Source organism: Dyadobacter jejuensis, assembly GCF_003149085.1.
GTDB classification, from domain to species: Bacteria; Bacteroidota; Bacteroidia; order Cytophagales; family Spirosomataceae; genus Dyadobacter; species Dyadobacter jejuensis.
Genome location: NZ_QGDT01000006.1, coordinates 229,732 through 287,402 on the forward strand (window position 1 = coordinate 229,732; position 57,671 = coordinate 287,402).

General features: G+C 47.7%; 44 protein-coding genes (2 of these 44 only partly in view). 15 read left to right on the forward strand and 29 right to left on the reverse strand.

What is annotated here, in order from left to right:
- From rpsS to rpsL, 9 genes are all read right to left on the reverse strand, one after another.
- Nucleotides 1-267: the 5' portion of a 30S ribosomal protein S19 gene (gene rpsS / locus CLV98_RS13580; protein ID WP_025764315.1), read on the reverse strand. It extends 12 nt beyond the left edge of the window; the window shows 267 of its 279 coding nt (coding positions 1-267); the start codon lies at nucleotides 265-267; its stop codon lies off the left edge, out of view.
- Nucleotides 268-276: 9 nt separating this feature from the next.
- Nucleotides 277-1,101 carry a 50S ribosomal protein L2 gene (gene rplB / locus CLV98_RS13585; RefSeq protein WP_109674873.1) on the reverse strand — a complete coding sequence of 275 codons (825 nt, stop codon included), beginning with the start codon at nucleotides 1,099-1,101 and terminating at the stop codon, nucleotides 277-279.
- A gap of 40 nt (nucleotides 1,102-1,141) precedes the next feature.
- Nucleotides 1,142-1,429, reverse strand: a complete 288-nt coding sequence (rplW, locus tag CLV98_RS13590; protein WP_109674874.1) for a 50S ribosomal protein L23 — start codon at nucleotides 1,427-1,429, stop codon at nucleotides 1,142-1,144.
- Nucleotides 1,430-1,431: 2 nt separating this feature from the next.
- Nucleotides 1,432-2,061: a 50S ribosomal protein L4 gene (gene rplD / locus CLV98_RS13595; RefSeq protein ID WP_109674875.1), complete on the reverse strand. Its 630-nt coding sequence runs from the start codon at nucleotides 2,059-2,061 to the stop codon at nucleotides 1,432-1,434.
- A gap of 5 nt (nucleotides 2,062-2,066) precedes the next feature.
- On the reverse strand, nucleotides 2,067-2,687 hold the full coding sequence (rplC, locus tag CLV98_RS13600; RefSeq protein ID WP_109674876.1) for a 50S ribosomal protein L3: 621 nt from the start codon (nucleotides 2,685-2,687) through the stop codon (nucleotides 2,067-2,069).
- Nucleotides 2,688-3,031: 344 nt separating this feature from the next.
- Nucleotides 3,032-3,337 (reverse strand): 30S ribosomal protein S10, encoded by a 306-nt coding sequence (rpsJ, locus tag CLV98_RS13605; protein ID WP_025764310.1) that lies wholly within the window; start codon nucleotides 3,335-3,337, stop codon nucleotides 3,032-3,034.
- A 139-nt stretch (nucleotides 3,338-3,476) separates the two neighbouring features.
- Nucleotides 3,477-5,597, reverse strand: a complete 2,121-nt coding sequence (fusA, locus tag CLV98_RS13610; protein ID WP_109674877.1) for an elongation factor G — start codon at nucleotides 5,595-5,597, stop codon at nucleotides 3,477-3,479.
- A 231-nt stretch (nucleotides 5,598-5,828) separates the two neighbouring features.
- On the reverse strand, nucleotides 5,829-6,296 hold the full coding sequence (gene rpsG, locus CLV98_RS13615) for a 30S ribosomal protein S7 (RefSeq protein ID WP_109674878.1): 468 nt from the start codon (nucleotides 6,294-6,296) through the stop codon (nucleotides 5,829-5,831).
- A gap of 122 nt (nucleotides 6,297-6,418) precedes the next feature.
- On the reverse strand, nucleotides 6,419-6,832 hold the full coding sequence (rpsL, locus tag CLV98_RS13620) for a 30S ribosomal protein S12 (protein ID WP_025764307.1): 414 nt from the start codon (nucleotides 6,830-6,832) through the stop codon (nucleotides 6,419-6,421).
- Nucleotides 6,833-7,426: 594 nt separating this feature from the next.
- On the opposite strand from rpsL, the gene CLV98_RS13625 reads away from it, so the two are divergent.
- The 8 genes from CLV98_RS13625 to CLV98_RS13660 all read left to right on the forward strand — a co-directional run bounded on the left by CLV98_RS13625 (nucleotide 7,427) and on the right by CLV98_RS13660 (nucleotide 18,197).
- Nucleotides 7,427-9,451 carry a CHU_0125 family OmpA-like outer membrane integrity protein gene (locus CLV98_RS13625; protein ID WP_310588720.1) on the forward strand — a complete coding sequence of 675 codons (2,025 nt, stop codon included), beginning with the start codon at nucleotides 7,427-7,429 and terminating at the stop codon, nucleotides 9,449-9,451.
- A gap of 125 nt (nucleotides 9,452-9,576) precedes the next feature.
- A complete protein-coding gene (locus CLV98_RS13630) occupies nucleotides 9,577-10,767 on the forward strand; it encodes a deoxyribodipyrimidine photo-lyase (protein ID WP_158281258.1) in 1,191 nt (396 codons plus the stop codon).
- Between the two features lie 131 nt (nucleotides 10,768-10,898).
- Nucleotides 10,899-11,480 carry a LemA family protein gene (locus CLV98_RS13635; protein WP_109674881.1) on the forward strand — a complete coding sequence of 194 codons (582 nt, stop codon included), beginning with the start codon at nucleotides 10,899-10,901 and terminating at the stop codon, nucleotides 11,478-11,480.
- A 66-nt stretch (nucleotides 11,481-11,546) separates the two neighbouring features.
- Nucleotides 11,547-11,987 carry a TPM domain-containing protein gene (locus CLV98_RS13640; protein WP_109674882.1) on the forward strand — a complete coding sequence of 147 codons (441 nt, stop codon included), beginning with the start codon at nucleotides 11,547-11,549 and terminating at the stop codon, nucleotides 11,985-11,987.
- An 8-nt stretch (nucleotides 11,988-11,995) separates the two neighbouring features.
- Nucleotides 11,996-12,775 (forward strand): TPM domain-containing protein, encoded by a 780-nt coding sequence (locus tag CLV98_RS13645; protein WP_109674883.1) that lies wholly within the window; start codon nucleotides 11,996-11,998, stop codon nucleotides 12,773-12,775.
- A gap of 269 nt (nucleotides 12,776-13,044) precedes the next feature.
- Complete coding sequence (locus CLV98_RS13650) at nucleotides 13,045-14,535, forward strand: peptide MFS transporter (protein WP_109674884.1); 1,491 nt, start codon at nucleotides 13,045-13,047, stop codon at nucleotides 14,533-14,535.
- 113 nt (nucleotides 14,536-14,648) lie between these two features.
- Nucleotides 14,649-16,010, forward strand: a complete 1,362-nt coding sequence (locus CLV98_RS13655; RefSeq protein WP_109674885.1) for a hypothetical protein — start codon at nucleotides 14,649-14,651, stop codon at nucleotides 16,008-16,010.
- Nucleotides 16,011-16,154: 144 nt separating this feature from the next.
- Nucleotides 16,155-18,197: a M13 family metallopeptidase gene (locus tag CLV98_RS13660; protein WP_109674886.1), complete on the forward strand. Its 2,043-nt coding sequence runs from the start codon at nucleotides 16,155-16,157 to the stop codon at nucleotides 18,195-18,197.
- A gap of 51 nt (nucleotides 18,198-18,248) precedes the next feature.
- Here CLV98_RS13660 and CLV98_RS13665 read toward each other — a convergent pair whose 3' ends face one another.
- The 4 genes from CLV98_RS13665 to CLV98_RS13680 all read right to left on the reverse strand — a co-directional run bounded on the left by CLV98_RS13665 (nucleotide 18,249) and on the right by CLV98_RS13680 (nucleotide 24,405).
- Entirely contained in the window at nucleotides 18,249-19,415 is a 1,167-nt protein-coding gene (locus tag CLV98_RS13665; protein ID WP_109674887.1) for an AraC family transcriptional regulator, read from the reverse strand.
- A gap of 113 nt (nucleotides 19,416-19,528) precedes the next feature.
- Nucleotides 19,529-20,776 carry a sugar MFS transporter gene (locus CLV98_RS13670; protein WP_109674937.1) on the reverse strand — a complete coding sequence of 416 codons (1,248 nt, stop codon included), beginning with the start codon at nucleotides 20,774-20,776 and terminating at the stop codon, nucleotides 19,529-19,531.
- 91 nt (nucleotides 20,777-20,867) lie between these two features.
- Entirely contained in the window at nucleotides 20,868-21,731 is an 864-nt protein-coding gene (locus CLV98_RS13675; RefSeq protein ID WP_109674938.1) for an ROK family protein, read from the reverse strand.
- Between the two features lie 97 nt (nucleotides 21,732-21,828).
- The gene (locus CLV98_RS13680) at nucleotides 21,829-24,405 is read right to left on the reverse strand and encodes a family 20 glycosylhydrolase (protein ID WP_109674888.1); all 2,577 of its coding nucleotides are present in this window, start codon (nucleotides 24,403-24,405) and stop codon (nucleotides 21,829-21,831) included.
- A gap of 205 nt (nucleotides 24,406-24,610) precedes the next feature.
- Between CLV98_RS13680 and CLV98_RS24075 the strand changes: the two genes are divergently transcribed.
- Both CLV98_RS24075 and CLV98_RS13685 read left to right on the forward strand, forming a co-directional pair.
- Nucleotides 24,611-24,925, forward strand: a complete 315-nt coding sequence (locus tag CLV98_RS24075) for a heparan-alpha-glucosaminide N-acetyltransferase domain-containing protein (protein WP_310588721.1) — start codon at nucleotides 24,611-24,613, stop codon at nucleotides 24,923-24,925.
- On the forward strand, nucleotides 24,876-25,706 hold the full coding sequence (locus tag CLV98_RS13685; RefSeq protein ID WP_310588722.1) for an acyltransferase family protein: 831 nt from the start codon (nucleotides 24,876-24,878) through the stop codon (nucleotides 25,704-25,706). The genes CLV98_RS24075 and CLV98_RS13685 overlap by 50 nt, the downstream gene beginning before the upstream one ends.
- A gap of 24 nt (nucleotides 25,707-25,730) precedes the next feature.
- Here CLV98_RS13685 and CLV98_RS13690 read toward each other — a convergent pair whose 3' ends face one another.
- The 7 genes from CLV98_RS13690 to CLV98_RS13725 form a co-directional block, all read right to left on the reverse strand.
- Entirely contained in the window at nucleotides 25,731-27,134 is a 1,404-nt protein-coding gene (locus CLV98_RS13690; RefSeq protein WP_109674889.1) for an SGNH/GDSL hydrolase family protein, read from the reverse strand.
- A gap of 301 nt (nucleotides 27,135-27,435) precedes the next feature.
- Entirely contained in the window at nucleotides 27,436-28,380 is a 945-nt protein-coding gene (locus CLV98_RS13700) for a DUF5017 domain-containing protein (RefSeq protein WP_109674891.1), read from the reverse strand.
- A gap of 11 nt (nucleotides 28,381-28,391) precedes the next feature.
- A complete protein-coding gene (locus CLV98_RS13705; RefSeq protein WP_109674892.1) occupies nucleotides 28,392-29,924 on the reverse strand; it encodes a RagB/SusD family nutrient uptake outer membrane protein in 1,533 nt (510 codons plus the stop codon).
- A gap of 12 nt (nucleotides 29,925-29,936) precedes the next feature.
- Nucleotides 29,937-33,404: a TonB-dependent receptor gene (locus tag CLV98_RS13710; protein ID WP_158281259.1), complete on the reverse strand. Its 3,468-nt coding sequence runs from the start codon at nucleotides 33,402-33,404 to the stop codon at nucleotides 29,937-29,939.
- A 188-nt stretch (nucleotides 33,405-33,592) separates the two neighbouring features.
- The gene (locus tag CLV98_RS13715) at nucleotides 33,593-34,711 is read right to left on the reverse strand and encodes a FecR family protein (RefSeq protein WP_109674894.1); all 1,119 of its coding nucleotides are present in this window, start codon (nucleotides 34,709-34,711) and stop codon (nucleotides 33,593-33,595) included.
- 81 nt (nucleotides 34,712-34,792) lie between these two features.
- A complete protein-coding gene (locus tag CLV98_RS13720; protein ID WP_109674895.1) occupies nucleotides 34,793-35,404 on the reverse strand; it encodes an RNA polymerase sigma factor in 612 nt (203 codons plus the stop codon).
- Nucleotides 35,405-35,600: 196 nt separating this feature from the next.
- On the reverse strand, nucleotides 35,601-36,500 hold the full coding sequence (locus tag CLV98_RS13725; RefSeq protein ID WP_229203368.1) for a LamG-like jellyroll fold domain-containing protein: 900 nt from the start codon (nucleotides 36,498-36,500) through the stop codon (nucleotides 35,601-35,603).
- Between the two features lie 493 nt (nucleotides 36,501-36,993).
- Here CLV98_RS13725 and CLV98_RS13730 point away from each other — a divergent pair, with 493 nt between their 5' ends.
- Nucleotides 36,994-37,719 (forward strand): hypothetical protein, encoded by a 726-nt coding sequence (locus CLV98_RS13730; RefSeq protein ID WP_146202280.1) that lies wholly within the window; start codon nucleotides 36,994-36,996, stop codon nucleotides 37,717-37,719.
- A 137-nt stretch (nucleotides 37,720-37,856) separates the two neighbouring features.
- Here the strand turns inward: CLV98_RS13730 and CLV98_RS13735 are convergent, their stop codons facing one another.
- From CLV98_RS13735 to CLV98_RS13765, 7 genes are all read right to left on the reverse strand, one after another.
- Nucleotides 37,857-39,551 (reverse strand): RagB/SusD family nutrient uptake outer membrane protein, encoded by a 1,695-nt coding sequence (locus tag CLV98_RS13735; RefSeq protein ID WP_109674940.1) that lies wholly within the window; start codon nucleotides 39,549-39,551, stop codon nucleotides 37,857-37,859.
- Between the two features lie 21 nt (nucleotides 39,552-39,572).
- Entirely contained in the window at nucleotides 39,573-43,181 is a 3,609-nt protein-coding gene (locus CLV98_RS13740; protein WP_229203369.1) for a TonB-dependent receptor, read from the reverse strand.
- Nucleotides 43,182-43,307: 126 nt separating this feature from the next.
- The gene (locus CLV98_RS13745) at nucleotides 43,308-44,198 is read right to left on the reverse strand and encodes a FecR family protein (protein WP_109674897.1); all 891 of its coding nucleotides are present in this window, start codon (nucleotides 44,196-44,198) and stop codon (nucleotides 43,308-43,310) included.
- Between the two features lie 162 nt (nucleotides 44,199-44,360).
- Nucleotides 44,361-44,903, reverse strand: a complete 543-nt coding sequence (locus CLV98_RS13750; RefSeq protein WP_109674898.1) for an RNA polymerase sigma factor — start codon at nucleotides 44,901-44,903, stop codon at nucleotides 44,361-44,363.
- Nucleotides 44,904-45,122: 219 nt separating this feature from the next.
- Nucleotides 45,123-45,971 (reverse strand): CHRD domain-containing protein, encoded by an 849-nt coding sequence (locus tag CLV98_RS13755; protein ID WP_109674899.1) that lies wholly within the window; start codon nucleotides 45,969-45,971, stop codon nucleotides 45,123-45,125.
- Nucleotides 45,972-46,087: 116 nt separating this feature from the next.
- Nucleotides 46,088-47,080: a nucleoside hydrolase gene (locus CLV98_RS13760; RefSeq protein WP_229203370.1), complete on the reverse strand. Its 993-nt coding sequence runs from the start codon at nucleotides 47,078-47,080 to the stop codon at nucleotides 46,088-46,090.
- A gap of 96 nt (nucleotides 47,081-47,176) precedes the next feature.
- The gene (locus tag CLV98_RS13765; protein ID WP_158281260.1) at nucleotides 47,177-52,540 is read right to left on the reverse strand and encodes a S8 family serine peptidase; all 5,364 of its coding nucleotides are present in this window, start codon (nucleotides 52,538-52,540) and stop codon (nucleotides 47,177-47,179) included.
- A gap of 347 nt (nucleotides 52,541-52,887) precedes the next feature.
- On the opposite strand from CLV98_RS13765, the gene CLV98_RS13770 reads away from it, so the two are divergent.
- Entirely contained in the window at nucleotides 52,888-53,661 is a 774-nt protein-coding gene (locus tag CLV98_RS13770) for a shikimate dehydrogenase family protein (RefSeq protein ID WP_109674901.1), read from the forward strand.
- On the opposite strand, the gene ribD is transcribed toward CLV98_RS13770, so the two are convergent.
- Nucleotides 53,647-54,726, reverse strand: coding sequence for a bifunctional diaminohydroxyphosphoribosylaminopyrimidine deaminase/5-amino-6-(5-phosphoribosylamino)uracil reductase RibD (gene ribD, locus CLV98_RS13775; RefSeq protein WP_109674902.1), 1,080 nt, complete (start codon nucleotides 54,724-54,726; stop codon nucleotides 53,647-53,649). The genes CLV98_RS13770 and ribD overlap by 15 nt on opposite strands.
- A gap of 91 nt (nucleotides 54,727-54,817) precedes the next feature.
- Between ribD and prmC the strand changes: the two genes are divergently transcribed.
- Nucleotides 54,818-55,681, forward strand: coding sequence for a peptide chain release factor N(5)-glutamine methyltransferase (gene prmC / locus CLV98_RS13780; protein ID WP_109674903.1), 864 nt, complete (start codon nucleotides 54,818-54,820; stop codon nucleotides 55,679-55,681).
- Between the two features lie 168 nt (nucleotides 55,682-55,849).
- Complete coding sequence (locus CLV98_RS13785) at nucleotides 55,850-56,803, forward strand: AAA family ATPase (RefSeq protein ID WP_109674904.1); 954 nt, start codon at nucleotides 55,850-55,852, stop codon at nucleotides 56,801-56,803.
- A 9-nt stretch (nucleotides 56,804-56,812) separates the two neighbouring features.
- Here the strand turns inward: CLV98_RS13785 and yidD are convergent, their stop codons facing one another.
- The gene (gene yidD / locus CLV98_RS13790) at nucleotides 56,813-57,022 is read right to left on the reverse strand and encodes a membrane protein insertion efficiency factor YidD (RefSeq protein ID WP_211320038.1); all 210 of its coding nucleotides are present in this window, start codon (nucleotides 57,020-57,022) and stop codon (nucleotides 56,813-56,815) included.
- Nucleotides 57,023-57,078: 56 nt separating this feature from the next.
- On the opposite strand from yidD, the gene lgt reads away from it, so the two are divergent.
- Nucleotides 57,079-57,671: the 5' portion of a prolipoprotein diacylglyceryl transferase gene (lgt, locus tag CLV98_RS13795; protein WP_109674906.1), read on the forward strand. 238 nt of this gene lie beyond the right edge of the window; 593 of the gene's 831 nt are visible here — the first part of the coding sequence; the start codon lies at nucleotides 57,079-57,081; its stop codon lies off the right edge, out of view.

A 57,671-nucleotide genomic window follows, 5' to 3' on the forward strand; every position in this document is an offset into this window, starting at 1 on the left:
TTTATCTTTCTTTGCAGTGTGACCGCGGAAGTTACGAGTAGGTGAAAATTCACCCAACTTGTGTCCTACCATGTTCTCCGTAACATATACAGGGATAAACTTATTCCCGTTATGAACCGCAAAAGTGTGTCCTATGAAATCAGGAGAGATCATTGAACGGCGTGACCAGGTTTTGATAACTGATTTACGAGACGCGTTGTTCATAGCCTCCACTTTATTCTCCAGACGAAAATCTATGTATGGTCCTTTTTTTAATGAGCGTGCCATGTTTCTATGTTATTTTTTACGACGGCTTATAATCAATTTCTCAGAATGCTTGTTGCGGTCACGAGTCTTAAGACCTTTCGCAAACTGTCCGTTTCTTGAACGAGGCTGGCCTCCAGACGAGCGCCCTTCACCACCACCCATTGGGTGATCGACGGGGTTCATGGCTACACCACGAACGCGGGGACGACGTCCCAACCAGCGTCTACGACCTGCTTTACCCAAAGAAACATTCATATGGCTAGAGTTGGATACCGTTCCTACTGTAGCGATACAGGTAGAAAGGATCATTCTCATCTCGCCAGATGGCATCTTAAGAACGGCATATTTGCCTTCCCGAGCCACCAACTGAGCGTAAGCTCCTGCACTTCTAGCCAACTGACCTCCTTTACCAGGAGTAAGTTCGATATTGTGCACAATGGTACCAATCGGCATAGATCCCAAAGGTAAGGCATTGCCTACTTCAGGTGCGACTGAGTTACCCGATACGATCACCTGTCCTACTTTGAGGCCATTGGGGGCGATCACATATCTTTTTTCTTGGTCTTCATACTGAACCAAGGCGATACGAGCTGAACGGTTCGGATCGTATTCTATAGTAAGTACGGTGGCGGGAGCATCGAAGCGATTTCTCTTGAAGTCGATCACACGATACCTTCTTTTGTGCCCACCTCCTATATGGCGCATGGTACGATGTCCCTGGCTGTTACGACCACCCGTTCTCTTGATGGTTTCCAGTAGACTCTTCTCAGGCTTCGCCGCGGTAATCTCCTCAAAAGCAGGAGCCGAGCGGAAACGCTGACCAGCACTTGTCGGTTTTAATTTTTTAACTGCCATTTGCTTTTAACTCGTCAAAGATTTGAATCAATCAACTATTTTATGCTTCACCGTAGATATCGATGATTTCACCTTCTGCTACCGTTACGATAGCCTTCTTGATAGTTGACGTTTTTCCACTTACAAATTTACCTCCCGAAGTCCGGGATTTGCTTTTACCTATGCAACGCATAGTGTGAACGCTTTCTACAGTCACCCCGAACAGCTTCTCAATAGCCTTTTTAATTTCTACCTTATTAGTCGTAAGGGAAACTTCAAATGCATATTTTCCTTGACCACCCTGAGCCGTTACCTTTTCGGTTATGATCGGACGTTTCAGTACACTCATTGTTATTTGTTCGTTTGGGTTTCCAAAATAGATAGCGCAGATTCACTTATCAATAGACGGTCTGCATTCATCAGGTCATAAGTATTCACCGAATCAACAGTGGTAACTTTGGCCTTTGGTACGTTACGGCTCGATAGATAGATATTGCTATCGACAGCCGGAAGAATCAACAAAGTCTTGGTGTTAGACAAAGACAATGCGTTCAACACGTTCAAGTAAGTTTTGGTCTTCGGCGCATCAAAACTGAAGGCTTCCAACACTGAAATCGCATCGGCTTTCGCTTTCACTGCAAAGGCAGAGTTGCGGGCCAAGGACTTCACTTTCTTATTAATCTTGAAGCTGTAGTTGCGGGGTCTTGGTCCGAATATACGGCCACCACCTACAAATACTGGAGACTTAATACTCCCTGCACGTGCCCCACCAGTTCCTTTCTGGCGCTTGATCTTGCGGGTAGAGTGATTAATCTCTGCGCGCTCCTTAGACTTGTGCGTTCCTTGGCGCTGATTGGCCAAGTACAATTTTACATCGAGATAGATCGCATGCGTGTTAGGCTCTATACCAAAAATACTCTCTGGCATTACCACCTTCTTGCCGGTATCTTCTCCTTTTATATTTAATACGGACAGTTCCATTGGTCTTACTTCTCAATGATTAGAAATGAATTCTTTGCTCCCGGTACTGAGCCACTTACTACCAGTAAATTTTGCTCAGGTATCACTTTCAAAACACGAAGGTTTTGAATCTTTACACGATTGTTACCCATGCGTCCACCCATACGAATACCTTTAAATACACGTGAGGGGAATGAACAAGCACCAATCGAACCTGGGTGACGTGCACGGTTATGCTGACCGTGTGTTTGGCCTCCTACTCCGCCGAATCCATGACGCTTTACAACGCCTTGAAATCCACGACCCTTGGCAGAACCTACCACATCAACGAATTCACCTTCTTCAAATACATCTTGAACGGAAAGTGAAGTTCCAAGTTCATGTTCCACTTCAAAGTACTTAAACTCAACTACCTTTTGCTTAGGCGTTGTGTTTGCCTTTTTGAAGTGCCCGATTAACGGCTGAGTGGAGTTCTTCTCCTTTTTCTCGCCATAACCTAACTGGATAGCCTTATAGCCATCCTTCTCTTCGGACCTAACTTGTGTTACTACACAAGGACCAGCTTGAATTACAGTACATGCCAGAGCCTGCCCGTCAGCATTGTACAAACTAGTCATTCCGATTTTTTTACCAATTAAACCAGACATGTTGTGAAATTAAAAATTTAGCAGGTATAAACCTTATTCTTTAAAACGGACTGCAAAGGTAGAAAAATGAATTATACTTTCCAAGTAGCCCTTTATTATTTCTCACTGATAATCAGCAAAAAAGGTCAGATGTACTACACATCTGACCTCGTCTGTCGATCGTATAAAATGGCACTTTTGCATCGCAAAATCTGCCTTTTCTGATCTGAGTTCAGATGTGGTTTCCGTATGCCGGACCTTCATCCAATTATGTCTTCTGATTTAAACTCTGGACTTAAAAGCCCTAAATCAGTTTGCTAACCCACTTTTTGGTCCTCCAGGAGGCCTACTCGGTGGATCGTTAACTACACCTTAATCTCAACGTCAACTCCGCTAGGAAGTTCCAATTTCATAAGTGCATCTACCGTTTTGGCGCTCGTAGAGAAAATGTCTACCAGACGCTTATAGGTACAAAGCTGAAATTGTTCACGTGATTTTTTATTTACGTGTGGAGAGCGCAATACAGTGAATTTCTCCTTTTTTGTAGGTAGGGGGATAGGCCCACTCACTACGGCACCGGTAGCCTTTACGGCTTTCACAATCTTCTCTGCCGACTTGTCTACCAAGTTGTGATCGAAAGACCGGAGTTTGATACGAATTTTTTGATTCATTTTATTTTTTTGTTTCGGTTCTGAATATTAAGTCCAGCATGCTGCCGGACTACACTGACGAAAGAACCATTTACTTCGTCAACTTATCTTAAAATGATAGGGACGCCGGCCCGTTTACACCGGCGTCCTATTCATATGATTAGGCTTTTGCCAAACCTTTCGTCTTTTCAATTACCGCTTCGGCAATGTTGTTAGGCACGATCTCGTAGTGAGAGAAGGTCAATGACGCCGTAGCACGTCCCGAAGACATGGTACGTAGGTCGGTAACATAACCGAACAACTCAGAAAGAGGTACGTCGGCTTTGATCACCTGGGCGTTGTTTCTTGAGTCCATCCCTTTCATGATCCCACGACGACGGTTAAGGTCACCAGTGATAGGTCCAGTATACTCGTCAGGAGTCAATACTTCTACGGCCATGATAGGCTCCATCAACTTAGAACCGGCGGCTCTTGCTGACTCTCTGAAACCGATCTTAGCAGCCAATTCAAAGGATAGTGAATCTGAATCGACATCGTGGAAGGATCCGTGGAATAGACGAACTTTCATCGAATCCAAAGGATATCCTGCCAAGGCACCATTGGCCATGGCTGCTTCAAATCCTTTTTGAACGGGCTGGATAAATTCACGAGGAATGACTCCACCCACAATTTCGTTAACGAACTGAAGACCTGGTTGTGGCTCTTTGCCTGGCTCGGCGTCGTCGCGTGGTCCGATTTCGAATACGATATCGGCAAATTTACCACGACCACCCGTTTGTTTCTTATAGACCTCGCGGTGCTCGCAGCTCTTGGTAAGGATCTCCTTGTAAGCCACCTGTGGCGCTCCTTGGTTTACCTCTACCTTAAACTCCCGACGCATACGGTCGATAATAATATCTAAGTGAAGCTCTCCCATCCCTTTGATGATGGTCTGGCCTGTTTCTTCATTACTTTCTACCTGAAGGGTAGGATCTTCTTCGATAAGCTTAGTAATCGCTTTAGAGAAGTTATCGCTATCGGCAGCCTTCTTAGGCTCGATGGCGTACCCAATTACGGGCTCAGGGAATACCATAGATTCCAACACGATCGGCGATTTCTCTTCCGAAAGGGTATCTCCTGTTTTGATATCTTTGAAACCTACTACCGCACCAATATCTCCTGCTTCTAGTCGATCGATTTGGTTTTGCTTGTTGGCGTGCATTTGGAAGATACGAGAGATACGCTCCTTATTACCCGAACGGTTGTTGAGTACATAAGAACCCGAATCCAAAATACCTGAATAAGAACGGATAAAGCACAAACGACCTACATAAGGATCCGTTGCGATTTTAAAGGCAAGAGCGGCAAATGGCTCGTCTTCAGAAGGCTTGCGAGAGATCTCTTCGCCAGTGCGAGGATCGGTTCCTTTGATGCTTTCGCGGTCCATTGGAGAAGGCAAAATCGCCATCACATAGTCCAACATCGTCTGAACACCTTTGTTCTTAAAGGAAGAACCACATACCATCGGAACGATTTTCATGCTGATCGTTGCTGCACGCAAGGCGGCAAGAATCTCGTCTTCGGTGATGGACATTGGGTCCTCAAAGTATTTTTCCATCAAGGAATCATCGAATTCAGCTACGGCTTCGAGCAATTTCTCACGCCATTCAGTAGCTTCTTCTACCATATCCTCAGGAATTGGCACCTCTGTAAAGGTCATCCCTTTATCTTCGGTATTCCATTCGATTCCACGGAAGTTGATCAAGTCGACCACCCCTCTAAAGGTATCTTCCGAACCGATAGGCAACTGAAGAGGAACTGCGTAGCTACCCAGCATCTCTTTCACTTGCGCACATACTTTTAGGAAGTCGGCGCCAGAACGGTCCATTTTGTTGACGAAACCGATACGTGCTACTTTGTAGTTATCGGCCAGGCGCCAGTTAGTTTCTGACTGAGGCTCAACACCATCAACCGCACTAAAAAGGAAAACAAGACCATCCAAAACCCTTAGTGAGCGGTTTACCTCTACGGTAAAATCCACGTGGCCCGGGGTATCGATGATGTTGATATGGTATTTCTGATCGCGGTAAGTCCAGTTTACGGTAGTCGCGGCCGAAGTAATGGTGATACCACGCTCCTGCTCCTGCTCCATCCAGTCCATGGTAGCCGCACCATCGTGTACTTCTCCAATTTTGTGGCTAACCCCTGCGTAGTACAGAATACGCTCCGTTGTTGTCGTCTTACCGGCATCAATGTGCGCAGCAATACCAATGTTTCTTGTTAATCTTAGATCACGTGCCATGATAAATGGTGATGTGTTATATTATATTTCGATGTGCAAACAATTTGCAAATGTAAAAAGCTGATTTTCATCTTGCCTAACCAAGGACTTTCAAAAAATCAGAGCGCAAAAGTATAAATTGTTGAGTATAAAAACAATATTGAAAAGTTTTTTTTTGTACTCAGCCCAAAAAAAGAAAGGGGAAAGCATGAAATGCTCCCCCCTTCGTATAAGCTTCTGACTTCAACCGGATTAGAACCTGAAGTGTGAGAATGCCTTGTTCGCATCCGCCATACGGTGCGTATCGTCTTTCTTCTTAACAGCAGCACCTTCCCCCTTGGCAGCGGCGATAATCTCACCTGCCAAACGATCCATCATGGTTTTCTCACCACGCTTACGTGCATAACTGATCAACCATTTCATACCCAAGGATTGCTTACGCTCGGGACGAACTTCTGTAGGCACCTGGAAGGTAGCACCACCCACACGGCGGCTCTTTACCTCTACAGCAGGAGTAACATTGTTCAATGCTTTTTTCCAAGTCTCCAAGCCATTTTCGCTGGTTTTTTTCTCTACCAACTCCAAGGCATCGTAAAAAATAGTAAAAGCGATGCTTTTCTTGCCACCCAACATCAGGTTGTTTACAAATTTTGTAACCTGAACATCCCTAAACTTAGGATCAGGCAGGATATATCTTTTCTTTGGTTTTGACTTTCTCATTTCGATACTTAATGTTTAACGAGGTTTCGTTTTGCAACTTATTCACCCCGAAGGACTTCGGGATTACTTCCCTTTTATTTAGATTATAAATACTTAATAAAAGCAGAGAGAGTTACTTTATATTATTTTTTCTTTCCTTTTGCAGGTGCCGCTGCAGCTTGACCTGGCTTAGGACGCTTAGCACCATACTTAGAACGACGTTGCTTACGGCCGTTTACTCCGGCAGTATCCAAGGCTCCACGAATAATGTGATAACGAACCCCTGGCAAATCCTTCACACGACCACCACGAATCAAGACGATCGAGTGCTCTTGCAAGTTGTGACCCTCACCTGGGATGTATGCGTTAACCTCCTTGTTGTTAGAAAGGCGTACACGCGCTACTTTACGAAGTGCGGAGTTAGGTTTCTTTGGCGTTGTGGTGTACACACGGGTACACACACCCCTACGCTGAGGGCAGGAATCCAAAGCCGGCGACTTTGATTTCCAAGTAATGGTCTCTCTACCTTTACGTACTAATTGTGAAATAGTTGGCATTTAACAAATTGATTTTGATCTGGTTACTTTACCAGTCGTTTGTTTAAAAACACTTTTCCCGAAAAATCGGACTGCAAAATTATAACTTTACTTCTGATATACAAAGGGTCTGCTGCCTTTTTTGTTTTTTCCTAGCGCAAAATAGCCCAGGACGCCTAACCTACCCACAATCTTTAATTCCTTTCCCCTACTAGCTTTTTCTTGTTCAGCACCGTATATTACCAAATATTACAAAAGCCGCAGCTACCATGCCTAGGTATTAAGAGCCTGTTTAAAAATTAACCAATGGTTTGTTTATGCTATTTTGTGGCTACAACCGAGCATCGGCCGCTTCGTTAAATTTTTTGTGACGGTTCGTCGCAGGATAACTTATGCTATCCCTGCAAAATTTGCCTTGTTTCGCACAAAAAAATACGTGATAAACAATTCAATCATTAAAATTCAAACAGGCTCTAAGCAAAAAGAATTAAGTTTATAAAAAAAAAGGACTGCATATCCATTTTTTTATTTACAATCGTTGTTTATTAGTATTGTTGTGCCAAAGCGGGCATTAGAAGCCCGACTCCTAATACCACCAGACTATTTACTTTATCTATGAGATTATTGCGAAGTGCTCTATACCCACTCTCCTGCCTGATCCTGACGGCCCTACTGCTAGCCAGTTGCAACTCCCCCATGCAAGTCTATAAAGACAGCCTCAAGAAATTTGACAATGGGGAATATGACCTGGCCATTAAGGGGCTTCAGAAAGCCAAGGAAGCTGGCTACGAAGCCAACCAGTCCAACTACCTCATTGCCGAAGGCTACCGCCTCTCTAACCGACCGGCCGAGTCCATCCCCTATTACAAAGAGGCGGTAGGGACCGACTTGGAGCGACCCGAGGCCCAGTTTCACTATGCCTATGCCCTCAAAAGCACGGGTGCCTACGCCGAAGCTAAAGAACAGTTTCAAGCATTCGCCGCTAAGAAAGATGTTTCTAAGCCTCTACAAGAGCGCGCCCTTAGGGAGATTGAGATCCTTAAAATTATAGATCGACTCAAGACGACGGCCCCCGAGGTAGAAATCACCAATTTGCCCATTAACACGGCTGGTGCCGAATTCTCCGCTTTGGTTCGTGGGCAGGAACTGGTGTTTTCGTCCTCCAAAAAGGAAAAAGTATATAAAAACAATGGCCAAGCCATGCTAGGCCTATACAAGGCTGCTCTCACCAGCGACCCCGAAAACATACAAGGGCCCGCCACGCTTCTGAGCAAAAATATTTTTGAAGAGGAAGCTAACGAAGGTTCACCGGCATTTTCGCCCGATGGCAAGACGCTCATCTTCGCCCGGGGCAATACCGGCAAAAAGAAAGGTACGGCCGACGTACATTTGTTTATGAGCAAAAATATCGATGGCGACTGGACCCCGCCTGCCTATCTTCCCATCAACGACTCCTTATCGTGGGATGGTTCACCGGCATTTTCTTCCGATGGCAAAACCCTCTACTTCGCTTCTAACCGGCCAGGGGGCTCGGGAGGCATAGACCTCTACCGTACCAATATGGATGCTTCGGGCCGTTTTAGCAAACCCGTCAACATGGGTAAAGATATCAATACGGCGGGAGACGAAATGTTCCCCTACGTGTCGGAAGACGCCAAACTATATTTCGCTTCCGACGGCCATCCGGGCCTAGGAGGGCTCGACTTGTTCGTAGCTACCCGCTCTCAAGGTATTATTACGGTAAAAAACCTTGGGCTACCCTATAACAGCCCCCAGGACGACTTTGCCCTGAGTTTCTACCCCGACCTGAACGCCGGCTTCCTTTCCTCCAATAGGACAGGCGGCAAAGGAGACGATGACCTGTACTACTTCTATACGCCCCAAGTCGCCGACAGCAGTATCATTGCCAAGGTCGACGACCCTACCGATCCTATGAGCCCCAATAATGTCAACTATATCAATGGCAAGCCTAAGGTGGTACGGTACTTCTTGGCTGGAGAGGTGGTCACCAACAGCCCAGAGGCCACGCCTATCGACTCAGCGATCGTGCATATCCTTCCCGATACTTCTGATGTTCAGATCGCCGAATTACCCACCGACGCCTATGGCAAATTTGGCACACAGCCGGTAGAAGAAGGCCGCTCCTACGTATTGCTAGTCAGCAGAAAAGGATACATTAGCAAAAGAGAGCCCTTTACCATGGATGGCAAGTCGATACCACCTATCTTCCTCAACAAGGAACTTACCGATACCACCTATTCGGTAACGGTCCGCCTCGACAAGCTCGAACTCAACAAGACTTTTGTCCTGGACAATATTTATTACGATCTTAACAAATACAATATCAGGCCCGATGCCGCCGTGGAGCTCGACAAGCTGGTTCAAATCCTGAACGACAACCCCACCATGACCATCGAGCTTAGTTCGCATACCGATGCGCGAGCGACCGATTCTTATAACTTGACCCTATCGCAAAACAGGGCAGAGTCGGCCGTCAACTATCTCAACTCCAAAGGGATAGATGCCGACAGGATGGTAGCCCAAGGCTATGGTGAACGGGAGTTGCTCATCGAAAATGCCAAAACTGAGGAAGAACACCAGAAAAACAGAAGAACGGAATTCACCATTCTTAGCTACTAGGTACGCCCCTTCATCCAAGCAACAAACCCGCCAGCAGAAAAGCTATGGCGGGTTTGCTGTTTTTGGGCGCCGTTTATTTCTATCTTTGCGGCTTATTTCATTTCTCTCTCAATTTCGCGTTTACAATGACTCATCGTATTATCTACTGGTTCAGGAACGACCTGCGCCTACAGGATAACGAGGCTTTCTTTCTGGCGGCCCAACATGCTCAACAGGTTATTCCAGTGTACGTCTTCGACCCACGGCTTTTTGAGCCCACCACATTAGGCTTTAACCGTACCGGCATCCTACGGGGGCAATACCTCCTACAGGCCGTAGCTTCTTTAAGGAAGGAACTTCGGGAACGGGGTAGTGAACTACTGATAAGGATAGGCACCCCAGAGACCATCGTAGCCCAAATGGCCGACCACTACCAAGCCAGCTATGTATTTACCAGCAAGAAAATAGGGCCTAAGGAAACCAAGGTAGAGTCTTCGTTGAGCAAAAACCTTAAGTCGAGCAATATCGATATCAAACTTCCTTGGATCGACACCCTCCTACCGGCTACCTCCCTGCCATTTAGTATTGCCCGACTACCCCATCGGTTCGAACAATATTTGGAGGCGATCCAAAACGTAACGCCCATACAGCCAGTACTCCCAATACCCGATTCACTGGCCCTCTCCTCCGACTTGGTGATAGAGTCGGGAACCATCCCTTCCCTCGCCCAAATGGGCCTAGACCCTCAGCAAACTACTTGCGCGCTGCCGTCCGACATTGGCGAGGCGCATGCCCAACAGGTTTTAAAGCAATTTGTAGCCGATTCTTTGGCGGGTCAGTACACCCAATCGATAGACCCCATCACCGATGCGCAGTTATCGATATGGCTCTCTTTGGGTTGCTTGTCGCCACGGCAAATTTATTGGGCCATCGAAGAACTCCCTGCCCCTCAGAAGGCGCTCATCGTTCGGGGGCTTCATAAAAGAGACTATGCCCACTACACCCTGCTCAAATATGGACCAAGGCTCTTTAAGCCCACGGGTATCAAGCACGAGTTTGAGAAGATGTGGCAAAACGATAAAGAGAGTTTCCAAAATTGGATAGCAGGTGCCACCGACCGCCAGGACATCAATGCGGTGATGCAAAAGCTCGCTGCCACTGGCAACCTCTCAGGAGAAGAACGCAACTTAGCGGCTCAATACCTGGTCAATGAGCTCGCCATTAACTGGACTTGGGGCGCTACTTACTTCGAAAGTATGCTCCTCGACTACGACGTGGCCATTAGCTGGGGAAGGTGGAATAACATAGCCGAAGTAGGAATTTCGGCCAAAGGATAAGTGTGCACCCTCTCATCAGGCTATTTATAGATTTATAAGCACTGCCTGACCGATTGTGTATAATTTCCTTTAGAATTCATTAGCTTTGAACATCTTTGAATTAAATCATTAACTCTAAATCAAATCAAGAAATGTCAAAAGGTCTAATTGCTGTCATCGCCGTAGTACTCATACTGGGCTTTGTAGGATGCGGAAAATATAACGGAATGGTGGCCAAAGATGAGGTCGTAAAAGAGTCATGGGCCAGAGTGGAGAGCCAGTACCAACGTAGGGCCGACCTTATCCCCAACTTAGTGAGCACCGTAAAAGGCGCCGCCGAATTCGAGAAAAGCACCCTTACAGGAGTCATAGAAGCCAGAGCGAAGGCTACTCAAACGACCATATCGGCCGATGCCCTCACCCCTGAAAACATCGCCAAATTCCAAGGAGCTCAGGATCAGCTCAGCGGAGCGCTGTCGCGCCTTTTGGTGAGTGTGGAACGGTATCCGGAGCTAAAAGCCAACCAGAATTTCCTAGAGCTACAGGCTCAACTGGAAGGCACCGAAAATAGAATCACGGTAGCACGCAACGACTTTAATACGGTCGTAAAAGATTACAACCAGGAGGTTCGTACCTTTCCTACCAACTTATTTGCCGGGGTGTTTGGATTCGCCCAGAAGGGTTACTTCCAGGCCGCTGCAGGCTCAGACAAGGCCCCTAGCGTACAGTTTTAATCCATAAAACGGGCCCTCAGCTACCAGGTGGAGGGCCCTGTTTTGAACCATCCCCAACTATTTGCTATGACCGACCAACCCGATTTTTTATCAGAAGCCGATCAACAAGCAATTATTGCAGCTATCAAAGCTGCGGAAATGCAAACCTCCGGTGAGATCAAGGTACATATAGAAGAAAAATGCCCTACGGAGCAATCCATGGAAAGGGCCATTGAGGTATTTGGTATGCTCAATATGCACCAAACCGAGCAGCGCAATGGCGTGTTGTTCTACCTCGCTTATGGCGACCGGAAATTTGCCGTACTGGGCGATAGTGGCATCCATGAAAAAGTCACCGATCTTTTTTGGAACAGTACCAAGGACCTCCTACGCCAGCATTTCGCTAAAAACGACTATGCCCAGGGCCTCTGTGCCGCCATCACCGAAGCGGGCTTGCAACTAAAAAAACATTTTCCGTACCAATCGGATGACATCAACGAACTGCCCGACGATATCTCGTTTGGCTAATCTACATTATGAAGAAACTTATTGCCTTTAGCTTATTTTTCTTATTACTAATTTTTGGAGTTCAGGCCCAGGATATCCCTTCTCGCCCCGACCCTCCCAAATTGGTGAACGACTTCGCCAATCAACTAAACCCGACGGAGGTTGCGGCCCTAGAAAAGAAACTGGTGGCCTATAACGACTCCACCTCTTCACAAATCGTCATCGTAGTGGTACCTACAACGGGCGAGTACCCCATAGCCGACTATGCCTTCAAAATCGGAAGAGAATGGGGGGTGGGTCAGAAAGACAAGGATAATGGGATCGTACTGCTATGGGCCTCTACCGACAGGAAAATATATATCAGCACCGGTTACGGTATGGAAGGAGCCATTCCCGATGCCATTGCCAAGCGGATCATCACGCAGGTGATCACCCCCGAATTCAAGAATGGGATGTTTTACCGGGGGCTCGACCGGGGCGTAGACACCATATTCAAATATGCTACCGGCGAGTACAAAGCCGACCCTAAGGCGCAAGAGTCGGAAGGGAATGACTTTTCTCGCTTAATCCCTCTATTAATCCTCATCGCCATATTCATATTCATTATGATGCGTAATAAAGGCAATAATGGAGGCCGAGGAGGGGGCTATCGCAATGCAGCCGGACCTATTCTTTGGCCGTATTCAACGCATTCGAGTAGAGGAAGCTCGTCAGGAAACTGGGGAGGTGGTGGCTTTGGTGGTGGAGGAGGCTTCGGTGGCTTCGGGGGCGGTAGCTTCGGAGGTGGAGGAGCCGGTGGCGATTACTAATTCGCCAGGCCAATAAGACTCCTAATAATACAGTTTTTTCTAAAAGTTTTACAAGCTCTTAAGTCGGGTAAAAACCTTCTTAAGAGCTTTTTTATAGGTAAAAGTCTGTTCTGACAGTAGGCCCAGTCCGAGGCAGTATACAAGAACCGCCTATACTAGCTAGGGGACTGTTATTGCCAAATTTCGAAAATATACGACGATAATTTATATCTTGCAGAACAGAATACCTGCCAAATAGCCGATTACCTAACTAAATCCTAATTTTTTAAATGTCTGCTTCAGTATCAGCCAAGCACCCTAGGGGTCTATATGTATTGTTTTTTGCCGAAATGTGGGAGCGTTTCAGCTATTATGGTATGCGTGCCATACTCTTGTTATTTTTAATTGACAATATTAATGGAGGAATGGGCCTCGATGCCGTCGAAGGGGCGGCAGTATATGGACTATATACGGCCTCCGTCTATTTGCTTACCCTTCCTGGAGGTTGGATGGCCGATAATATATTAGGTCAAAAGAAGGCCATCTGGTATGGCGGGATTATCATTATGCTGGGGCATATCATCCTGGCAATTCCTGCAGGATCTGGAATATTCTTTTTGGGCCTTGTAACGGTGGCCCTCGGCACAGGGTTGCTAAAGCCCAATATTAGCTCCATTGTGGGTGAGCTGTATCCCGAAGGTGGAGCCCGGCGCGATGCGGCCTTCTCCATATTTTATATGGGTATCAACCTCGGATCCGTTTTGGGGATTACCATAGTGGGCTACCTAGGCCAAAAAGTTAACTGGCATATGGGCTTCGGTGCCGCCGCCATCGGTATGCTTTTGGGCCTTGTAGTCTTTAAGTTTGGAAGTGCTAAGTACTTATCCGGCTATGGGGAGGTTCCGGCCAAAAAGGTGATCACGGCCGAGTCGGAAGCCAAATCGGGAGCAGATCGAAAAAAAGGGTATCTCTTGGCGGCTGCATTGGTCGTTTTCCTAGCGGTCCTTCAGCTTACTGGCACTATCGATATGAGTACGGCCCAAGGGTTGGCTCAAGGTGCGGGCGTCATCATCGTAACCGTTTCGCTTTTCTACTTCCTCTTTATATTGTTTGCAGGAGGGCTCACAGCCATAGAAAAGAAGCGCGTACTCGTCCTGATCGTATTCTTTATTGCTGCGGCCTTGTTCTGGTCGGGTTTTGAACAAGCGGGATCTTCCCTGCAGATTTTCGCTGAGCGCCATACCCAACGCACCATAGGCACATGGGAGATGCCTTCTAGCTGGTTCCAAAACTTCAACGGCGCATTTATCCTGCTCTTTGCACCCGTCATGGCTAGTCTGTGGATCTACCTTTCGACGAGGGGACTCAATCCTTCGACACCCGTTAAATTCGCCTTAGGACTGCTTCTTTTGGGAGGTGGGTTCTTTATCATGGAGCTCGCAGCAAGCCAGGCCGTAACGGGCCAGCTGGTATCGCCGATGTTCCTAACTCTGACCTACCTATTCCATACCATCGGCGAGCTATGCCTTAGCCCCGTAGGGTTGAGTTCCTACACCAAGCTAGCCCCCAAGCGGTATCTGAGCCAACTCATGGGGATCTGGTTTGTAGCGGCTTCCTTGGGCAATCTCATTGCTGGCCTATTCGCCGGGAATTTCGATGAAAATAATGTAGACCAAATGCCCGCGCTATTTAATCAGGTAGCCCTTTTCTCCGTAGGATTTGGCCTTTTATTGCTGATCTTCTACAAGCCAGTTAAAAACTGGATGGGCGGTATTAAATAATACCATACCTCAATTAAGTATATGTAACCTCTTCTTTTCTTCTGAAGGAGAGGTTACCGCTTTTATGGTCTCATTGAAAATCCTACCAGCTTCTACTCTTACTTGCACACACCATGCTATCGAACCTACCACGTTCTGGCCAAGTAGCCAAAATTGGGATTTACCTGTTGGGCTGCCTTCCCGTCGTGGTTTTTCTTATTGTCCTAACAGGCTCCGCCCTGAACCTCCCCACTTACGACGACTATGACACCACGTTGGCATTTATCAAACAATTCTATTTTGACCAATGGACCGCGGGGCAGTCGACGTTCACCTACCTGATTCAGCAACATAATGAACATAGGATCCTGCTTTCCCGACTGGCCACCTTACTCTATTATCATTTGTTTGGACATATCAACTTTGCCCATCTGGTCTACCTCCAAAATGGCTTACTCTTTTTAGTTTTTTTCTATATAGTCCATATCGGACGGCGCACTTTGCCCGGGAACCCCTGGATAATCCCTATAGTGAGCGGCACCCTATTCAGTATGGTAGGCTGGCATAGCAACCTTTATTTTTCTGGTGGCATACAGCATTTTGCCAGCTTTATATTCGCTTTTATTACCTTATATTTTCTGGACCAAATAGACCACCAGCCCAGAAGAAACCTGGCCATGGCCTTATTATTTGGTTTTTTGGCCTCCTTCTCCTTTGGAAACGGCCTCATCGTGATGCCCGTCGGAGTATTCCTTTTATGGCTAAAGAATAAGAGAGGCTTCGCCCTCTTATGGCTTATGATGACCGTCCTGTTGATCCTACTCTACCTTTACCAGCTCAATTTTGGGCAGAATGAACGAGGGGAATTCAACCTGCTCTCCTTTTTTAAGTTCCTATTCGCTTATCTGGGGATTGGCCTCTATACTTCTCCGCCCACATTACTATGGAGTCAATTCAACATTGCCTTTCAACTACTGCTAGGACCTTGTATCCTGGCCATGTGGCTGTACCTGCTTTGGAATGGCTATGCCCGTCGCAGACCTTTGCTCTATAGCTTGCTCACCTTTTATATACTGGCGGCAGTGCTCTTAGCCCTTTCGCGCTCCAGCTACAAGATAGCGGGAGCCATAACACCTCGTTATAGCTTTTTTGCCAAATGTATCTGGTTATGGGCCCTGATTATCGCAGGAGATGCCTTTCAGTTACCCCGACGATTTTACCAATGGTGCACCGCCACCGTAGGCGTCGTATGGGCCTTATCGGCAATTTTTATATATCCGCAAATACGGCCTGCTCAAATTGCGCTCGTAGAGCAAGTGTCGGCTTGGGAAGCGGGTAAGGTGGATTATATCATGCCCCACCTGCCCCTGCGACGATTTGGGGATATGCTCCTTTGGGCCGATCGACATGGGGTATATGCGCTACCCAGCACCCAGCAGCTGGAGGAAATCAAGCAGCAGCTGAACACCACCCATACCCCCATCGACCACCGATAAGACACTCCTTACGGGGTCCAGGCACATGACTTGGACCTTTATCAGCCAATTTCACCTTTTATCATTTGAGTCGTATCCAGGTTCCGCAATCTTATTACTAAATAATTATATTTGTTAATCATCGTCACAAAAAATGGAGATCAAATGAATTTCAAAAAATTACACTACGGAATACTAGCGACCACCGTTTTGGTGTCGGCCTGTAACCAAAACAAGGACCAAGCCGATGCCAATGCGGTGCCTGGCTTTGACATCACCTCCTTGGACTCCTCCTATCTGGCTTGTAACGACTTCGACGGCTTTGCCAACGGAGGCTGGAAGAAAAACAATCCGATACCTGGCACCGAAAGTCGCTGGGGAGCCTTTGGGATATTGGACAAAGAAAACAAAGAGGTACGGCTCAAAGGGATTATAGAAGAAATAACCCAAAAAACCGATCGTAAAAAAGGGAGCGAAGAGCAGCAGATCGCCGACTATTACCAGTCCTTCCTCGACACCGCCACCATAGAAAAACGTGGGCTCGAGCCTTTAAAACCCTATCTGGATCAAATTGCCAGCATAAAAAGCCTAGCCGACTATGCCAAAGTAGCTGGTAGTCTACAGAAAATAGGAGTTTCTAGTGTGGTAGGCTATGGTGTAGAAGGTGACCTCCGCAATAGTAAGATCAACATACTATATGAAGGACAAGATGGCCTGAGCCTAGGGGAAAGGAGCTACTACGATCGCCAGGACTCCAGCACCGTCAAAGTACGTGAGGAGTTTGTAGGCCATGTCGATAAAATGTTCACCATGGCCGGCTTTACCGAAAGCAACCCAGGCAAGACCCTCCTGGCCTTCGAAACCAAACTCGCCAAATTACAGCTTACCAATGTGGAGCTTCGCGACCCGGTAAAGACCTACAACAAAATGTCCTTTGCCGATGCCAACAAGTTAATGCCCGACTTTGACCTGATCACCCTGGCGACCCAACAGGATATCAAAACTGACACGGTAATCATCCAAAATAAGGCCTATCTGCAGAACCTTAATAAACTCCTAAAGGCTACTCCTATAGAAACGCTGAAATCCTACTCCAAGTGGCAGTTGTTGTCGACCTTTGCAGGATACCTGCCTCAGAAGTTTGACCAGGAGGACTTCCGATTCTTTAGCACCGTAATGCGTGGTACCAAAGAACAAAAGGGACGTACCGAAAGGGCTATACGCTCTACCGATCGCCTCCTAGGTATGCCATTAGGAAAACTCTTTAGCGCGAAGTATTTCCCTGAAGACGACAAGAAAAAAGTATCTGAAATGATCGAAAATGTTCGTTCGGTATATGGAGAAAGAATCGACAAGCTTACTTGGATGAGCGATTCTACGAAGGCAAAGGCCCATAAGAAGCTAAAGGCATTTACTTATAAAATAGGCTACCCCGACAAATGGAAAGACTATTCGACCATTGAAGTGAGTCCCGACAAGCTCTTTGAAAATGTAATTTCGGCATCCTTGTTCAGTAACAAAGAGGCCGTAGAGAAGATCGGCAAAGAAGTGGACAAATCTGAATGGCATATGACTCCCCAAACGGTAAATGCCTATTACAACCCTTTGAACAACGAGGTGGTGTTCCCAGCCGGAATCCTACAACCTCCGTTTTATAACCGCAATGCCGACGACGCCATCAACTACGGAGGCATTATCGCCGTGATTGGCCACGAGTTCACCCATGGCTTCGACGACCAAGGCTCACAATTCGACGACGAAGGCAACCTGAAAAACTGGTGGAGCGCCTCCGACAGAGAGAACTTCGACAAGCTAACTAAGAAATATATCGAATATTTCAATGGCATAGAAGCCTTACCAGGTTTCAAGATCAATGGCGCCCTGACCATCGGAGAGAACGTAGCTGACCTTGGGGGGATGACCCTCGCCTACCATGCCTTAGAAAAGTCGCTTAAGGGTAAGCCTGAGCCAGAACTCATCGACGGGTTCAATTGGAAGCAACGCTTCTTCCTAGGCTGGGCACAAGTATGGCATATGAACACCACCGAAGCCGCCCTACGCAACCAGATACAGACCGACCCACACTCACCGGCTACGGCGCGTATCAACGCCCCCCTACCCCACCTGAAAGAATTCCAAGAAGCATGGGACTGTGCTCCAGGAAGTAAACTTTCGCTTCCCGATAGCGCCAGAATCGTGATTTGGTAGTTAAAACAAGGAAATAACTATGGAGGGGTGCCACTAGGCTCCTCTCCACACCTACCCCTTAGCCGGGCTGTACTTATTACGAAATTCGCTAGGACTACAGCCTTTTACCTGCCGAAACTGCCGGGCGATGTTCTTGCTATCGGTAAGGCCCATGTCCATCGCTATCTCAAATACCGACATATCCGTATCGAGGAGTTTCTGAGTAAACTTCTCGATACGTAAGTTAAAAATATACTTATAGATGGGGAAACCGGTGATCTCTAAGAACCGCTTCTCCAAGGCCCTGCGCGACAGCGGTACCTGCTTGACCACCTCCTCTACATTCAGGTTTTTATCGATATTCTGGTGAATATATTTCAAGGAAGAGGCTATATGGCGGTCGTTGGTGGCATAGATATCGGTAGAGTGCCTGGTGATGACCTGCAAAGGAGCAACCACGATATCATAATAGGACTGAGCCCCATTCCGAATCATCTGGTCCATCAGCTTTCCCGCTTCATAGCCCCCTTTCTCGGTGTCTAGGGCTATACTCGACAAGGGGGGGTCGGAGAGGTCACAGATCATTTCGTCGTTGTCGACGCCCAGCACGGCCACTTCCTCCGGAATGCGGATTCCCACATGGCGGCAGGCCTCGGTAATATGTTGTCCCTGGTTGTCGTCGCAGGTCATGAGGCCGATGGGCTTGGGCAAAGACATGAGCCAGCGGCTCAAAGAGCTTGGCTTATAGTACCACAGCTCGGTAGAGCGGGCTTTCTTATGTTCAAAATAATGTACTTCATGCCCCGAGGAAACCAATCGATCTTCGAAGCCTTCGGCGCGTTCCCTGGACCATACAATGTCACCAAAGCCGTAGAAGGCAAAATTAGTAAACCCTTTTTTTAGGAAATACTCGGCCCCCAAGGCCCCGGTGTTTTGGTAATCTCCCGTAATATTGGGTATTTCCGAAAACCGCTCCTTAAAATCCTGAGCGATAACGGGTATTCCAGCATCCACAATTTTTTGAATATCATGGTCATTATACAGCTGACCGATGATACCGTCGGCACCCCACTCCAGGGCCCATTTGAGTATACCATCCATTCCGACCGTCTCCCGATGAAATAGAGGCATCCTACAGAAAATCCATGGGCCATGCTCTTTGGAATAGGCATTGATCCCCTTCATCAGGTTTTTGCTATAGGCCTCGGCAAAGTCGAGCAAAAGAATGATTTTGTACATAACTGATCCTCTTTTTTTGATGGAAAGACCCCACTACATAAGGCAATAGGCCCTCCCCACACTAATTTCAGACAAAGATAGCCCATGCATTGGCTTATCCAGTAGGCGCCTTCCTAAAAGAGGTCTTTAAGGCTTTTGACCGTATCGTTTTTCACTAGAGGCCTCGCCCAGATCCCTATACTCAGGATATACCCAAGGGTAACCAGCAGGAACAGCATGGCCGTTTGCAGGCCCACCAGTTCGGCTAGTCCTCCAATAATAAGCGGCACTACCGCTCCTCCAGCAATCCCCGCACATAGGATCCCCGAAAAGGTACCGTGGTGCTGCGGCACCGAATTGAGAGCCAATGAAAAGATAACCGAATACATGACAGAAGCGAAGAAGCCCGTCATAGGAAAGGCATAGAGGGCTACCTCTACCGACCCATATAAAGCCGCCAAAAGAGATAGAGTGGCTCCTGTGGTAAAGAATACCAATACCTGCCGACTATCGAATATACGCAATAGCACCAAGCCTAGGAAGCACCCTACCGTGAGCAACCCCCAAAACGAGGATATAACGGAGGCCCCTTGGGTGGCCGGATCGACGCCGTGATACATTTGTAAAAACTGTGATATCCAGTTTGCGATCCCTTGCTCGGTACCCACGTAGGCAAAAATCCCCAAGAAAAACAACCACACATATTTATTGGAAGAAAGCTCGGTAAAGGACTTCCCTACATCCATCCGTTCGTCGTCCTGAAGCTCCACCTTAGGGAAGCGAACAAAGGCGATCACCAGCACCATCAGCAGGGCTATCACAGCAAAGACCCAATACAGCGAAACCCACTTGAGGTCGGATGGCACTAGGCCGTCTAATAAGGTAAAAGGAAAATCGGCACTTCCTGTATGAACATTTAATACCAAATAACTATACAGCATAGGGCTTAGGAAAGAGGCTCCTCCAAAGAACAATTGCCCCAACACCGAATTGAAAGCGAAGCGAGACTCCCCTCCCGATACCCGCAAAAGTGGGTTGATGACCACCTGCAACATGGCCATCCCAATACCAATAATAAATAAAGACAATAAGGCTACGGTAAAACTCGGCACAATGGCAAACAGGAAGGCCCCAATAAATGCCAAGAGAAATGCGCTTAATAAGATGACCTTCTCCCCATACTTTTCTACCAACAAACCCGCCGGAATAGACATGATACCGTAGGCAACAAAAAAAGAGAAAGGCAAGAATCCCGCCAAACCAATACTCAAGTCGAAGCTCTGAACGATATCCGGTATAATGGGCCCCAGAATATTAGTCAGGAAAGAGATAACGAAAAAAATAAGAAAGATAAGAACAACAATAAAGGTATTTCGTTGCATCATGGTGGGTTAAGATTAGGGCTAAAAAGAATACATATGGCATAGGTTGGGTAGTTCGCAGCCTGCCCAATGGGTCAAATTACAAAAAGCCTCATAAAATACCAGATTTCACCTTTGTGGTAGATATATCGTCGAGCAGGGCTACCGCACCAAGCAAGGCAATATTTTCGTTTCTCGACATTTTAATATGGAGCCTTTCCAGGGTATTAGGATAAGCAAAGCTTTGTAGGCTCTCCAACATACTGGATTGAAACAAGGCCTGTGCCTTGGCCAAGGAGCCCCCGATTACAATAGCCTCGGGATCGAAGGCATACAAAAGCACTTTGATAGCAGAAGCCAAGTGCCCCCCAAAGGCTTTCCATGCTTCTATGGCCTGCCGGTCGCCCTCCAAGGCCCGAGAATGAGCCAAAAATGCACCCATCCCCATCTCTCTTTCAAAAAACCGATTGCTGGCATATTCTTCCAAAATGGAGTCATGATAAGGCAGCATCCCAATTTCACCGGCTCCACAGTTATGCCCCGAATAGAGGCGGTTGTTAGTAATAATCCCAGAGCCTAGCCCTGTGCCAATGGCCAGGCCGATCAGGGAGCTAAAGCCTTGCATCTGTCCGTAGCGATGCTCTCCTAAGGCGAAGCAATTGACGTCGTTATTGATGGCCACGGGAATGTGAAACTCCTCCTCCAATATTTCCCGTAGCGCCACTTCCTCCCAGGAGGGAATATTCATGACATGATATACAATCCCTTGTGCTACATCCACCACCGAGGGCACCCCAATACCTATGCCGTCTACTCCGTCCTGAATCAAAGGACGGATGAGACCAATGAGCTGGGCTAGCGTTGCATCCAAGCTATCTTTCTGCTCCAACAACAGCTGTCGCTGAACCATTATAACCCCGTTTTGCACCAGCCCAGCACGAATATTGGTTCCTCCTATGTCTACACCTATCTTCATCGAATCTTTATTAACCATTTTATGCCATACAACTCCCTACCCATAACCATACAGGTTAAGGAATAAAAAAAGCTACGGTACCTATTACTTGAACTCCTTATTTTGTTTCTAATTCACAAACCATGCCTCCTTTTCCACTGCGGTCGAAGGCCCTAAGCTTCACCTTACCCGATACGGCAACGGGCTCGGTGTACAACGCCGAGGAAACGGTGGGCTCGGTCCCATCGGTGGTATAGCGTATGGCAAGGCCGGGAAGGGCTATGTTAGCATGAAGCATCTCACCTTCTATTTTGGCTCCGGGAGTTGGCACACGATAGTGGTATCCCCCATTGAGGTAGCTCAACCGAGGCATATGTATCTGAGCCATAGAATTGGCAAAAATATTCCACCCTGCCTGGGTCATCTTTTGTCTTTGAGCATCGTTGGCCACCGACTCCCAGGGACGCTCTGCCGCCCAGCTGCTTTCGGCAAAGCCGAGTAATTTGGGAAGGGTAGCATATTCCATCATATCACGTCCTTTTATCGTTTCGCTCCATAGCTGCGACTCTACGCCAATGATATGCTTTCTGGCACTCGACTTCAGCAGCTCCTTGCCTACGAACTCCTCTTTCATAGGCTTACCCATGGCCGTCTCTTCGGTGGTGCGGAACATATTGAAGGGTGCAAACAACCAGTTATCCCTGGAGTTAACGAAGCCGGCCCAGTACAAGCCTGGTTCCTTAGGATCGTTGCTATAGGACATGTCGAAATAGAAGTTGGTAACATTGCACAACACGACATCATATCCTGCATTGGCAAGCCGGTTACCCAAATCGACATCATAAACATTATTCCATACATAAGGGACCACCTGATGCCCTACAAAGGCCGGGTTGACCTCATACGTTCCATCGGGTTGCTTGTTGAGGGCCACTTCCTCCCAGCCATGCACCTTTAGGTTTCTTTTTTCTAATCTCGGCAAAAGCCTCGAAAAGAAATAAGCCTGTAATTTCTTGACCCCACCTATCTCTGGATGTTCTTTAAGAAGCTTCGCTACCATCGGCGACTTACTCCAAGCCCCTTCGGCCACCTCATCTCCACCGGTATGGAAGGTATCCATCGTGAGCCCAGCTTGCTCATAAAGCTTGGCCATCTCATCGACCACCTTCTCAAAGAAATGGTAGCTCGATTCCCGAGCCACATTCACTACATTATTTTTGTAGGCCTGGGCCGACAAATACTCTGACTTATCGTCTGGGTCTATCAGGCGAAATTCGTTAGCTTCCTTCTCTTTACCCTCTTTCATCAACCGCTCATAGCGCGCTTCCATGGCTTTAATAGCCGCCAAAGCATGGCCCGGAAAGTTGAGTTCGGGTATAATCTTGATATGACGCTCGTGGGCGTATTTAAGTATTTCTATAAAGTCGGCCTTGGTATAAAACCCACTGCCATGCTTGCCTTCGTCGTAGGCTACCGGGCCAGAGCCATAGCCTGGCTGCAGCGCAGAGGCATTCATACCCGCCACATGTTGCCGCTGACCACCCACCTCTGTCAGTTCAGGGAGTCCGTCTATCTCCACTCTCCACCCTTCATCTTCGGTGGTATATAGGAGCATATGGTTCACTTTATAGCTGGACAGTAGGTCTAAAATCCGCATCACCGACTCCTTGGTTTGGAAGTTACGGGCTACGTCTAAGTGCATGCTTCGAAATGGAAACCTTGGTGCATCTTCTACCGAAACTGCTGGGATCAACAGCTCCTTGGATTTTTTCTGATAAACGTCCAGTGGGATCAGCTGTGCCAAGCTCTGTATTCCGTAAAACACCCCGGCAGGGTCGTTCCCAGCAATTCGGATTCCGTTGGTGTCGACAGTCAGCTGATAAGCTTCCTTGCCCTTGATCTTCCCTGGCGCTAGCTTCAGCTGCACGCCGCCTTGGGCATCAGCCGAGCTTTTCTCGGTTGTAAAATTCGTACCTGAAGCCTCTTTGAGCTTGGCCGCCAGATAAGCCGCCTCTTTTTCCAATCCCACCTCAAAGTATATCTTGGCCGAACTTAGAAGGGTATAGGCCCCCTGACCCCGACTCATCTTGACAGGGGAGGGGATGATAGGCAGCAATTCCTGCGCAGTGAGGGTAGAAAGATATGAATTTTCTTCGAAGCGGTTCTCGGCTGTAGGTAAGGACTTTAGGTCCATGGCTCCCCGAAGAATCTGCTCTTTGTCGGTAAAAGGCTCTACCCTAAAATCGGCCACTTGTACAATTTCCTCCTCTTTGCCTGCCTCATCGTAATACACAAAATAGAGGCCCATCGGAGCGTCGGACTCTTTAATAATGCCTTCGGTGCCCCAATAGCCGATCTGAATAGAGTCGCCTGGCTGGAGCGTAAAGCCCGCATTGGGTACTAGCTTGTACCAGTCTCCATTGATATGCTCCACATTGGCGGCCTCAGGCTCCTGGTTAGGATGGATAGGCCTAGGTGACATATTAAAAAATAAAGCCCAATTTTTATCGTCGAGAGCAAAGTCACTATGATTGGTGAGTGTGAACCTAGCCTTAAAACTGCCTTCAGGTTCAATGAAATTGCTCAACACCTTCCATGATACCCCGATATTTCGTCCCTCCGTGCCGGTGCCCGACTTGGAACAGCTGCCTAAAACAGCCAAGAATAATACGAGTAAAAGGTTTATTTTCTTCATAAGTTGTAGTACTAAAAGTAAGATGTCAGTAGGGTACTCCCATCGGATACATCCGAATATCAATAGTACTTTGAAATAAGACAATGATACTATTGTAGAATGATAATTTGGGAATTCTGTTAAAAAATGAGCAACACTTGGTTTCAGCCCGCTTAGGGAATAGTCCATTCCTATGGCTAATCGGTACTCTTTAAAACCTCCCTACATGTCTCAAATCACAAAAAGCACCCGACTCCTCTCGCTAGATACCCTCCGTGGCTATACCATTGCGGCCATGATACTGGTCAACTTCCCTGGCAGCGAGAGTTTCGTATACCACCCCTTTCAGCATTCGCATTGGAATGGCCTGACTTTCACCGACCTGATTGCCCCCACCTTTCTGTTCATAGTAGGTGTATCTATTGCCTTAGCTTATACTCCTAAGCTAAACCTCCAAAGGACCTATCTACCAGAAAATAGTAATACGCTCCTTGAAAATATTCGCTGTGGGGATGTTCCTCAACCTGCTGCCCGACTTTAATGTTGCAGAGCTGCGGTACACAGGCACCTTACACCGAATCGCCATCGTATTTATGGTGAGTGCCATCTTATTCCTCAACAGCAACTGGCGCCAGCAGGTTGCCGTGGCTTTGTCGATACTGGTGGGCTATCACCTGGCGATGAACTATATCCCTACCCCAGGCACGGGACAGGTATTGCTGGAGCCTGGCCGTAACTTAGCGGCATGGATAGACCAACAGTATCTTCCTGGCACCATGTGGCAGGGCAATTGGGATCCAGAAGGGATATTGAGTACCTTCCCTTCTATAGCGACCTGTATCTCGGGGATGGTGGTGGGGCGACTTTTACTAAAAAAAGAAAGTCCGAGCCTGATCGCCAATCGGCTGATGGCCCTCGGCTTGGCTGGCATAGTGGGAGGCTATGTATGGAGCCTGAGTTTTCCGATTAACGAAAACTTATGGTCGAGCTCCTTTGTAGTACTCACCAGCGGCTTCGCTACTTTGCTGCTGGGAGCGGTATATTTTGTAGTGGATATTCTTAACAGAAAGAAAGGAACAAGGCCCGGCGTTATTTTTGGTGCCAATGCCATAGCCGTCTATGTGTTGGCCGACCTATGGGCTTTAATTTTTTACCTCCTACCTATAGGCGATAAAACCATCAATGCGCATGTTGTAGACTGGGCCATTGGTATCGGCCTTGCTCCTCCCTTCGCGAGTTTCTGTTATGCCTTGGCATTTGTGGGACTCAACTTTATCCCTGCCTATTTATTATACAAGAAAAAAATCTTTATTAAAATGTAGTGTGCTGGGTATAAAAACAGGACCTTATTTCCGAACCAACTCATAGGTATGCGTCACAGGCTTGTTGGATGCATATACCTCCGTAACCAGATCGGTGAGTGCCGCCTTGATAGTGCTTTCATTTAACTTATTTTCCAGATACGACTTATACTGTGACTTATGATATTGATAAGTACCCGTTCCCTCCTCATACTTGTCATTTAACCGCTTCGTTAAGGCCGCCTCCCGCTGGTCCATGGGGGCCGTCTTAAGTGAATCGGTCAAATGATGTATTTCTATGCTCACGATATTTCGGTATTTCAGCTGGTTACGCCTGTACTCCGCATAGAGATCCCGGATTTTGGCTGCTCTCTGATACTGAGGAGTCTTATTTTCTAGGGCTAGATTGACCCCCTTCTTCAACTCCTGAGAAGGATAAGTACCCACGAGCACCTGGTCTATCAGGAGGTCATACTCCCCCGTGGCAAGGTCTTCTACCTGCAAAATTTCCTGATTGAGCCGGTCGGTAAAAGGTACGAGCGACAAGGCAGCCAGCGCATCCTGGCCAACTGGGAAAGGCAGCGCCTCTTCCTTGGCCTCAAACTGAAGGCCATTTTTACTATAGGCTACGTTTTCAATGGTGCAGTTCAGGCTATTTGAATTTCTTTTGGCGGCTTTTTTATGGACCACCATTTTAGAGACATAAGGACTGGCACCTGTCGATTTCAAAAATTCATAAGCCATTATCAAATGCCCCGGACTTCCAGGATGTACCCTGTCATTGCCAATAATAGTGGCCGTTTTATCCTTTTCTTGTACTTTTTTATTGACCTCCAAAAGCGTCGTCCAATAGTCGACGGTTGGCAACTGGTACTTTTTGGCCAGCTCTTCACCATAATCCGCACATTTCCTTAAGGCTTCATTCACCCCGAAAAAATTCTCGGTAGGTAGGTCGCCCGTCTGATCGTATATGGTGGGGTTCTCGATGATCACCTTACGCCCATTTTCTAATAGCCGTGCTACCACCAATTCCAGATTCTTACGATATTTATCCAACGCCTGGGCTTGCTTTTCTTTTATCCCCGGCTCGTTTTGGCGCGACTTCGCATACAGACTCCTGCTGACGTCATTCATCCCGATCATCAACACCGACCAAGAGGGGTTATGTACCAGTATATCGCTGTCCATCCGGTTCAGAATACCCTGCGTTACATCACCCGATATGCCACAGTTCACAAACTTCACCTTACGCTCTGGATAGCGGGTAGCATAAAACAAATTGATATAATTGTAGAACAGCGCATTATTGGTAATACTATTGCCTACAAAGCATACCGTATCGCCATCTTTAAAAATAGGTTCTGTTTTGTTCTGAGAGAATACCTGAACTGGTACTAAAAAAAGTAAAACGGCAATTCTGAATAAAGTCCTCTTAAAAATGTATTTCATATGGTTAACTTAAATGATGGCAATTAAATTGGAGACAGTGGCCAAACTTATTTTGAGCGTCCTTGACTATGCTATGATTATTGCTCCACTGCTCCATTGGGGCAATATATTTTGGAAATTCACAAAACCATTGCCGCCTGTCGCTTCGCCGCAGGGCAGAATATTGTCGGCATATAAGCAGACAAGCCTTACCTCTGAGAGGCTATCCATAGAAAGGGCCTATTAGCGAACATATAACCTTTTAATGACAAGAAATAGGAAGGCCGAGCCTTTCGACCTAGCCTTCCTATGGTCTTTTTACCTATTCGGTTATTGTAATCTGAACGGTTCGTACGACCTCTCTATCGCCATAAACATTGGTAGAGGCGGCCACGAAAGTAGCATTATACGTACCAGGGGCCGAATAGCTGTATTCGTAGTTCTCCAACCTAGTGTCCAGGCCTTTAAGGTGCTGACCTACGTCGGGGGTGACTTTTGTTAAGTCGACTGGGCCCATGAGGGTCCAGGATTCGGCAGGGAGCGTGGCATTGGCAGCCGAAGTAGCCCCTGTAATGATCAACCTGTTGCTACTTAGCCCCCATGTGTAGCCGCTACTGATCCAATAAGACGCCCAACCGGGACTATAATTGGTGGACACGCCATAATTAGATATGGCCGTATTGGTCATATTGGCCAAGGTATAGCTGGTACCGTCCGACAGCACATTCTTCAATGTCAAATCCGATATCGTCCATTTATTCTGGATGGACCCTGGCGTTGCCAGGTATTTAAATCCAATAAAAACGGGTTGACCTTCCTGGGCATATTCGGAGAGGTCCAGTGCACCAGAGGACACTTTGGTGCCAGTCGACAGCGTGGCTGGGCCCGTAATGTCGGTCCAGCTAGCCTCCGTAATGCTCTTTTGGGTGGCTTCATAATCCCCGACGGTTATCCCAGGAAAATCAGTAGACAACATCAGTCTTAAGGACCCTTCCTGTTTGCCATTCTCCCTTAGGGTACTAAACTGTAGCTGAGGAGTTCCATCGGCGGTAGCCCTTCCTGCAAATTCATGTCTTTTGCCGAGCTCGCCCGAAAAGAAATAAATACGATCGGGGTTGCCCTCAAAATTGAAATTAACGACCTCTCCCACTTTATAACTTACCTTTTCGGTAGTCACTTGTAGTTCGGGCAAGGCCACTTTATCGACGCTGCAAGCCCCTACTGTTAAGGAAGCCACCGCCATGGTGATCTTGAGTATATTTTTCATAAGACGATTGTTTACCAGCCAGGGTTTTGAGTTAATAACTTATTCAAATTCATCTCCCTCAAAGGAATAGGGTAGTAATAATGTTGCTCGGTCACGTTGTCTAACGGCAAAGTAGCCCTGGTCACGATGGTGGCATTGGTTTCTGTATCCCTGATATACTTAGCCAGGTCTTTCATGGTAGGGATCAAGATCCCCCAACGTTTAAGATCCTGTTTCCTCAACCCTTCAAAACACAACTCGAGGCTTCTTTCATCTTGCAATATTTTTCTGAAGGTATCCTTCGATGCTACGTCGCTGATCAACGGAGCCTGCGCCCTTTCCCGTACCTGGTTCAAATAGCCCAAAGCCTTTAGAGAAGGACCATTCACTTCATTTTCGGCTTCTGCCGCCATCAGCAATACGTCGGCATAGCGCAATAGTGGATAGTTGGTCCCATTGGCCCTTTTTTGCTTGTTGGCACTAAGCTCGTACTCCCGACGATACTTACCTATATAGCGGCTGTTGGTCGCTTTCGTGCTGTCGAAGTATCTTTTCTCAGGAGGATTGGAATTATATACAAAATCGTAAGGAGCTATGGCCCAGTCGCGCCGGGTATCCAAGGTATCGTATTTATTCCATAGCGCACCGTATACCTTAAAGGTACCCGTTGCCGCTCCATATTCCAGAATATTCTGATAAATCCCATTGGTATTACCCATTTCTCCAAATTCATAATAGGAGTCACTAGCACCCGTAGTCCTAAACCCAATTTCCCAAATGCTTTCTTTGGTGTCGTATTTGTCTTGAATCAGATTGATAAAAACCTGAGAATAGTCTGGATTTAAAGTATGAAAACCTTGCTGAATTACCTTTTCCGACCATTTTAGGGCGTCTGCATACTTCTCGGTCCGGTTGTTGGGGAAGCCTGCCATATAGAGACTCACCCTGGCGAGCATTCCCTGAACAGCCGATTTACTGGCATGTTCGGCATAGTCGTAGCTGGTGATAGGGGCCACCATGGCTTCGGCCTCTACCATTTCATCATAAATAAAGTCATAGATCTCGTCGGAAGAAACCCGGGGATAGAACAGGTCGGAAGCCGAAGCGGTAGCGGTCGTTTTGAAGGGCACATCCCCGAAATTCTGCACCAACATAAAGTAGTAGTAGGCGCGTAAAAACTTGGCTTCCCCCTTGATCACCATCCTTCTGGAGTCGTCCATGTCGGCATCGTCTATCTTGTCTAGGAGCATATTGGCGCGTTCGATGCCCTCATACATTTGTTTCCAAAAAGAGCTGATACGGGTATCACTAGAATAAAAGGAGTTCACCCAAGGCCCTATGGTGCCGAATGCCCACATCTCGTCGGCGGTATCGAATAGGGTACACAAGTTCGTGGCATAATTATAGTCCATCCTATCGTACACCCCCGTAAGGGCTAGGGTACACTGCTCTTCATTGCTGAAATAGTATTCGGACGCTATAAAGTCTACCGGAACCGTATCCAAAGTACAAGAGCTGACGAATAAGCCACAGTAGATGATGAAGATTGATATTATTTTTTTCATATCAAATTAGTTTTAAAATGAAACATTTAGCCCTAAAACAATGCTCTTAGCCCGCGGATATGGGGAATAGTCGAATCCGGGAGTAAGGGCCGAATTACGGGTAGAAACCTCTGGGTCCATGCCAGTATAGCGGGTCCAGGTAAATAGATTTTGAGCCGTACAATACAACCTTAGGGACTTAATTTTGCGGGCTGCCAGTCTACTCGTTGGGAAGTTATAGCCCAAGGAAACCGTCTTAAAACGAAGATAAGAAGCGTCCTCTACATAGCGGCTGCCGTAGCCCGCCGTAGTACCTTGCCCATTGATCCGTGGATAAATGCCATCCGGGTTCTCTTCCGTCCAACGGTTGGCATAGGTGGCATAATAATTGGTATTTCCAACCGTATAGGCCCCGCCTTCAAACTGGTTTCTGTTGGCATTAAAGGCATCGTTGCCGACTGAAAACTGGAAGAATACGTTCAAATCAAAATTATGATACATAAAATTATTGTTGAAGCCTCCAATAAAGTCGGGGTTCGGGTTTCCGATAATGGTCAGGTCGGCACTGTTTACCTCTAAGTCACCGTTAAGATCCCGGAACTTGGCATCTCCCGGCTTAATAGACGCCCGGGCATTGCCATTGGTAGGCACATCATCCTTTAAGATATAGTTCCCGTTGGTCAGCTGGTTGAAGTCGTCGTAGCCATAAAGCCCATCGCTCAACAGACCGTAAAGCATGGCGATAGGTTGTCCGATTTTAGCGATGTAGATCGGCGTTACACTATAGCCCGAAGCGGTGCTCCCAATCACCGAAGTCATCGACTCCTGGTTGTCGGTCAACGCCAGTACCTTATTTCTGTTAAAAGAGATATTGAAGCTGGAGTTCCAGGTAAATTTCTCCGACTGTATATTGGTCGTATTTAAGGTCAATTCCAATCCACTATTCGATACGGAACCTATATTTTTATAGGTAGCGGTATATCCCGACGTATAGGGAATTTGAGCATTTAAGAGCAAGTCTTTCGTCTTTTTGTGGTATATGTCTCCAGTAAAAGAGATCCTGTTCTTCAGTATAGCAAGGTCTATCCCGGCATTGAACTGGTTGGTCGTCTCCCATTTCAATGCCGCATTGCCTAAGGCAGTCGCTCTGGAGCCTGCCGATGGCGTAGCATTTCCGAAGGAGTAATCGTTATAAGACGAGGAGATCGACGACATATAAGCAAAGTCACTCACCCGGTTATTCCCCGTGGCACCATAACTGAGCCTCACTTTGGCATCATTGACAAGCCCTATTTTTTTCATAAAAGGCTCATCACTGAGGCGATAGGCGAAGGCTGCCGAAGGGAAGTAGCCCCAACGGTTTTCGGGTGCCAACTTCGAGGATCCATCGGCCCGCATGGAGGCCGTCAGCAAGTACCGCGACTTAAAGGTATAATTGACCCTTCCCAAAAAGGAATTAAGTCTCCATAGGGAACTACTCGCATCTACCCGGGTAGGAGCTCCTTCGTCTAAGGCATTCATTCCCAAATCCTCATTGGTGATCATCACCACGGTAGCGCCAAACCTTTCGTATTTACCCATTTGTTGGGTAAAACCACCCACTACATTCAGGTTATGGTTTTTATTGAATTTTTTGGTCCAGGTAAGCGTATTTTCATTGGAAAGGCTGGTAGAGGTCGTCATCGACTGATTTCCGTTAATCCCCTTATAGGAAGGAGAGGCGATATTACCTGTCGCTGTATTCGAATTATAGAAGTTATCGTATCGGTAGGTCGCACGGTTCAGCCCTCCGGTAACCCGCAGCTTAAGGCCGGCGGCGAGGGTATAAGACATATACCCGCTGCTCATCAGACTATTGGAAAAATTCTCTCTATGGGTATTGGTCAGCTGGATATAGGGGTTAATCCGATAATCTTGAGCCGGATTAACGGCCGGATCGAGCACGTCGACATCAAGGTTGACGTTGGGCTCGGGGAATACGGGTCTATAGGACCAGATACTATAAATAATACCCGCAGAGCCACCTCCCTGCGCCGCTACCAGTCCATAACTTTTGGTATCACTATAATTGGTATTGATACCAAATGACAAGCGGTTGTTGATCTGCTGATCCAATGTAAACCGCCCCTGCCATCTTCTGAAACCGGTATTGATAAATATACCTTTTTGGTCAAAATAAGAGGTGGAAACGGAGTACTTGCTGTTAGGATTTCCCCCCCGCACCGAAATGCTATGGTTTTGCATGGGGGCCGCCTGCAGGGATTTTTCGTACCAATCTACCTTTTCTACATTTCTATAATCTTCTAGGGTCATCTCCGGGTCGATCAGATACCGGTCATTGGACTCCGTGGGTGCCCGCTCCAGCTGTAGCTTTACGAACTCATAAGGGCTCATAGAAGGAATACGCTTGATATCCCTCTGAATGCCCACATAGCCATCGTAGCTTACCACTGGGGCTCCTGCCTTTCCTTTTTTGGTGGTGATCATGATCACCCCATTGGCGCCCCGTGCTCCATAAATGGCCGTCGAGGAAGCGTCTTTTAATATATCGATACTTTCAATCTCCGCCGGGTTGATGGTATTATTATCGTTGCTCTCTAGGGGAAAACCATCCACTACGTAAAGGGGTGAGTTATCCTGAGTAAGGGAGTTGGACCCTCTAATGACGATATTGGGCAAGGATCCCGGCTGGCCATCGCTGGAAGAGACATTCACCCCAGCCACGCGCCCGGCTAGAGCGTCGTCGAAGGACTTCACTGCCGCTTTCTGCATATCCTTTACGTTTGCCTGGCCCACCGAGCCCGTCAGGTCCTTGCGGTTCACGGTTCCGTATCCGATTACCACCACTTCTTCCAGCGACTTATCATCGATCTTTAGCTTGACATTTACCGTAGTTTGGCTCCCCAAGGCAATTTCTTGAGAGATATACCCTACGAATGAAAATACCAGCACCGCATCGCTATCGGGAACATCGAGTTGAAAATTCCCTTTGGTATCGGTAATGGTTCCTTGTTGGGTTCCTTTCAACACCACGCTTACACCAGGTAGCACTCCGCCGTCCTCTTCGGTAACCTTCCCTTTTATGGATCTAGTCTGTTGCTCAGGAGCAGGGTCTATCCTTTCGGTTCCCTTGGGTTTCTCGGCCTTTTCTAGGACGATCTGCCGACCAGAAACCTCATATTGCAGTTGTAAAGGCACCAATACCTTTTCCAAAACCTCTTTCAAGGACGATTTGGATACATTGAGGTTGACCCGGCGGTCGGCATCTATCATTTTGGAGCTGTATACAAACTTAATGTCCGAATTCTTCTCCAGAATGACAAGGGCATCCTTAATCTTCTGGTTGGTTATCCGGATCGTAATGGTTTGATTCAAAACGTCCTGTGCCCGTATGGTTGTGGCCGACACCATGCCGACAAACACGACGCTGAGCACGAGTTGATAATAGGTGAGCTTCATCATAGTCCACAACAGTTGTTGTAATCTTTGTGTTTTTTGCATAATTTTGTGCGTTAAAATTTGGTGATTTTGACACGACAATCCGGTCATCCGCCAAGATGATTTCGGATCGGGGGGCTGGTGAAGCGCGAACTTTACCAGCCTCTTTTTTTGGTGTAATAAATTGATTTAGGTTCTATTTCATGGGATGGTTTGGTAAAAGGTTAAAGGGTTTAGGTTTAGGTATAAAATCATTCACAACCATCGCCAGTGATGGTTATAATTCCGTTTTGCTCCGAATATTTAGCTCCTACAGCCTTGCAAAGTAGGTGCAGCTTTTTTTGGAAAGGCTCCCCCGTCAGCTGCGCAGTGATGGGACATTTAGACATAACGGTATAGTCATATACGAAACGCACTTGGTACGCCTTTTCAAGTTCTTTAAAAATCTCGGTAATGGGCGTTTCCACATAGTCGAAGTCCATCTGCCTAAGCTCTTCTGGTATATCTACCGCCTTTGGCTCCCGTTTTGCGGGCAGCGCTACTAACTTAATTTCCTTATTGACAAAGCGCGCTTCTTGATCGGGGTGCAGGACCAAGCCTTCTAGCTCAGTGCCACCCTTAGGCTTCTGGGCTTCGGTCCCCTCCGCCTGAAATACCGATACGCGTCCGGTTTTGACCGACACACTCACTTCATCGTCGTCCTGATAGGCCCTCACATTAAAGCTAGTCCCTAATACCTTCGTTGTAAGCCGCTGGGCAAATACATAAAAGGGTTTCTGTGGATCCTTGGCCACTTCAAAAAAGGCCTCCCCACTCAAGGTGATCTCTCGGCTATCGGCCCCAAACTGACTGGGATAGGTAAGCCTACTCCCTTTACTGAGGGTTACCGAGCTGCCGTCGGGCAAGTTCACCAGCATGGCCCTTTGCGACTCATTATTAACTTCCTTGGTCGTAATCTCCTCTACGACTGCTGTGGCAAAAGGACTGAGCTCCATAGGCGACAATGCCTGCTCTTTCTGCATATACCAACCTGCCACCAACAAAATACCCGCTACAGCAGCGGCCATAGACCAATAGGACCGAAAACCCCAAGACAGGCGAGGCCCCGATGGATTCTCTAATCGTTCAATTCTACTAAAAACAGATTCCTTGATAGAATGAATCCGCTCCTCGGATAGGTCGGGAGTGGGGAGGTCTGTGGCCTTCAGCACCAGTTTCCTGGCCGCCTCTAGGTCATTTCTTTTGTAGGGATGGCGCTCAAGCCAATTTTGCCAAAAAGTTTCTGCGGATATATTGGTCGAAAGAACCCATAAAATGAAAAAATCATCTTGGGCTAAATCTTCAACATTATAATTCAAATAGTCCTTCATTGGTATTTTACTGAGAAAATATTGCTCTTATACTACATAGAGCGACTATTTTCATTTTACTACCAAAGAAATGTGTTTTTTTTATAATATTTTTTCAAACATCACCTGAAGCATTAAAAACATATAGACTAAATTCTTCCTGAGCTTGGTCAGGGCATTCTGTAGGGTGTTAGCGATTGTCTGATCTTTGAGGTCGAGCAAAAGGGCAATTTCCCTAATTTTCATATTCGAGTAATATTTGAGGGTTACGACCTCACGCTCCCTGTCCGACAAGGTATTAAGGGATTCCGAAATACTCCTTTTCTGCTGCTGCTCGGTTTCGGTCGACACCCATTGCTGCTCTATAGAGTCCTGAGGATTCATCAACCATTCCATTTCGGAAGCCTCCGTTTGCACGGTACCCCGATGAGGCATCTGCTTCATGATGGCCCTGCGCAGGCAGCTGTAAAGGTAAAACTTCACCTGTACCTTCCGCGATAAGTTCTTACGGTATTGCCATACATCCACAAAAACGTCCTGAATGGCGTCTTCAATGAGCTCTAAATTTCCTGTAATACCATAGCCATACGTAATAAGCTCCTTGGCATAAATATCAAAGATGGCACTTAACGCACTTTTATCATCATCGATGATGCTGCTCCACAGCGCCTGATCCTGATCGCTTACCGCTTTTTCGTTAAGGAAATACTGCATATTTATATATTTTGTATAAATATAACTGGATATATTTATAAGTCAAATTCGCTATACGAATCATCATATAGGGAATATGATTGTAACTATTACTCTACTATTACTCTACTATTGCTAATTTCATCTATGGTCCACCTGCAGCAGGGCCGTAGGTATTTACCCTAATTAGGCCCACAAACTTCGAGAAGGATAAGGATCATCGCAGCGATAAGGCTTCGATTTCAGAGTCGGTCAGGGCCCGGTCATATACCGCGAGCCCCCCAATAAGTCCTTTAAAGAAATTACCCATTCCTCTTTTAAGTAAAACGGCCCCCACCGTAAAATCAGAACCATTATTGCCCATACCATCGGGGAAGGCATAGGGGTTTTTCTGCTGTACCAAGCCATCGGGATAGCCCTCAAAGCCCTTAGTATGGTCTATCAGCTCGGGTTCGCTAGAAAGGAAAACCCCATTCACAAACGATTTGATCCGTTGACCATCATAGGTCATGGCCACACAAGTCCATACCTCTTTAGGAACCTCCTGCTTGCTTGTCGAATAATCGATACTATATGGGAACGGAGGGGTTGGCCTACCGGTATTTGAAATATGCCCACACACCCGGCTCATCCCGTTATAATAGGGTAACGACACGAATAAGCCATACTGGCGTTTTCCCCCATCTTGATATTCATTCCACATACCGCCTACGAAGGCATTATGCTGGCCCGACCATTTCACCCAAGCCAATACCGTAACCCCTTGTTGGGGGCCATAAAGGTTCAATTCCTTGGTTTGGGCATTGGTCAGGCTTAGGAACTTGTCCCCATCCAGCTGCAAGGAAAACCCTGACAGCGGCCCTTCATTGCTTCTTGGTATTTCTCCGGCCATTTCTTTTAAGGGAAAGTTGCCCGCTCCTATTGCCTTTCTGTCCTGACCGGGCAGCTCGTCAAACTTCCATAATGCAAGGAAACCTTTAGTGGCTTGAATGCGCTTAATGAGTTTTTTGTTGGGTTTCTCCCTGGAGATTTGTGCCTGGACGCCCGACGAGCGTAACAGGGGGAGTGCTAGTAAAATGAGAATTGTTAATCTTAAGGAAAGGTACTTCATCATCATTATTTTTAAGGTATAGGAACGTCAATCACCCTACCAGTTTTAGAAGGAAACTTCGCAGGAATTTAAAGGATCGGCTGATACTACTGGGATCGACGGTTATACTTCAACCACTGTATCCCATGGCAACACAGCCCAGATCCTTATTTTAGAAAAGGCTTATGAATCTTTGTTAATAAAAAAAATTCAAGAGTTACTTTACTCTATTCAAGTGAGCGGGTTTATTTTTATAAGACGAATAGATAGGTACTATCCCCCCCGCGTCAAAAGCATCATCGTGCCAGAAACTACCCCCTTCAGTGCACCATATTAACCCTATAAGTCCTCAACTCGGCCAATACAGTGTCTTCGGATAGAGATAGGGCCTATCCAACAGAAATAGGGGTCTTCCTATTTTTGAGACCAAAAAGGTAAGGCGGCATCCGGAGATGAAAAAAAAATGATAGGAAATCAGCTAATTCTTATTGTAATTTCCAGACTAACTAAACGGTCCTATATGAAATTCACAAGCAGAGGTCCAGGCCATTGCGCCTCAATCGGTCCGGCTACATTCAGCTATGTGGCCATCCTAAGCGGTCTGCTCTCGATGCTGCTACTGGGCTCTTGTATGAACCCGGCGGTACTCACCACCAGCCAGTCGGTGAAGGATATTCCGCAACTCGCCTACTTCCCCTCCCTAGCGTATATCCAGCATATCGAAAAGGGCAACCAAGCTCAGTTTAACGATTCATTATCGTCCATTACCGCTTATAAGCTCGACTCCCTTCTGGGCAGCCATAGCAGCACCTATCATTTGTCCGAGTCCATTTGGCCTGCTGACGGCTTCATCAAAATGAAAACGGAAATAGAGATCAACCAACTCATACAAATGGTACGTGCCAAGCGCAACCTAAATGCCATACCCCTGCCACCGACCTTAGATTCGCTTATGGAAGCTAGGGATCAACGGTACGCCATGGCGGTCATTGGTGCGGGTTTCGGCCGGGTAAAGGGGAATTTTCGCGGCCAGCTCGCCAAAGGTGTTGGCATAGGAATCCTCACCCTAGGCATGTACGCTCCCGTCCCTGTCAAATCCAATCTTTCACTCTTTACGCTGGTAATAGATGCACAAGAGAATAAAGTGGTCTATTACCGTCGCAGCACCCCGGTAGAAAAATCACCCACTTCGACAGACGTAATTCATCGGGAATTGACCGGGCTGCTGAACAAAACATTTCAATAGCCTTCGTCTTAGAAATGGAAAGCTTATCATTTTAGCCTAAAATACCCTACGTGTGCAAATAAAAACCCCGTCTCCAGAGTACCGATACACTGGGGACGGGGTCCATTCAATTCAAATAAAACTAACTATTACAAGGCTTACTCCCAACCGGGATTTTGCTTGAGTTCAACGCCTGCTTCTTGGTAAAGCTTAATCTGATCCAGTGGTAGGGGCGAAAGATATACCTTAGGGTCCAAAAACAACCTTTGAGACTCTGGCTTAGAAGCGGGAATGATATACCCCTCGGCGGCTCCACCTTCTATAATGGCATCGGTATTAGGATAGTCCGACTTCTTGATCCAGGCGCCTCTATTAATGTCAGCATTGGCTTTGGTGTCGGTATAATCCAACTTTTTCCAACGGATCAGGTCATTAAGTCTAAAGCCTTCCATCATCAACTCTACCCGTCTTTCGCGACGGATCTCCCAGAGCATGGCCGGAACCGAAGGGTCACGGGACGGATCGTCATACACCACCCCATTGACCGCCGGCGCACCGCCTATCACTTCTAGGGCAGGCATGGCCACTCCCGGGCGGCTCCTGATTTTATTGATCGACTTATCCAAATCGGCCTGAGTTAATAAGCCAAGCTCCGCCACGGCCTCGGCATAATTGAGCAACACCTCGGCATAGCGAATGACGGGCCCATCGGTCTGGTTTAAGGAACCACTGCCTTCGGGCAATTCTTTGGTGTCCTCATTCAGAAACTTATGGGTAGCATACCCGCTCGACGAGGCATTGGGCGCATATTTGCTAACCCGGAGAACGTCTACGAAGGTGGCTTTGATCCTAGGGTCCCGATCGGTCATTACCGCCTGGATCGACTTATCTCCTGCATACAACGGCGAAATCCCAATGGGTTTTCCATCTTTGCTCAGATAACTCTCTATGGCGTTCTTAGAGGGCCCCGACTGTGGCTCCTTATTATTATAGCTATTTAGGCTATGGGTCAGCTGGCCGGTCTCATATTTCCGATATAAGATAACCCCTTTGGAACTGGCCAGGCTAAGCGAAGTGAACAAGGCACGGTAAGGATCTAAAGTGCTGTACCTTCCCGACTCAATGACCTGATTGGCGGCCCAACGCGCCGCTTCCAAATAGGTGTTCGACCGTGCTTGGTCGAGACCGTGGTACTTTTGGTAGGTTCCTTCATAAAGCATGATACGCGACATAAAGGCCTGCACCACCGATCTGTTGACCACCAGACCTTTTTCTCCATCGTCGACGCGCACGTTCTCGGCAGCATATTGCAGATCGGCCAAGACCTGGTCCATTACAAAACCACGGGAGTCCCGGGGTTTATACAAATTGGCTTGGTCTGTTTCTTCTAGCACCTGGTCGTAATATGGCACATCTCCGAATTCTTTAACAAGGTCGTGGTACTCCAAGGCCCTGAAGAACCGAGCGACTCCGCTCCAATGCGCCTTGGCGGCATCGTCCATAGGAACCGTTTGAATTCTATTCAAAAACAGATTGGCTTTACGCACCCAGGCGAAGGTCCAAGAAGTTCCCGAGGCACTGGCAGGCACATTCCTGGTAAACTGTGAAGGGCTGTAGGGGGCAAAGTCATCGTTAAGACTCTGTCCTGAAAAGTATTTTCCCCAGGTAAAGCCCGATCCATACCCTGAGAAATAGGCAGGATAAAAGGCCCAAGCGAAGGTCCTTACATTCTTTTCGTTGGTCCAATAGGTGTCGTCAGTAAGGGCATCTAAGGGTTCCCTGGTCAGGAAGTCCTCTTTACAGCCAGTGGCCGCCAGCAGCGACACACAAAGTATAAAAAATATCTTTTTCATAATCATAATAGGGATAAGCAATTAGAGTGTTAACTGAAGACCCATCGACACCGTGCGACGGTAGGGATAGACCCGGCCGAAGGTAGCACTGGCGATGGAAGGCGTACGGTAATCGACCTCGGGATCTATGGGGACCTTCAAATGATCTATTTCAAATAGGTTTTCCCCGTTGATATAGATGCGCAGGTTCTGCACCTTAATTTTCTCTAATAAGCGGGCAGGAACCCGGTAGCCGAAATTCACACTCTTAAAACGGAGATAAGCCATATTGAGCAAGTATCGGTCCTGGATACGGAAGTTCTGGGCATTATTGGACTGGCCTGTATTGGCGGGGCGTGGATAATAAGCGTCCAGATTTTCTGGCGTCCAGTAGTCCATCTGATGCGCGTACATGGCGTCGCTGGGGTTGTTGCCAGGAATAAATATAGACCCTGCCGCCCATAGGTCACGCTTGCCTACTCCCTGCACGAAAGCATTAAGATCAAAACCTTTCCAGTCGGCACCCAGCCGTACCCCATACTGGTAGCGAGGGGTAGTGTTGCCTATGACGGTCAGGTCCCCATGGTCGTCTAGGCTGCTACTTCCTGTAAATATGGTTCCGTCACCGTTGAGGTCCTTGTACTTCACGTCGCCAGGGCCATAGTAGAATGTACCTGTTTCATGTTTGGACTGGGTGGGCACTCCGTCGTTCATGATATAGCGTCCCGAAGCATCTGTGGCCAGGCTGCCATCCGCATTTTGCTGAAAGTCGTCTTTGGTAAAGAAACGATCGGTACGATAGCCCCAGATCTCTCCGAGTGTTTTTCCCTCGTAATTTCCATTGACCAAGTTTCCATCAAACTTGGTGATCTTCTCCTGAAAGTCAGAGAAAGAGAGCCCCAGACTGAAATTGAGGCCATTGGACAGGCTATGCTTGTAGTCTACCGACACTTCCCAACCCGTCGTCTGCATCTCCCCATAGTTGCGGCGAGGGGCACTGGCACCAAAGCTCGTAGGGAGTACCACCCCGCCGGTAATCATATTGCTGGTGGTACGTTGATACCAGTCGTACGTTACGTTCAGCCTATTTTTGAATAGACTCGCATCCACACCGAAGTCAAGGGTACTGATTTTCTCCCAAGTTAAAGAAGGAGGTACTAGAGAGGGAGTCGACACCGTCAGCATATTGCTAGAGCCTACCCACCAGTTGGAACCCGAAGAGCCCATGGTAGGCCTAAAAGTGGTACTTCCCACGTCGGTATTCCCCAGAGAACCCCACGAAGCACGTATTTTTAGGTTATCGAGTACTGGCTTACTAAAGTCCATAAAAGACTCTTTGGTCAGAATATAACCCGCCGATACCGAGGGAAAGAAAGCCCACTGGCTACCCGAAGGGAAGAAGGAAGAGCCGTCGTAGCGACCGTTGGCCTCCAATAATAGCTTGTCGGCAAAGGTATAGTTGACACGGGCAAAATATCCTTGTGTGGCCCAATGCCCCCGTGATCCTCCAGCATACTGATCGCCAGTAGCCAGAGAGAGCTCGCCCAGGTTCATGTCGAGCAAGTCTCTACGTTCGGACGACTGGCTCCAGTTCTTGAACAGGTCGACGTCCATTCCCGCCAAAACCTTAAAGGCATGCTGATTGATATCCTTTACGTAAGTACCAAAAGCCTTGAAAGTATGCATTTCGTCCCAACTGGAATTGTAGCGTACCCGGTCGTAGGAGGCACTGGTATAGGATTCATATTTCAGAGGAACGCCGTTCCATTGATTCCAGGACGTAACGCTCCCCCCCACCTCGCGGTAGTGATCGTTGGTATTGGAATAGGTATAATTGGAGGTGATGGTGAGGTCCTTGCCCAGCTTAAAAGTACCCCCAAGGGTGGCCCGTACAAAATTGGACGTATTATTGTTCATATTAGCCTGCTGCACCTCGGTAACGGCATTCCTGAATGGCTTACCCTCGTAGGTACCATAGGGATATACCGCATGCCAGCGATACAGATAATACAACGGATCGTAAGTGGTGCCACCGAAGGAGAAGGGGGCTTCCACAACGTTTTTGGAAAGCAATAATTTGGCATTCAAGGTGAACCAGTTGTTGAGGTCGGAGTTGATGGTGAACGTGCCGCTATACCGCTTAAAGACGTCCGTTTTCATTTTCAGCACCCCTTCTTGGCCCATATAGCCTAGGCTCACGTTATAGCTCGTCTTATCATTCCCACCACTAAAGCCAAGGTTATGGTTGTTCTGAGGAGCCCAGTTGCGCATATACATCTTGCCGGCATCCCAGGTACGGTAGAAATACAAGCGCCCGTCTTTAATTTCAAAATCGCGGCCTAAGACCATCTCATCGCTCAACTTTTGCCCGCCATATTGGGTCTCCCAGTCACGGATCTTTTGGATACTTTCGTCGGTAAAGTACATCCCTACCGTCCCAAAAGTAGTGAGAGACGGGTTGATCCGCCTCGCAGCAGACAGCGCATACTCAGCCCCTTCGGCTGCAGGAGCAAGCTTAGGCATGTTGGTAGGCGTACTTTGAGAGAAATTTGCCGAATAGGTAATTCGATTCGGGGTATTTTTCTTGCCCGATTTGGAAGTAATCAGGATCACCCCCCAAGCTGCACGGCTTCCGTAGATCGACGTAGAAGCAGCATCTTTCAATACCGATATGGATTGTATATCGTCGGGGTTAACCAACAGCAGACTTTGGATTTCCACATTATCGAGTAATATCAGAGGTTGAGCGCCATTCCCTGCATTAAGCGACCCTACCAACCCCCGTAGCCTGATCTTGGGACTGGAGCCCAGGTCGCCGGTGGTGGTGGTAATGGTGAGTCCTGGCACTGCTCCTTGCAAGGCTCTACCTACGTCGGTTACCGGGCGCGACTCCATGGTTTTCTCGATGTCTACCGTGCTTACGGCCCCCGTTAGATTCGCCTTCTTTTGCGTACCATAGCCTACCACCACTACTTCGTTCAGACTCCTGGTATCCTCCTTAAGCACCACGGACAGGTTCGACTGGTTGCCTATGGGTAGCTCTTGGGTTACAAAGCCTATATACGAAAACACCAAGGTACCACCCTGCTCCGCTAATTCTAGCTGAAACTGCCCTTCTCCATCGGTAAGGGTACCTATAGAGGTTCCTTTTAGTAAGACATTCACGCCGGGTAAAGCCATTTTGTTATCATCCGTAACCTTCCCTCGTATGGTCTGAACCATCATAGTAGGACTGGGCGACTGTAAGGCGACCCCTTGGTCCTTATGCCCCAAGGGAAGCATGGCCTGGGATTTTTCTTTTTTCTGGTATATGACAATACTCTCTTCCGATTCACGATAGGTATATGGAGTCGGTGCCAGTAATGCATCGAGGACCTGTCCTAAAGGAGCCTCTTTAAAACTCCCCGCATGTATCCGTACTTTCCTAACTTCCTTATTATTATAAGTAAAATCGACTTGGCTGACCTTCCCAATTTTCTCTAGTGCCTTTTCGAGGTTAGATTCCTCCAAGCGCACCGTTATTTTTTTCTGAGCAAATCGCTGCCCATACCCATGCTCTGCCAATAGGACCCCGGCCGTTGCCAGCAGAACACAGCATGCTATTAATCCGGTCCGCATGACGCTGATTAGTTTAGTAGTTCTTCTTTTCATACATTAGTATGTTTAATTTTTAAAAATTGAATACTGCAATGCCCGGGTTCCGATCCGTCAAAATTAGTCCCCAGGTATTGACTTTTACTTGAAGCTGGACCTGTTGGCGCAGGTCCGGCTTTACGTTTACAGGCATCCTTTACCGGTTACCATCACCTCCTTTCCAGCAATCCGATAGTCTATTCCCTGAATATCTTTTAGTAAATCCATGACATCTTCTAGGGGTTGGTCCACGCTAAAATGAATGCTACTTTCGCAACTTTGAAAATTCGAATGATCATAAACGATCCGTACTTGATAGGCATTTTCTATGGCCATAATGATATCTTCGAAGGAAACTGATTTTAGAATAATTTTGCCCTTTGTCCAGTTCACGGCGTCCTCCGAGGACACCTCAAGGGCTACTGGCGCTTGGGATATTTTAGAGTATTTCACCTCTTGGTCTTTTTCCAAAACGGTCAAGGCGGTCTCTCCTTGGTAAACAGACACTTTTCCACTTACTACCGTCACGATCTCATGCGACAACTCTTTATAGGCCTTCACCCTAAAGGAGGTCCCCAATACCTTGGTGTTGAGGTGTTGGCTATGTACCGTAAATGGTGCTGTGGTATCCCGCTTAATTTGGAAAAATCCTTCTCCTTCTTCTAGGTACACTTCCCGGGTATCACCAAACTGAGTGGGGTATCGGAATACGCTAGCGGCATTCAGCCACACTTCCGACCCATCGGGTAAGGTGATGTGCTGGGTATGGCCGGCAGGTACCACCACGGCCACCATATCGGAACTGCTGCCCTGCGTATTGAAATACCAGTACAGACCAACCATGACCAATAGCACCACTGAGGCTGCCGAGGAGATCATAACCCACCTAAGTGGCCGTTGCTGCCTTCCCCACCCGAGGGAATGATATATCCTTGTCCTTATTTTATTTTCTTTCTCCAATAGTGGCTCTCCTGCCTTGTCATCCTCAGAGGGTGGCTCCATGCCGAAGCTATTGTACAGATCGTCGATATTCATAGATTACTAACTAGATAAAATGCCGGTGCGCATCCAAATAAAAACACCCCGCTTCTATTTCCATGTCGAATGAAGCGGGGCATCGTACTATAAGGATCGAAATAATTTTTATTTTTTACTAAAACAATCTGCTAATACGCTGATAAAGAACATCTGCGAACTTTAGTCGTCCAGCCCTTTCGTCCGGAGGCGCTTTACCGCACTACTAATCTGGTTTTTAACGGTTTGAACGGACAAGGAAAGTTTATCGGCTATTTCCTTTGGACTTAGCTCTTCCTGTCGGCTAAGCAGGAATATCTGCCTCATGGAGGAGGGCAGGTTATTCACTTCGGCCATCAGATGTTGCTCCAAATCGGAATAGACGAGGGAATCGTAGGTTTCATCCTGAACCGTTTGGCTCGAACGGATTTCTTCATGTACCTTTTGGCGAAATATGTTTTTTCGATGAACATCGATCAAACGATGGGTAAGCATCCCATGCAGATAACCTACAAAAGTGGTATGAATGTCCAACTCGGCCCGCTTTACCCAGATATCGACGAATAAATCGTGTACCAGGTCTTCGGCCAAATCTTCGTCTCCGAGTTTCTTAAAACCAATTTGATAAATCACCTTCCAATAACGGCTATAAAGCACATTGAAGGCCGCTCTATCATCGTCCTCCTTCAAGAGATTTACTAGCGTTATGTCCGATAGATCTTCCAAGTTTTAGGATTAAAAGAAAGAGGTAGTTATGCGCAAAATGGGTGATTAAACCCCTAACTTATAGAAACCTAAAACAACTTACAATAAATACTAGACATAATATACAACACCCCGAAAATCTTATCCCCGACCTGAAGCATTACTTCCCAAAATCCTTCTTGAGGATATGGATATGGGGCCCGAAATATTCCTACCTCCAAGCCCCATACTATACAGGAATTAAAACGTAATTTGACCTCTGATTTCCCCTCCAGGATTCATGGCCGTATGGATATTGACATAATACCTTCCGGCCAACAGATCGGCTTCTTTAATGGCCGTTTCGTCGACCAATACGGTATGGGAAAAGGCTCCCATGGTAGCCATAGGGATCAGGGTTGACATATTCACTTGAACCCCCGCATTCACACCGGCTGCCGCCACCCCATGGATATGCGCACCAGTAGGGGTGCCAGTCAAGCCCTGATACCAAACGGTCAGGCTAAGCATTTTGGTAGTTTTATTGTATACTACATCCATCAGTCCGGTCGCTGTGCTGGCCCCTGCTGGCACCTCCTGAGCGGCGTTTAAAGGTTGATCCATTTTAGTGATCACTTTCATAGGATCATAAAATTCGATTTGTCCGCGAATTTCTCCACCAGGATTCGTCGGCGTGTGAAAATTAAAATAGTAGAGTCCATTCAACAAATCGGCTTCTTTGATGGCTATTTCGTCGACGGTCACCATTCCTGAGTAGGTCCCTGTAACGGCAGCCGGAATCATTGCCCCAAAATTATGCACCACGCCCGCATTAATACCACGTGCGGCAACACCATGGATATGAGCCCCGCTAGGTATTCCAGTCAAATTATTCCAGTTTAAGGTGTAACTTAGTTTTTTGGTACCTTTATCATAAGTAACATCGGCTGTTCCCCATGCCTGCGTGTTCACTCCGGGATTCTCCTGATAGCCCGTTATTTTAAGACCCTTCTGACTGTATTGCATAGGAATGTGATGATCCTGCGTACAGGAAACGACAATACCAATCAACAAAAATAGCGTTAAAAAAATAGAAAAGTTCGACCTCATGGTATAGTGGTTTTAAGTGTAAATATTGATTAAAATTAATAATAATAATTACAATTAAAAGGGATAGACCCTTCTCATATACCAAAAGTTATTAAATGGTCAGGGGAATCCGCCCATTAGCGTCCTTCCCACATCATTAAGGCTTCGATGAGCTGCGTAAGATAGGGAGTGGGCATCTGCGGAATGAGGTACGCATGAGGCCCCATGGGATCGTCGGCCCAGGAATTATGACCACCATCGACGAGCATCCGCCCCCGTTTTATCCCAAAATAAGGGTTGGTACCTCTAGCAGCCACGAGCACGGCCGTTTGGTCCCAGCTCATTCGTCCCAGCTTGTCCGCTGGGGCCAGAGGCAAAGACAAGGCATAGACATCCTTCACAGGGCCTTTCAGCCCTTCATTTCTCACTACCTCGAGTCCTGTTTTTATCTCAGCACCAATCTCAAACCCACTAAAAAGTATGGAAGTTGGCCACTCAGCAAAAACCCGTTGCGAGGCCAGGGAATCGACAAAAACATTATATTCCCGGCCTTCTGGGAACTTCCCCGCCATAGAAACGAGCAACTTCACTTTACGTCTTACAAGATCTAGCCCCGACAGCCCCGACAAGGAGTCGGCAGGAGAGGCTAGCAGATCGGCCAGGTTGGTCAAAAAACCAATGGTAACTACCGTAACGCTCTTATCGGGCTGGGCCGCCAAGATACGCCGATAAACCGATACCGCATTGGGGACTTGGGAGGTCGATTGAAGGGTATGGGGGTATTTGTCCACCAACATTTGCGGCCATCCTTGCGTGGCACCCTTAGTAGCCCCCTCCCCTTTGGGAGCGCCAATAGGAAGCTGGGGCCTTCCATAAAAAGTATTGATAACCTCAATACAAGGGGCTACCAATTCGTGTTTGTTACTGGCCACTACTGCCAACGGACTCACCTCCCCTTTGTCGGCCAAGGCATGAAACATGGCCAAGGCCCCCACGTCGTCGTAATCGGGACCTATATCCGTATCCAATATCATGGGAACCCCCTTATTGCCATACGGCTGGGAGAACGCCTGAACACTCCACAAAAAGAAACAAGCAATAAAAGTAAATTTTTCTAGCATCGATTTCATAGCAAAAAACAAGGTGTAAGACATTAGAAGCGAAAAAAAAGGCCTCCTTTGCTATTTATAGACGCATTTTGGCATCATTTAGTTGAGAAATCTATCCTATTTTTTTACAAATTTATAGACCTTCCTACTCCCCTCGTTGGTCAGCTCCAGCAAATAAAGTCCAGCAGCATATTGGGAGCGATCGAGCGGAGCATCCCAGGTGCCTTTGCCCCCTTCGGCCTTCCAGCGATCTGTTTTCAGCACTTTCCCCGACTGGTCCATCAACCGAACCACAACGTCCGATCCGGCCGCGGCCTCATACTTGAGTCTGACCCTCTCGGCTACGGGATTGGGATATATCCAACTTGCGTTCGAGCCGTCGAAGAGCACCGATCGTACTCCAGAATAGGCGAAGCTACCATCCCTATCCACCATTTTTAATCTAAAATAATGGGTTTCAGAGAGGTCCTGAGCCGCAAAGTCCCATTTATAGTTACCACCTAAAGGGCTTCCACCCGAGTTCACACTGCCTACCATCTCAAAATCCCCCCCTTTTAAAGCCCGATCCCCTAAGGCGAGCTCCACTTCAAAATGATCAAAATCTTGTTCCTCAGCCGTGGACCATACCAATGATACGGACGGTAATTCTGCGTCTTTGTGAGCATTAAAATGGACCAACCGAACCGGCAAGGGAGTGCTGTCGCCTATTAACCCCTTACTCAGCCAAAACTCTGAGAAGTCCTTTACCTTAAACTCTGCATAGTAGCCTTGGTCGTAGGGCACCTTAGTGGCGTTGGCTATAAAACTCCAAGTGCTATTCATATTATTGGCAATATCACCATCCTCCATACTTTGGTTGACATCGCTATACTTTGACACTCCCAGCCTATAGGCCGAAGTTACGGCATCGCACCCAACGCAATTGGTAGCCGTCAGTATAGACTCCACCTCGCTGTCTAAGAAATATAACCGCAGGGTTACGGAGTCACTCAAGCTAAGAGATTGAGGTTTGATGGTGACATTCCTGTCTAAGTAATACTGCCCATTGGCATTCCGCACGGCCCCACCGTTGATATAAGCCTGCACATTGGTGATACCCAATGCCTGGCTTCCTGCCAACACAGAAGCTACCAGCTGATTATTACTCTTAAAATGCACCCATTCACTACCAGGCCCTACAGTTTGGCTACTGGCAGAGGCCATGCTGGCCCCAGCATAAATAGCCCCCAAATGATCGTATACGTGTATATCATCGAGGGCGATGCCTTCATTCTGTACGAATGGATCGGACAATAGGACAAAGCGAATGCGAAGCGTGCTGTAGCCTGTAGGCAAAGGAATGGAGGCTACGTGCCAGCGGGTATAGTCGGCCGCCGACCACGCCGGATTCCCCCCATAGGCATTGTTGTACCAATTGGTGCCTTGGCCTTGTTCTCCGAGCCTCGTCCACGCCCCTCCGTCACCGGAATACTCTACATAAGCGATATCGCATGGATCTGGGTCGCACTCTTCTAGGTCCAGAGCCAAGCTGAAGCTCAGCATAGGAACGGAAAGTCCTCCAATACTAAAGCAAGGGCTGTATAAATACGACAGTTCATCATCGTTGTGGTTGCCGTTTAGGTTGGTTTTCCAGGCTTTCTGTCCACTGGCAGCCCCTACGATCTTCCCAGAAGTTGGGGTACCATAGGCCCAGGAGCTATTGCGTCCATCAGTAAAGAAATGGCCATTTCCAGCTTCAAAATCCTGTAAGTAAGGAAAGGCCGTCACCAGAGGGGCATGATAAAAGGTCTCCGTTTTTTCGTTATTGTCGGCATAAGAGTCGGTGGCATAGTCCACACGCACGCGCAAGGTATGCGCACCAGGAGCGCTAAGGTTGGCTGTGGCAGCAAAAGTATACTCCATATTGGACCTAGGGGGGATGGACGAAATATACTCCGTAACACCCGGGCCTCCGTCGACCCACAGGGTTACCGGCACTAGAAGCGCTTCATTACTATCACTATTTCGAACTTGTATTTTTATCGATTCGTTGGCGCTATAGCTACAACTGTTGACCGCCGGTGTAAGGATATTTGCTAGCTGAATATCGTCGGTGACGGTATACAGGTTCACATCGTCGAAGGTGTACCCATCCGCACTATTCCAATCGGCGGCAATATTTTGCCCCCACTGCCCCCAGCGGACCTGAAAACTGGACGTGAGTGCCTGGCTATTTTCAATCAATAACCTACTTACCTCTATCCCTGCTGCGAGTTGGTAGCCTTCTTCGGCTTTATTTTGATTAGCAAACAGATCGAAGACTTCTATCCACTCCGCCTGGTCGTTACCTCTTATCCACACTTTATTGGCGCTATTAGACTCTTGCCCATGATTTTTATATTTAAAATTGAGCCTTAGATCCGTATTACTAATGGAATAATTGGCCAGGTTGTAGGTCCCTATCAGGTAGTTGGTCACTCCTGAGGCGGTATACTGGCTGGCGTCGAGCGTCAAAGCCTTGGTACCTGAGGCGGCGTAGCCCTCTCCAACGTAGGAACGTACTCGTCCTACCCCCAAGTCGCTTTGAAAATCGTAGCGGCTACCAGCCCCCAGCCCCACTTGCTCTTTGAGGTAGGTAAAGGTCGATAGGCTTTCGAAGTTATCTAGAAACGGCAAGGTCAATGGATCGTTGCTCAGCTGCCGGAAGGTCTTGGTGAGTATGTTATTGCTAGTTACAGGATCGCCGGTATGGGTCAATATGATCTTCACCACATAATTACCCGTTGCGCTGTAGTTGAAATTTACCGGAAAAGTATGGTCGTAATTGCCCCCAGCAGGAATGGAGTAGTTGACCGACTCGGAATAAATAATATTGTCGTTAACGGAATAGTTCAGAAAAAAAGGATTGACGGACGCGTCGTCGTCGAGGTTCTTGATCCGCACCGTAAGCTGCTGGCTGGCCCCCAGAGCCGAGGACGTAAACGCCCTCCCCGACCCGGTCGGGAGCACAATATCCTCCACCATCAGGTCATGATCGGAGGCCGAGCCTACCGATGTCCCATCGTCTGGAAGGCGACTCACAGCCAGGGCTCTTTTCCCGGCATGGCCGTTGAGCCGTGCTCGTACCGTGGCATAATAGGTAGTATCCTTCGATAGACCCGCTATGATATAGCTATTGGTGGCTACAGTGGCTTTCGAAACCATCTCATCGCCTTTCAATATCATAACCTCATAGTCGGTGGCACCGGCTACTGGTGTCCATTCTATGCCAAAATAGCCTTCCGTCTGCGCCGCGGACAGCGACACTACCGGTACACCCAGAACCGTAAAGGCCTCGCTTGCCGAAACGGCCCCCGTCAGGTTTTGAATGACCCGCACCTTCACTATGTCTGATGATAGCACGGGGATAGCCCAATCCAGCTGCCTGGTAGCGGGAGCCAAATTGGCATCCCCTATAGGAAGCCAAGACGCGCCGTTGTCGGTTGAGTACTGGACTTGATAGGTGCTGGTCGGGTTCCCGAAGGAATCCCAGGAAATCTTTATGGTCTCTCCACCAACGAGCCGCTCACCACCGATGGGGTAAGTGAGGGTAGTAGCAGTAGGTACCATATCATAGACTACAAAAAAGGGTTGACGCGGATTTTGCGCTATATTCGTCCCCGCTATAGTAAGGGTATAGCTCCCGGCTTCGGGTGCATCTATGACTACTTGCTCCACATTATTGAGGTGGTCTACTCCCTCCACGGCCAGGTTATTGACCTCCGCGGGGCTTGTAGATAAGATGAGGGGACGTCTGACTTGCCCGCTCGGAGTGGTGACGGTCAGGTCCAGGTCGTTGACCAGCGCCTGGGCCGAAAGAACAGAGGCAGCTGGGTCGTTCCAATAGAGCATCACCTTCAGGTGGGCCGAACCGGCCGGTACTTGAACGGTGATCTGCCGGGTGTTTCCTTGTGCCAAAGAATCGTTATAAAACCGTGTCCCTTCTAGCATGCGAAGGGAGGCCAGCAGGTTCATCCATCCAAAGCCATATTTGAAGTCGGGGCCGGCGTTGCCCATATCCGTAGCCCCATTGCAAAGCAAGGCCTTCATCAAGCCATTTTTGGGATTTTGTCCCGCATATAATTGTCGGTAGCGCTCATAGAGCAGGGCTAGCCCTCCCGACACACCTGGTGTAGCCATGCTAGTACCAGTAGAATTTTGATAATTATTGACTGGTACGGTAGACATCACTGAAGTGCCTTGGGCCATAATTTCGGGTTTTAGGCGGCCATCACTAACGGGGCCCCTGCTGGAGCCTGAATTCACTACCCCCTGTGCCGTGCTGTTACCGACGGTAAGTACATTTTTGGAGGCCTGATACCCCCCCAAAACGTTCCCAAACCCTGCAGGATAGGGACTGCAGGTAACGTATCCGCTATTTCCTGAAGCGAAAACATGCTGTAAGGTAGGAATATCGAAGGCCTGTTGATCCAGGATTGAGGAATAAAGGTCATATTTCCCGAAGGTAGTACAGTCGCTCACATCGGACCCATAACTGTTGTTGGTGATCACCATACCATAATCGGCAACATAGGTAGAGGCATAGGCCAAAATTTTGGAAAAATACTGAGCCACCACGGTCGCTTTAGGCGCATATCCTTTGTAGCGTTCATTCATAATCCCCGCTCCTGCAAGGGTACCCATCACATGGACCCCATGAATGCCCCCCGAAATCCCAGCATGGTTAATAATTCGCCCGGTAAGGTCGACATGTTGAAATGGGTCAGCATTATCACCTACCCCAACGACAACCCCTTTCCCTTGCAAATCTCGTCTTAAACCCACCTTAGACTGCAACACATTGGCACGGCTGTTCACCACACTCTTGTCATTGATAGGCTTATCGGCCGACGGTACTCCTTGAACGTATTTGACTACGGGCATATCGGCCAACTTCAGAAGGTCGGAATAAGGAATATCCAACTCCATCACAGACGCTTCTTCGAATGGAGTACGCACGGCGGCAAAGCCCATCTGAGCCATTTGCGCACTAAACTCTTCCTTGGAAAGGGACGCTACATAATTCACCCATACCGATACCCTCCCCGAGGAGGCCAAATTGGCGGAATATTTCTTGAATAAATCAGGATCTATCTTTTGTTCTGGCAGCAGGTCTACAAGGGCCCGTGCCTTGCCATTTTTCAGGGCTTGTAGTGGTACCCCATCCTTCAATAAAGCGGTAAAGGCGCGGTTTGGCACGTAGTCCAAGAGTACGACTCCCACTCGGGCCAATTCGGCTCTGGTATCGGAATCGGGGAGCTCGTCAAACTGAATGAGGACCATCCGACCCGCTCCCGGATCCGCCTCTACTGCCTTTCGCATGCTCTTCAGCCCTTTGGTGCTGATATTCTCTGTGGGAATGACCGACCCCGATCGCAGATAGATGGTATGGTCAGCAACTTGCTGAGCCGCTGCCGATATAATAGTACAGAACCATAACAGCAAAAAGTAGAATGATTTCATTTTTAGGGTCATTAGCGTATGTGATAGTGTAACCGCATATACATTGAAATTTGAAGTTAGTAAATTAAAAGTGTTTAATAAACAAGCTTCATTGAATATTAAGGTACAAATAATTTGTAATACTTACTGGATTAGTCCTAATTAATGAATAATTATTGAAAACGCCTATCGTTATAAGCGCTAAAATACTTATACAGAACACGCTGGCCCCAAGCTGAATCGGGGCCGAACGGTCGCCTATATAACCCTCTAAATGCTTCTATTGGAAATGGCCTAAAGTCCCCTTATTTTTGAAACTTCATTGATAGCCTCAAGGGCTCAACTCATTCGCCATACCTAATACCCCTATGAATATATACGGCTTAATCGGGTTTCCATTGACCCATTCATTTTCAAAAAAGTATTTTTCAGACAAATTTGAAAGAGAAGGAATAAAAAACAGCGTTTACGACCTCAACGAAATGGAGAGTCTGGAAGCCTTACCCGACCTGTTACGAAACACCCCGAACCTCAAGGGCTTAAACGTGACCATCCCACACAAAAAAAATGTAATTCCTTTCCTGGACGACCTGGACGAAGCCTCAGCCCAACGAATAGGGGCCGTCAATACCATTAAAATATATGCCGATGGCTCCACCAAAGGGTTCAACACCGATTACTACGGATTTAAACAGTCATTGGAAGAATGGCTCGACAAGCGTGGGGAAAATTGCAAAGGTTTCCAGGCCCTCATTTTAGGCGATGGCGGAGCTGCTAAAGCCATCAAAGTAGCCTTAGAGGATCTGCACGTCCCTTTTCGGGTCGTTTCCCGCAAAAAAACAGAAAATAGCCTACTTTATGAGGAGCTAACCGAAGCGCTGATGCAGGAGCATAGGCTTATCATTAACACCACCCCTTTGGGTACCTATCCTAATATATCGGCCAGCCCCGACCTTCCCTATCATTGGCTCAACTCCAGTCATTACCTCTACGATCTGGTATACAACCCTGCTGTGACCGAGTTTTTAAAAAAGGGACTAGAGCGAGGCGCTCAGACACTTAATGGCCTTAAAATGCTAGAATTGCAGGCGGAAAAATCATGGGATATTTGGGTCAATGAGGATACATTATGGAGTATCTAAGGGAGTATAATACGACCATAAATCATTTTCTTTCTTTTCAGAAGACACCCATCGCCCGGCTTTGGTGGGTGCTAGTACCCCGTGCCCGAGTACCTTCGGGCTCTGACAACACCTGATTTCATCCCATAGGCCTGCCTTTAAAAAGGCTTCGATGGTGATGGCTCCACCTTCTACGAAAACCGAATGTATTTTTCGGGTGTATAAGACTTCCATCAGGCTCCTCACCCAGTTTTCGTCCATCTCCACTTTTATTGGCGTGGGCGGGGCAGTAGTACCCCTATAGCGCTCGGGCCAGGAGGGCATATCGCTGTCCTGTTGCCCGTTAACCCACAAGGTAGGCTGGGTACTATCGAATAAAAAATGGCCCCTAGGCAGGCTTAAATCTCTATCCAATCCGACCCGCACCGGCTGATGACCCTGCCAATGGCGTACATTGAGCCGGGGATTATCCAAAAGAGCCGTACGGTACCCCACCAAAATGGCATCCTCTTCGCTTCGCCACCGATGTACCATCTGGTTGGATAGCTCCCCACTAATAGCTACCCGACTTCCATCGGAAGTGCCTATAAACCCATCGGCGGTTTCGGCCCATTTTAGGACTATGTAAGGGCGATGGTGATGCATGGCCGTAAAAAAACGTTTATTTAATTGTTGCCCTTCCAATTGGAGTACGCCTACTTCAACTTCCACTCCAGCGTCTCTCAAGCGGGCTATTCCAGTACCCGCCACTAGGGGATTGGGGTCGAGATTGGCCACTACTACCCTTCGAATACGACTGCGAATCAGCAGGTCGGCACAGGGGGGCGTCTTCCCAAAATGCGAACAGGGCTCTAGCGTCACATAGGCCGTGGACTCTGATAAGTAGCTATCATTCTGCCGATTAGACACATCCTCTATGGCCCGCACTTCGGCATGGGGACCTCCATAGGCCCTATGCCACCCCTCTCCAATAATCCGATCTTGATGTACGATCACACACCCGACCATGGGATTGGGGCTTACTAGCCCGCACCCTTTTTCGGCCAAGTATAAGGCCCGTTGCATCCACTCCATATCTCTATTCATAACACAAAAATAAGAAGCGGAATGTAAACACAACTTTCGGGAGTTCTTATAATTTGCTAACTTTCCGCAATCAGAATAAAACATTAAAGAAATGACTTCGGCACGTCAGCTATATCAGCATATATTTAAAGGCATTACAGTATACCCCGAAAAAGAGTCTCAAGCCATCGCATTTATGCTGATGGAGCACTTTCTCAGGCTTCGTAACATCGACGTCCTGGTGGACCGTCCGGTACCCGAAGGCACTGTTCAGCCCGACTGGGACAATATTATTGCCCGGCTCAACGACAACGAGCCCGTTCAACATATCATAGGATCTACAGAGTTTTGTGGGCTGGAATTCCAGGTATCGTCGTCGGTACTCATCCCTCGCCCCGAAACGGAAGAACTCGTGCGCATGGTAACCCGCGACTATGCAGAGCCCGATCAAAACATCGAGATTCTCGACATCGGCACCGGTAGTGGCTGCATCGCCATTGTCCTTGCGCGATTCTTGCCTCATGTACAGGTACATGCTTGGGACGTTTCGGACCAGGCGTTGGAGGTAGCCCGGGAAAACGCCCGTCAGCTGCTGGCTGATGTAGCCTTTGCCAAGCAGGATATGCTCAACGTCACCTTCCCACTGGCGGGTAACACCCAGCAATTCGACTGCCTGGTAAGCAACCCGCCGTACGTTACCTACGCCGAACAAGAGCATATGCGCCCCAACGTATTGCGCTTTGAACCCCATGAAGCCCTGTTTGTCGAAGACAACGACCCCTTATTATTCTACAAGGCTATCGCCGACTTTGGCCAACATCATATTAAGCCCAATGGACGGTGCTATGTAGAGATCAATGAGCATTTCGGAGCCCAAACCAAAGAGGTTTTCGTAGAACGAGGCTATGCTGACGTGGAGATATTGAGAGATATACACGGTAAGGACCGATTCATTAGAGCCTTTTGGAAGAAATAAATACCGACAACGTTACGTTGTCTACCAGAAAGGAGTGGTCGGAAAAAAGCGTTTCGGGTCACTCCTTTCTCCATAACCTACTCCTACGCACACGGAAATCCTAAACTATCGATATCGAAGCTCGATATGCTACTAGACCGTTTTAACAATCTATATAAACACCAATAGATGTATTTAGAAAAAATTAAAGATGTGCTGGACGAAATGGGAAAGGTAGTTGTAGGACAGGACAAACTCCTCAACCGACTCCTCATTGGCCTATTTACGGGTGGACATGTGCTGTTGGAAGGCGTCCCTGGCCTAGCCAAAACGCTGACCATTAATTCCCTTGCCAAGGTTCTTCACCTGGACTTTCGTCGCATCCAATTCACCCCCGACTTACTACCAGCCGACCTTATCGGGACGATGATCTATAAACCCAAAATAGGGGACTATGAAGTAAAAAAAGGGCCTATATTTTCCAATATCATATTGGCCGATGAGGTGAACAGATCCCCGGCCAAAGTGCAGTCGGCCCTGCTAGAAGCCATGCAAGAGAAGCAGGTAACCATAGGAGATGAAACCTACCAGCTCGATCGGCCGTTCGTGGTTCTGGCCACCCAAAACCCAGTAGAACAGGAAGGCACCTACCCACTACCAGAGGCGCAAATCGACCGGTTTATGATGAAGGTATATGTCGACTACCTCAATAAGCAAGAAGAACTAGAGGTGATGCGCCGGATGTCGGACATATCCTATGAATACCAGATAAAACCAATCCTTAACAAGGAGGATATATTTGCCATCCGCGAAAAAGTTAATAACGTCAATATTTCGGATACCTTGGAGCGCTATATTATCGAGTTGGTGTTTGCCACCAGGCGCCCACTCGAGTATAACCTCAAGGAAGAGGCCCGCTATATTCAGTTTGGCGTCTCGCCCCGAGCTACCATCTACCTAAACCGTGCAGCTAAAGCCCTCGCCTTTTTGGAAGGCCGCGACTATGTGCTTCCGGAAGATATAAAGGAACTCGCGCCCGACATTATGAACCATAGGATTTTGCTCAACTACGAAGCCGAAGCGGATGGGGTGCGCACCTTATCGATCATCGAATCGATATTGAGTAAAGTAGCCATAGGCTAAGCAGCCGCCTTAGGGGACGGGGTCGTGGCCGTGGCCTCCCCATGGATGGCAACTCGCCCAACGCCGAAGCCCCATCCAACCCCCTTTTACCAAACCATGCTTCTGAAGGGCTTGGATCATATATTGTGAACAGGTGGGTGTGTAGCGGCACGAATCGGGCAGATATGGAGAGAGCACGCCTTGGTAAATTTTGACCAACCAAATGAGTAAAAATTTCATTTTGCTTCTGGGGTAATGATAGTATCTTTGAATTTGACAATTAACCATTTATTACCATGATTTCCTATATACTTTGGGATGTAAATCCTGAAATCTTCACCATTCCCGAAATTATGGGGATTGGCCCCCTCCCTATTCGTTGGTATGGATTGCTCTTTGCAGCGGGTTTTCTCATCGGCCAACAAATCATGATACACGTATTCAAAAAGGAGAACAAACCCTTAGAGGATATTGATTCCCTTACCTTGTATATGGTCATTTCGACGGTGTTGGGCGCACGGTTCGGCCATTATCTGTTCTATCAGCCGGAGGTGTTGTTCAAAAACCCCTTGGAAGTCATCATCCCTCCCTACGCTGGCCTGGCCAGCCATGGCGCCATTATTGGGATCATTACAGGCCTTTACCTATATTCTCGTTCTCGAAAAGACAAGGGTCAGACTTTCTTTTGGGTAGCCGACCGGATCGTCATCGTAGTGGCCCTCGCAGGCGCCTTTATCCGATTTGGCAATTTGATGAACTCCGAAATCGTAGGCCGTCCTACCGACTTGCCCTGGGGCTTTATATTCATGAAAAACCTAGAGTTTGCACAGATCCCCCGACATGCTGCGCAGCTTTACGAATCATTGAGCTGTTTTGTATTGTTCTGGAT

What these genes read in the sequence shown, in the direction of transcription:
- rpsG (WP_109674878.1), bottom strand. Translation starts at nt 6,296, where the DNA reads ATGAGAAAGTCAAAACCAAAGAAAAGATATATCCTGCCTGATCCTAAG.
- CLV98_RS13635 (WP_109674881.1), top strand. Translation starts at nt 10,899, where the DNA reads ATGTCAAAAGGTCTAATTGCTGTCATCGCCGTAGTACTCATACTGGGC.
- rplW (WP_109674874.1), bottom strand. Translation starts at nt 1,429, where the DNA reads ATGAGTGTACTGAAACGTCCGATCATAACCGAAAAGGTAACGGCTCAG.
- CLV98_RS13700 (WP_109674891.1), bottom strand. Translation starts at nt 28,380, where the DNA reads ATGAAAAATATACTCAAGATCACCATGGCGGTGGCTTCCTTAACAGTA.
- ribD (WP_109674902.1), bottom strand. Translation starts at nt 54,726, where the DNA reads ATGAATAGAGATATGGAGTGGATGCAACGGGCCTTATACTTGGCCGAA.
- CLV98_RS13625 (WP_310588720.1), top strand. Translation starts at nt 7,427, where the DNA reads ATGAGATTATTGCGAAGTGCTCTATACCCACTCTCCTGCCTGATCCTG.
- CLV98_RS13710 (WP_158281259.1), bottom strand. Translation starts at nt 33,404, where the DNA reads ATGCAAAAAACACAAAGATTACAACAACTGTTGTGGACTATGATGAAG.
- CLV98_RS13770 (WP_109674901.1), top strand. Translation starts at nt 52,888, where the DNA reads ATGAATATATACGGCTTAATCGGGTTTCCATTGACCCATTCATTTTCA.
- CLV98_RS13660 (WP_109674886.1), top strand. Translation starts at nt 16,155, where the DNA reads ATGAATTTCAAAAAATTACACTACGGAATACTAGCGACCACCGTTTTG.
- fusA (WP_109674877.1), bottom strand. Translation starts at nt 5,597, where the DNA reads ATGGCACGTGATCTAAGATTAACAAGAAACATTGGTATTGCTGCGCAC.
- rpsL (WP_025764307.1), bottom strand. Translation starts at nt 6,832, where the DNA reads ATGCCAACTATTTCACAATTAGTACGTAAAGGTAGAGAGACCATTACT.
- CLV98_RS13765 (WP_158281260.1), bottom strand. Translation starts at nt 52,540, where the DNA reads ATGAAATCATTCTACTTTTTGCTGTTATGGTTCTGTACTATTATATCG.
- yidD (WP_211320038.1), bottom strand. Translation starts at nt 57,022, where the DNA reads ATGAAATTTTTACTCATTTGGTTGGTCAAAATTTACCAAGGCGTGCTC.
- CLV98_RS13705 (WP_109674892.1), bottom strand. Translation starts at nt 29,924, where the DNA reads ATGAAAAAAATAATATCAATCTTCATCATCTACTGTGGCTTATTCGTC.
- CLV98_RS13690 (WP_109674889.1), bottom strand. Translation starts at nt 27,134, where the DNA reads ATGAAATACATTTTTAAGAGGACTTTATTCAGAATTGCCGTTTTACTT.
- CLV98_RS13655 (WP_109674885.1), top strand. Translation starts at nt 14,649, where the DNA reads ATGCTATCGAACCTACCACGTTCTGGCCAAGTAGCCAAAATTGGGATT.
- CLV98_RS13745 (WP_109674897.1), bottom strand. Translation starts at nt 44,198, where the DNA reads ATGAATATCGACGATCTGTACAATAGCTTCGGCATGGAGCCACCCTCT.
- CLV98_RS13735 (WP_109674940.1), bottom strand. Translation starts at nt 39,551, where the DNA reads ATGAAAAAGATATTTTTTATACTTTGTGTGTCGCTGCTGGCGGCCACT.
- CLV98_RS13650 (WP_109674884.1), top strand. Translation starts at nt 13,045, where the DNA reads ATGTCTGCTTCAGTATCAGCCAAGCACCCTAGGGGTCTATATGTATTG.
- CLV98_RS13715 (WP_109674894.1), bottom strand. Translation starts at nt 34,711, where the DNA reads ATGAAGGACTATTTGAATTATAATGTTGAAGATTTAGCCCAAGATGAT.
- CLV98_RS13675 (WP_109674938.1), bottom strand. Translation starts at nt 21,731, where the DNA reads ATGAAGATAGGTGTAGACATAGGAGGAACCAATATTCGTGCTGGGCTG.
- CLV98_RS13730 (WP_146202280.1), top strand. Translation starts at nt 36,994, where the DNA reads ATGAAATTCACAAGCAGAGGTCCAGGCCATTGCGCCTCAATCGGTCCG.
- rplB (WP_109674873.1), bottom strand. Translation starts at nt 1,101, where the DNA reads ATGGCAGTTAAAAAATTAAAACCGACAAGTGCTGGTCAGCGTTTCCGC.
- prmC (WP_109674903.1), top strand. Translation starts at nt 54,818, where the DNA reads ATGACTTCGGCACGTCAGCTATATCAGCATATATTTAAAGGCATTACA.
- CLV98_RS13645 (WP_109674883.1), top strand. Translation starts at nt 11,996, where the DNA reads ATGAAGAAACTTATTGCCTTTAGCTTATTTTTCTTATTACTAATTTTT.
- rplD (WP_109674875.1), bottom strand. Translation starts at nt 2,061, where the DNA reads ATGGAACTGTCCGTATTAAATATAAAAGGAGAAGATACCGGCAAGAAG.
- CLV98_RS13640 (WP_109674882.1), top strand. Translation starts at nt 11,547, where the DNA reads ATGACCGACCAACCCGATTTTTTATCAGAAGCCGATCAACAAGCAATT.
- CLV98_RS13785 (WP_109674904.1), top strand. Translation starts at nt 55,850, where the DNA reads ATGTATTTAGAAAAAATTAAAGATGTGCTGGACGAAATGGGAAAGGTA.
- CLV98_RS13630 (WP_158281258.1), top strand. Translation starts at nt 9,577, where the DNA reads ATGACTCATCGTATTATCTACTGGTTCAGGAACGACCTGCGCCTACAG.
- CLV98_RS13680 (WP_109674888.1), bottom strand. Translation starts at nt 24,405, where the DNA reads ATGAAGAAAATAAACCTTTTACTCGTATTATTCTTGGCTGTTTTAGGC.
- CLV98_RS13665 (WP_109674887.1), bottom strand. Translation starts at nt 19,415, where the DNA reads ATGTACAAAATCATTCTTTTGCTCGACTTTGCCGAGGCCTATAGCAAA.
- CLV98_RS13720 (WP_109674895.1), bottom strand. Translation starts at nt 35,404, where the DNA reads ATGCAGTATTTCCTTAACGAAAAAGCGGTAAGCGATCAGGATCAGGCG.
- rplC (WP_109674876.1), bottom strand. Translation starts at nt 2,687, where the DNA reads ATGTCTGGTTTAATTGGTAAAAAAATCGGAATGACTAGTTTGTACAAT.
- CLV98_RS13760 (WP_229203370.1), bottom strand. Translation starts at nt 47,080, where the DNA reads ATGAAATCGATGCTAGAAAAATTTACTTTTATTGCTTGTTTCTTTTTG.
- CLV98_RS13725 (WP_229203368.1), bottom strand. Translation starts at nt 36,500, where the DNA reads ATGATGATGAAGTACCTTTCCTTAAGATTAACAATTCTCATTTTACTA.
- CLV98_RS24075 (WP_310588721.1), top strand. Translation starts at nt 24,611, where the DNA reads ATGTCTCAAATCACAAAAAGCACCCGACTCCTCTCGCTAGATACCCTC.
- rpsJ (WP_025764310.1), bottom strand. Translation starts at nt 3,337, where the DNA reads ATGAATCAAAAAATTCGTATCAAACTCCGGTCTTTCGATCACAACTTG.
- CLV98_RS13670 (WP_109674937.1), bottom strand. Translation starts at nt 20,776, where the DNA reads ATGCAACGAAATACCTTTATTGTTGTTCTTATCTTTCTTATTTTTTTC.
- CLV98_RS13755 (WP_109674899.1), bottom strand. Translation starts at nt 45,971, where the DNA reads ATGAGGTCGAACTTTTCTATTTTTTTAACGCTATTTTTGTTGATTGGT.
- CLV98_RS13740 (WP_229203369.1), bottom strand. Translation starts at nt 43,181, where the DNA reads ATGAAAAGAAGAACTACTAAACTAATCAGCGTCATGCGGACCGGATTA.